The sequence below is a fragment of the Sphingomonas sp. genome (assembly GCF_035758555.1).
Taxonomy (GTDB): Bacteria; Pseudomonadota; Alphaproteobacteria; order Sphingomonadales; family Sphingomonadaceae; genus Sphingomonas_B.
The window spans coordinates 1-57,671 of the sequence record NZ_DASTXI010000060.1 but is presented as its reverse complement, the minus strand read 5'-3'; the positions used below and the strand labels follow the sequence as shown (position 1 = coordinate 57,671).

At 68.1% G+C, this 57,671-nt stretch carries 48 protein-coding genes, 1 tRNA gene and 1 pseudogene (1 of these 50 running past the window's edge); 18 read left to right on the top strand and 32 right to left on the bottom strand.

Annotated features, from left to right (window positions below):
• Positions 1-749: the 3' portion of a serine hydrolase gene (locus tag VFT73_RS03580; protein WP_326408779.1), read on the top strand. 283 nt of this gene lie to the left of the window's left edge; the window shows 749 of its 1,032 coding nt (coding positions 284-1,032); its start codon lies off the left edge, out of view; it ends in the stop codon at positions 747-749.
• Positions 750-821: 72 nt separating this feature from the next.
• Here the strand turns inward: VFT73_RS03580 and dacB are convergent, their stop codons facing one another.
• From dacB to VFT73_RS03545, 7 genes are all read right to left on the bottom strand, one after another.
• Positions 822-2,285, bottom strand: a complete 1,464-nt coding sequence (gene dacB / locus VFT73_RS03575; RefSeq protein WP_326408777.1) for a D-alanyl-D-alanine carboxypeptidase/D-alanyl-D-alanine endopeptidase — start codon at positions 2,283-2,285, stop codon at positions 822-824.
• A 14-nt stretch (positions 2,286-2,299) separates the two neighbouring features.
• A complete protein-coding gene (locus VFT73_RS03570; protein ID WP_326408776.1) occupies positions 2,300-3,550 on the bottom strand; it encodes a dicarboxylate/amino acid:cation symporter in 1,251 nt (416 codons plus the stop codon).
• Entirely contained in the window at positions 3,550-5,100 is a 1,551-nt protein-coding gene (locus tag VFT73_RS03565) for an N-acyl-D-amino-acid deacylase family protein (protein ID WP_326408775.1), read from the bottom strand. The genes VFT73_RS03570 and VFT73_RS03565 overlap by 1 nt, the downstream gene beginning before the upstream one ends.
• Complete coding sequence (gene dgcA, locus VFT73_RS03560; RefSeq protein ID WP_326408773.1) at positions 5,097-6,086, bottom strand: N-acetyl-D-Glu racemase DgcA; 990 nt, start codon at positions 6,084-6,086, stop codon at positions 5,097-5,099. Before dgcA ends, VFT73_RS03565 begins: the two co-directional genes overlap by 4 nt.
• Complete coding sequence (gene dgcN, locus VFT73_RS03555; protein WP_326408771.1) at positions 6,044-7,078, bottom strand: N-acetyltransferase DgcN; 1,035 nt, start codon at positions 7,076-7,078, stop codon at positions 6,044-6,046. Before dgcN ends, dgcA begins: the two co-directional genes overlap by 43 nt.
• 69 nt (positions 7,079-7,147) lie before the next feature.
• Positions 7,148-8,032, bottom strand: coding sequence for a LysR family transcriptional regulator (locus VFT73_RS03550; RefSeq protein WP_326408770.1), 885 nt, complete (start codon positions 8,030-8,032; stop codon positions 7,148-7,150).
• 43 nt (positions 8,033-8,075) lie between these two features.
• Positions 8,076-8,954, bottom strand: coding sequence for a BadF/BadG/BcrA/BcrD ATPase family protein (locus tag VFT73_RS03545; RefSeq protein ID WP_326408769.1), 879 nt, complete (start codon positions 8,952-8,954; stop codon positions 8,076-8,078).
• A 104-nt stretch (positions 8,955-9,058) separates the two neighbouring features.
• Here VFT73_RS03545 and VFT73_RS03540 point away from each other — a divergent pair, with 104 nt between their 5' ends.
• Positions 9,059-9,916, top strand: coding sequence for an N-acetylmuramic acid 6-phosphate etherase (locus VFT73_RS03540; protein WP_326408768.1), 858 nt, complete (start codon positions 9,059-9,061; stop codon positions 9,914-9,916).
• Positions 9,917-9,963: 47 nt separating this feature from the next.
• Here the strand turns inward: VFT73_RS03540 and VFT73_RS03535 are convergent.
• Positions 9,964-10,039: transfer RNA gene (locus VFT73_RS03535), tRNA-Thr, on the bottom strand.
• 72 nt (positions 10,040-10,111) lie between these two features.
• Here VFT73_RS03535 and VFT73_RS03530 point away from each other — a divergent pair.
• The 3 genes from VFT73_RS03530 (at position 10,112) to VFT73_RS03520 (ending at position 16,992) form a co-directional block, all read left to right on the top strand.
• Complete coding sequence (locus VFT73_RS03530; protein WP_326408767.1) at positions 10,112-10,981, top strand: oxygenase MpaB family protein; 870 nt, start codon at positions 10,112-10,114, stop codon at positions 10,979-10,981.
• Positions 10,982-11,039: 58 nt separating this feature from the next.
• Entirely contained in the window at positions 11,040-12,257 is a 1,218-nt protein-coding gene (locus tag VFT73_RS03525) for a hypothetical protein (RefSeq protein WP_326408766.1), read from the top strand.
• A gap of 88 nt (positions 12,258-12,345) precedes the next feature.
• Positions 12,346-16,992 (top strand): NAD-glutamate dehydrogenase, encoded by a 4,647-nt coding sequence (locus VFT73_RS03520; RefSeq protein WP_326408764.1) that lies wholly within the window; start codon positions 12,346-12,348, stop codon positions 16,990-16,992.
• Positions 16,993-17,025: 33 nt separating this feature from the next.
• Here the strand turns inward: VFT73_RS03520 and VFT73_RS03515 are convergent, their stop codons facing one another.
• From VFT73_RS03515 to VFT73_RS03500, 4 genes are all read right to left on the bottom strand, one after another.
• Positions 17,026-18,075, bottom strand: a complete 1,050-nt coding sequence (locus VFT73_RS03515) for a PepSY-associated TM helix domain-containing protein (RefSeq protein ID WP_326408763.1) — start codon at positions 18,073-18,075, stop codon at positions 17,026-17,028.
• Entirely contained in the window at positions 18,072-18,749 is a 678-nt protein-coding gene (locus tag VFT73_RS03510) for a Fe2+-dependent dioxygenase (protein WP_326408762.1), read from the bottom strand. The genes VFT73_RS03515 and VFT73_RS03510 overlap by 4 nt, the downstream gene beginning before the upstream one ends.
• A 115-nt stretch (positions 18,750-18,864) precedes the next feature.
• Complete coding sequence (locus VFT73_RS03505) at positions 18,865-21,270, bottom strand: TonB-dependent receptor (RefSeq protein WP_326408761.1); 2,406 nt, start codon at positions 21,268-21,270, stop codon at positions 18,865-18,867.
• A 100-nt stretch (positions 21,271-21,370) separates the two neighbouring features.
• On the bottom strand, positions 21,371-21,721 hold the full coding sequence (locus VFT73_RS03500; protein WP_326408760.1) for a hypothetical protein: 351 nt from the start codon (positions 21,719-21,721) through the stop codon (positions 21,371-21,373).
• 137 nt (positions 21,722-21,858) lie between these two features.
• Between VFT73_RS03500 and VFT73_RS03495 the strand changes: the two genes are divergently transcribed.
• Together VFT73_RS03495 and VFT73_RS03490 are read left to right on the top strand one after the other, a co-directional pair.
• Positions 21,859-23,658, top strand: coding sequence for a DUF885 domain-containing protein (locus VFT73_RS03495; protein WP_326408758.1), 1,800 nt, complete (start codon positions 21,859-21,861; stop codon positions 23,656-23,658).
• A 94-nt stretch (positions 23,659-23,752) separates the two neighbouring features.
• A complete protein-coding gene (locus VFT73_RS03490) occupies positions 23,753-25,126 on the top strand; it encodes a class II 3-deoxy-7-phosphoheptulonate synthase (protein WP_326408757.1) in 1,374 nt (457 codons plus the stop codon).
• A 112-nt stretch (positions 25,127-25,238) separates the two neighbouring features.
• Here the strand turns inward: VFT73_RS03490 and VFT73_RS03485 are convergent, their stop codons facing one another.
• Positions 25,239-25,679, bottom strand: a complete 441-nt coding sequence (locus tag VFT73_RS03485) for a hypothetical protein (protein ID WP_326408756.1) — start codon at positions 25,677-25,679, stop codon at positions 25,239-25,241.
• Between the two features lie 16 nt (positions 25,680-25,695).
• Positions 25,696-25,920, bottom strand: a complete 225-nt coding sequence (locus tag VFT73_RS03480) for a hypothetical protein (RefSeq protein WP_326408755.1) — start codon at positions 25,918-25,920, stop codon at positions 25,696-25,698.
• 313 nt (positions 25,921-26,233) lie between these two features.
• Here VFT73_RS03480 and VFT73_RS03475 point away from each other — a divergent pair, with 313 nt between their 5' ends.
• Positions 26,234-26,890 (top strand): hypothetical protein, encoded by a 657-nt coding sequence (locus tag VFT73_RS03475; RefSeq protein ID WP_326408754.1) that lies wholly within the window; start codon positions 26,234-26,236, stop codon positions 26,888-26,890.
• A gap of 9 nt (positions 26,891-26,899) precedes the next feature.
• On the opposite strand, the gene VFT73_RS03470 is transcribed toward VFT73_RS03475, so the two are convergent.
• From VFT73_RS03470 to VFT73_RS03450, 6 genes and pseudogenes are all read right to left on the bottom strand, one after another.
• Positions 26,900-27,634, bottom strand: coding sequence for a hypothetical protein (locus tag VFT73_RS03470; protein ID WP_326408753.1), 735 nt, complete (start codon positions 27,632-27,634; stop codon positions 26,900-26,902).
• A gap of 452 nt (positions 27,635-28,086) precedes the next feature.
• Entirely contained in the window at positions 28,087-28,374 is a 288-nt protein-coding gene (locus tag VFT73_RS15275) for a response regulator (protein ID WP_414712782.1), read from the bottom strand.
• Between the two features lie 193 nt (positions 28,375-28,567).
• Positions 28,568-30,337 (bottom strand): annotated as a pseudogene (locus VFT73_RS03465) (PAS domain S-box protein); the annotation flags it as partial.
• 49 nt (positions 30,338-30,386) lie between these two features.
• Positions 30,387-30,722, bottom strand: a complete 336-nt coding sequence (locus VFT73_RS03460; protein ID WP_326408751.1) for a 2Fe-2S iron-sulfur cluster-binding protein — start codon at positions 30,720-30,722, stop codon at positions 30,387-30,389.
• Entirely contained in the window at positions 30,719-31,912 is a 1,194-nt protein-coding gene (locus VFT73_RS03455) for a cysteine desulfurase family protein (RefSeq protein ID WP_326408750.1), read from the bottom strand. Before VFT73_RS03455 ends, VFT73_RS03460 begins: the two co-directional genes overlap by 4 nt.
• Complete coding sequence (locus VFT73_RS03450) at positions 31,912-32,988, bottom strand: cysteine desulfurase family protein (protein ID WP_326408749.1); 1,077 nt, start codon at positions 32,986-32,988, stop codon at positions 31,912-31,914. The genes VFT73_RS03455 and VFT73_RS03450 overlap by 1 nt, the downstream gene beginning before the upstream one ends.
• A gap of 94 nt (positions 32,989-33,082) precedes the next feature.
• On the opposite strand from VFT73_RS03450, the gene VFT73_RS03445 reads away from it, so the two are divergent.
• Entirely contained in the window at positions 33,083-33,739 is a 657-nt protein-coding gene (locus VFT73_RS03445) for an alpha/beta hydrolase (protein WP_157025114.1), read from the top strand.
• A 19-nt stretch (positions 33,740-33,758) separates the two neighbouring features.
• Positions 33,759-34,211: a hypothetical protein gene (locus tag VFT73_RS03440; RefSeq protein WP_326408748.1), complete on the top strand. Its 453-nt coding sequence runs from the start codon at positions 33,759-33,761 to the stop codon at positions 34,209-34,211.
• Here VFT73_RS03440 and VFT73_RS03435 read toward each other — a convergent pair.
• The 4 genes from VFT73_RS03435 to VFT73_RS03420 form a co-directional block, all read right to left on the bottom strand.
• Positions 34,208-34,333, bottom strand: coding sequence for a hypothetical protein (locus tag VFT73_RS03435; RefSeq protein ID WP_326408747.1), 126 nt, complete (start codon positions 34,331-34,333; stop codon positions 34,208-34,210). The two genes, VFT73_RS03440 and VFT73_RS03435, sit on opposite strands and share 4 nt — an antisense overlap.
• Positions 34,334-34,365: 32 nt before the next feature.
• Positions 34,366-35,466 carry a PepSY-associated TM helix domain-containing protein gene (locus VFT73_RS03430; protein WP_349255487.1) on the bottom strand — a complete coding sequence of 367 codons (1,101 nt, stop codon included), beginning with the start codon at positions 35,464-35,466 and terminating at the stop codon, positions 34,366-34,368.
• Positions 35,466-37,613, bottom strand: coding sequence for a TonB-dependent receptor (locus tag VFT73_RS03425; protein ID WP_414712781.1), 2,148 nt, complete (start codon positions 37,611-37,613; stop codon positions 35,466-35,468). Before VFT73_RS03425 ends, VFT73_RS03430 begins: the two co-directional genes overlap by 1 nt.
• Before the next feature lie 61 nt (positions 37,614-37,674).
• Positions 37,675-38,595: a threonine ammonia-lyase gene (locus VFT73_RS03420; protein ID WP_414712780.1), complete on the bottom strand. Its 921-nt coding sequence runs from the start codon at positions 38,593-38,595 to the stop codon at positions 37,675-37,677.
• 194 nt (positions 38,596-38,789) lie between these two features.
• On the opposite strand from VFT73_RS03420, the gene VFT73_RS03415 reads away from it, so the two are divergent.
• From VFT73_RS03415 to VFT73_RS03395, 5 genes are all read left to right on the top strand, one after another.
• Positions 38,790-40,010 carry a type III PLP-dependent enzyme gene (locus VFT73_RS03415; protein WP_326408746.1) on the top strand — a complete coding sequence of 407 codons (1,221 nt, stop codon included), beginning with the start codon at positions 38,790-38,792 and terminating at the stop codon, positions 40,008-40,010.
• Positions 40,011-40,197: 187 nt separating this feature from the next.
• Positions 40,198-41,247: a 1,9-bis(guanidino)-5-aza-nonane synthase gene (locus tag VFT73_RS03410; RefSeq protein ID WP_326408745.1), complete on the top strand. Its 1,050-nt coding sequence runs from the start codon at positions 40,198-40,200 to the stop codon at positions 41,245-41,247.
• The gene (locus tag VFT73_RS03405) at positions 41,247-42,677 is read left to right on the top strand and encodes an amidohydrolase family protein (protein ID WP_326408744.1); all 1,431 of its coding nucleotides are present in this window, start codon (positions 41,247-41,249) and stop codon (positions 42,675-42,677) included. Before VFT73_RS03410 ends, VFT73_RS03405 begins: the two co-directional genes overlap by 1 nt.
• A gap of 58 nt (positions 42,678-42,735) precedes the next feature.
• Positions 42,736-43,164, top strand: coding sequence for an MAPEG family protein (locus tag VFT73_RS03400; RefSeq protein ID WP_326408743.1), 429 nt, complete (start codon positions 42,736-42,738; stop codon positions 43,162-43,164).
• Positions 43,164-43,589: an MAPEG family protein gene (locus VFT73_RS03395; RefSeq protein WP_326408742.1), complete on the top strand. Its 426-nt coding sequence runs from the start codon at positions 43,164-43,166 to the stop codon at positions 43,587-43,589. Before VFT73_RS03400 ends, VFT73_RS03395 begins: the two co-directional genes overlap by 1 nt.
• A gap of 56 nt (positions 43,590-43,645) precedes the next feature.
• Here VFT73_RS03395 and VFT73_RS03390 read toward each other — a convergent pair whose 3' ends face one another.
• The 8 genes from VFT73_RS03390 to VFT73_RS03355 form a co-directional block, all read right to left on the bottom strand.
• A complete protein-coding gene (locus VFT73_RS03390; RefSeq protein ID WP_326408741.1) occupies positions 43,646-44,830 on the bottom strand; it encodes a class I SAM-dependent RNA methyltransferase in 1,185 nt (394 codons plus the stop codon).
• Positions 44,827-46,188 carry an NAD(P)H-hydrate dehydratase gene (locus VFT73_RS03385; protein WP_326408740.1) on the bottom strand — a complete coding sequence of 454 codons (1,362 nt, stop codon included), beginning with the start codon at positions 46,186-46,188 and terminating at the stop codon, positions 44,827-44,829. The genes VFT73_RS03390 and VFT73_RS03385 overlap by 4 nt, the downstream gene beginning before the upstream one ends.
• 19 nt (positions 46,189-46,207) lie before the next feature.
• Positions 46,208-47,929, bottom strand: a complete 1,722-nt coding sequence (ilvD, locus tag VFT73_RS03380) for a dihydroxy-acid dehydratase (RefSeq protein ID WP_326408739.1) — start codon at positions 47,927-47,929, stop codon at positions 46,208-46,210.
• 9 nt (positions 47,930-47,938) lie between these two features.
• Positions 47,939-48,688 (bottom strand): N-formylglutamate amidohydrolase, encoded by a 750-nt coding sequence (locus VFT73_RS03375; protein WP_326408738.1) that lies wholly within the window; start codon positions 48,686-48,688, stop codon positions 47,939-47,941.
• Positions 48,689-48,931: 243 nt separating this feature from the next.
• A complete protein-coding gene (locus VFT73_RS03370; RefSeq protein ID WP_326408737.1) occupies positions 48,932-49,759 on the bottom strand; it encodes a 4-(cytidine 5'-diphospho)-2-C-methyl-D-erythritol kinase in 828 nt (275 codons plus the stop codon).
• Positions 49,760-49,797: 38 nt separating this feature from the next.
• A complete protein-coding gene (locus tag VFT73_RS03365; protein WP_326408736.1) occupies positions 49,798-50,850 on the bottom strand; it encodes a phosphatase PAP2 family protein in 1,053 nt (350 codons plus the stop codon).
• A 186-nt stretch (positions 50,851-51,036) separates the two neighbouring features.
• A complete protein-coding gene (locus tag VFT73_RS03360) occupies positions 51,037-52,719 on the bottom strand; it encodes a tetratricopeptide repeat protein (protein WP_326408735.1) in 1,683 nt (560 codons plus the stop codon).
• Positions 52,694-54,343, bottom strand: coding sequence for an electron transfer flavoprotein-ubiquinone oxidoreductase (locus VFT73_RS03355; RefSeq protein ID WP_326408734.1), 1,650 nt, complete (start codon positions 54,341-54,343; stop codon positions 52,694-52,696). The genes VFT73_RS03360 and VFT73_RS03355 overlap by 26 nt, the downstream gene beginning before the upstream one ends.
• Before the next feature lie 110 nt (positions 54,344-54,453).
• Here VFT73_RS03355 and VFT73_RS03350 point away from each other — a divergent pair, with 110 nt between their 5' ends.
• The 3 genes from VFT73_RS03350 to moaB are packed head-to-tail and all read left to right on the top strand — an operon-like array spanning position 54,454 to position 57,528.
• On the top strand, positions 54,454-55,209 hold the full coding sequence (locus VFT73_RS03350) for a uracil-DNA glycosylase family protein (RefSeq protein WP_326408733.1): 756 nt from the start codon (positions 54,454-54,456) through the stop codon (positions 55,207-55,209).
• A gap of 2 nt (positions 55,210-55,211) precedes the next feature.
• Positions 55,212-57,011, top strand: a complete 1,800-nt coding sequence (locus VFT73_RS03345) for a lytic transglycosylase domain-containing protein (protein WP_326408732.1) — start codon at positions 55,212-55,214, stop codon at positions 57,009-57,011.
• Positions 57,001-57,528: a molybdenum cofactor biosynthesis protein B gene (moaB, locus tag VFT73_RS03340; RefSeq protein WP_326408730.1), complete on the top strand. Its 528-nt coding sequence runs from the start codon at positions 57,001-57,003 to the stop codon at positions 57,526-57,528. The genes VFT73_RS03345 and moaB overlap by 11 nt, the downstream gene beginning before the upstream one ends.
• Positions 57,529-57,671: the final 143 nt, after the last annotated feature.

Sequence of the window (57,671 nt, the reverse complement as noted above, 5' to 3'; positions counted from 1 at the left end):
ATGATTTGGCGGGCGCGGCGGAACGCAAGCTCGCTTTCCGCGATTGCCTCGCACACCGCACCCATCTGCCCGCGGTCGAGCCGATCTACACCTATGGCGACGATCCGGCGCGGCTGCGCGCCTTCGTGCTGCAGCGCGAATGGCGGGCCGGGCCGCCGGTCTACTCGGATATCAATTTCATCCTGCTCGGCATTGCGATCGAGCGGATCACGGGCAAGCCGCTGTCGGATTGGCCGCTGGGTGCGGGCCTGAGCTACGGCCCACCGCCGGGCCCGGCAGTCGCAACCGAGGCATGTGCGTGGCGCGGGCGCGTGATGAAAGGCGAGGTTCACGACGAGAATGCCTTCGCGCTCGGCGGGGCACCGGGCCATGCCGGGCTGTTCGGCACCGTCGCCGGCGTGCTCGACTTCGCGCAGGGACTGCTCGACGGCAGCGGCGCTACGCCTGCAATGCTGGAAGCGATCCGCACGCCGGTCCACGGCCATCGGACGTGCGGGTGGGAGCGGCGCTTCGACGGCTGGCCGGGCGGCGACGCTTGCTCGGTCGAGACGATCGGCCATACCGGCTTCACCGGCACCGGGCTCTGGATCGATTTCGAGCGCGGGCTGGCGTGGACGTTGCTCACCAACCGAGTCCACCCGACCCGGCACAGCGACAGCGGCATCATGGAACTCCGCCGCGCGACCGGCGACGCGGTCATCGAGGCGTGGGATTCAGAACCGGCCCATCTTCGCTCGTCCCGCGCGTAGTCGAGGAGCGCTACTCGGACGCCATAGCAGCGCCCCTCGACTTCGCTCGGGACGAGCGGGATCGGCTCAGGCTCAGTTCTCGTTCGCGATCAGGACGAGAGCGGCATCCATCGCCTTCAGCGCGCTCGCTTCCGAAGGGACATCGTTCGCGAACGCGGAGAAGGTGAGCGTTTGCCCGCTCTTGGCGATCATATAGCCCGACAACGCGTTGGTCGCGTTCAGCGTGCCGGTCTTGGCGGTCAGCCGCCCTTCGAGCTCGGTGCCCTTGAAGCGATTGCGGAGCGTGCCGTCGACTCCCCCGACAGGCAATGTCGCACGCCAGGCCGCGCCCCAGGGCTGCGCCGCGACCCAGCGCAGGAAGGTCACCACCGCCCGCGGCGCGAGACGGTTGTAGGTCGACATGCCCGAGCCGTCAGAGAAGTCGAAGCCGGTGCGCGGCACGCCGGCATCGGCGAGCATCGCCCTGATGACGGCCTCGCCATCCTCGATCGAACCGGTGCCCTCGATCAGCCCCAGCCGGCGGAGAAACAGCTCGGCATGCAGGTTCTGGCTGACCTTCGCGGTCAGCGTCAGGTCCTCGATCAGCGGTGGCGGCACCAGGCGCGCCAGTGCCTCGGGCTGGGGCGGGCGCACCGGCGGCGTCGCGCCGCGCAGCTTTGGGTCATCGGCCGGCATGAACGGGCGATGGCGCGCCTTGACGTCCCCCGAGACCTTGACGCCGCGCGCCTCCAGCAATGCTTTCAGCCGCCATGCCGCGTGATGCGCCGGATCGTCGATGCCAAGGCGGATGACATCCGGTTCGTCGGTCGCCGCGATGGCGCCGGTCAGCAGGATCGTCCGCTGTCCGGGCAATCGCTGGACATTCAGCTCGGTCTTGCCCGCGGCGACCGTCACTGCCCGGTTTTCGACCGCATAGTAACGCGAGAGCTCGACGCGCGGCGGCTTCCCGACTTCGGTCGGCGTGACGCGCAGCGCCGTCTCGTTGTCGTCCAGCGTCAGCGCCGAGATCGCCGTGCCATAGGCCGAAGGGATGTTGTTCCAGCTCATCCCCGGGCTCCAACGCTGGTCCGGGAACAGGCTGTCGTCGCCGACGACGTCGCGCACGTGCCGCGTTTTCGCCGCCACCGCGTCAGCCAGCGTTGCCAGGCAATCGACGGTGCAGTCGTCCGCGCTCGACAGGCGTGCGTCGCCATGGCCGGTCAGAATCACGTCGGGCGTGCCGTGGCCGCTCTTTTCCAGCCGCACCGCGGCGCCGCCGCTCGCGTCCGGCTGGTCAAGTCCCGCCACCAGCGCGAACGTCGCCGCGGTCGGGAACATCTTCGTGTTCGAAGCGGGAATGAAACGGTCGGTCGGCGAAACGGCGACCAGCTCGCGCCCGTCCGCCGTCGTCACCACCAGTCCGAAGCGCGTGCCCGGCCCCGCCTCCGCCAACACCGCCTCAACGCGCTGCTGAAGCGGCTCCTTCGCGTTGGCCGGCTGGGCAGAGCCAAGTGCGAAGGCGAACAGCGCGACAAAGCGAACGCAAGTCTGTTTCATGCCCCCAAACTCCCTCAGGCGGTCGCGCGCGCGCGATAGACGGTCTCGTCCAGCTCCCCTTCCCAGCGCGCCACCGTCGTCGCGACCGTCAGGTTGGCGCTGGCGCTCGGCACGGTGCGGGTCATGTCGAGCAGGCGGTCGAACGGCAGCACGAAGCCGACCAGCAGCGCCGTCTGCTCCGGCGCGACGCCGACCGCCGAGAGCACCGCCGCCAGCATGAACAGCGATGCCGACGGGACCGGCGCCGTGCCGAACGCAGCCAGGGCGCCGGTCAGCAGCACCAGCCCGTAGACGGCGGGCGTCAGCTCGACGCCGAACGCCTGCAGGCCAAACATGCTGAGCAGGCCGACATACATGGCGGTTCCGTCCTTGCCGATGCTCGCGCCCAGCGGCAGCGTCGTCGAATAGACGGGGCGGGCGATCCCGAGATTCTTTTCGGCGACCCGCATCGCGACCGGCAGCGTCGCCGAGCTGGACGCGGTCGAGAAGGCGACGACCAGCGCGTCGATCACGCCGCGGAAGAATGGCAGCACCGGCACCCGGGCGAGCAGCCGCAGCATCAGGCTGTGCACCAAAACGATCTGCACCGCCGATCCGATCAGCACGGCAACCGCCAGCCAGCCGACATTGACGAACACCGCCGCGCCGTTCGCCGCCACCGCGTTTGCGATCAGCGCGAACACGCCGAACGGCGTCGCCTCCATCACGATGCCGACGATCCGCAGCAGCACGGCCGAAGCGGACTGGAGCAGCGCGGCGAAGGGCTTGCCCGCTTCGCCCGCCACCAGCGTGCCCACGCCGGTCAGGATCGCGACGAAGATCAGCGCCAGCATGTCGCCCCTGGCGAGCGCGTCGAAGATATTGAGGGGAACGATGCCGATCAGCTGGTCATAAGGCGTGACTTCCGGCCCCAGCGCATGCGGCGCGGCAGTGCCCAGCGGCGCGCCCTCGCCCGGCCGGATCAATGTCGCGACGGCCATGCCGACCGACACGGCGATGGCGGTGGTGAGCGCAAACAGGCCGATCGTGCGACCGCCCAGCCCGCCGATCCGCTTCGGATCGCCCAGCGCAGTGATGCCCGCCGCGATCGTCACCAGCACGATCGGCGCGACCAGCATCCGGATCGCGCGGACGAACAGTTCGCCGAGGAACGCGACCGCGGGGGTCGCATCGGGCCAGACGATCGCGAACACCAGCCCGAGCAGCAGCGCGCCCAACACGCGCTTCCAGAGCGGGATCGCGAGCCAGCCCCTGAACAGCCCCATCAGCAGCTGCCCGGCCGCGGCGTCTTCCTGAGCGCGCGTCCGGCGGCGGCGCCGGTCAGCTTGCCCTTGTCGACCGCCAGCACGCCGTTGACGACCACCGTCTGCACGCCCTGAGCCAGCAGCGTCGGCTCCTCATAGGTCGCGAGGGCGGCATAGTGCTTCGGGTCGAATACCACGATGTCGGCAAAAGCGCCGCGCTTCAGCCGGCCGCGTTCCGTCAGCCCCAGCGTATCGGCGGTCAGCGTGCTGCTTCGATCGATGAAATCGCGCAGGCTGATCGTGTGCCGCTCGACCACGTAGCGGGCATATTTGCGCGCGAAGCTGCCATAGCTGCGTGGGTGGCCGGTGGACGCGTCGGAGCTGGTCATGACCCAGGGCTGGCGCATAAAGGCCTCGATATCGGCCTCGGTCTGGTTGAACGACGCGACCGCAGGATCGTGCTTGCGGATTACAACGATCGCGGCAGAGACCGGGTCGGTGCCCTGCGCCTTCGCGATGGCGTCGAGGCGCTGCCCGCGGAATTCGCCTTCGGTGATCAGCAGCGACTCCGCGCCGCCGCGCCGACGCAGATTCTCCTTCATGTCGGCGCGCAGCCGCTCCTTCAGCGCCGGATCGTCGAAGCGGGCGAGCAACGCCTTGCGCCCACCGTCCTGCGCCCAGCGCGGCACCAGCGAAGCGGCAAGGCTCGTACCGGACGCCGACCAGGGATATTGGTCGGCCGTCACGTCCTGTCCGGCGCGGCGGGCAGCCTCGATCCGGGCAATGATCGCCGGAGCCTGGCCGTGCACATCGACGCCCAGCGCCTTGATGTGCGAAATGTGCGCCGGAAGATGGCCCAGGCGGCCAATCTCGATCGCCTCGCCGATCGCCGCGGCAAGGCCGATATTGTAGCTCGATTCGTCGCGGATATGGCTGTCGTAGAAGCCGCCGCGCTTGCCTGCCTCCGCGGCGAGCGCCGCAACCTCCCCGGTTTTCGCAAAGCTTTGCGGCGCATAGAAGAGCCCGCTCGAGAGGCCGATCGCGCCCTGGCACATCGCGCCTGCGACCAGCGCCTTCATCCGCGCGAGCTCGGCATCGGTTGGGGCACGATCCGCCTCGCCGACGACGGCCCTGCGCACCGCGCCGAAACCGACATGGGCGGCGTAATTGATGCCGACCGGCTGGTGCGCGAACACCTTGGCCATGTCGTACGAGCCGCCGCCGTCGCTGCCGATCACGGCCGTCGTCACGCCCTGCATCAGGAAGCCCGGCACCAACCGCTCCTGCGCATCCTTCGAAGCGAGATGCCCGTCGACATGCGTGTGCGGGTCTATAAACCCCGGCGCGACGATCATGCCCCCGGCGTCGATGACACGAGCCGCGCTGAGCGTCAGGTGCGGCCCGACGGCGACGATGCGATCACCCTTCACGGCCACGTCGCCGGTGAACGGCGCGCCGGATCCGGGATAGACGGTGCCGCCCCGGATCAGCAGGTCGGCCTGCGGCACGGGCGCCGCACCCATGCCGAATGCGGAAGTCACGCAGAGCAGCGCCAGTCGCAGCTTGTTCACACCGTCCCCCAAAAGCCGTTCTCCGGAAGGGCCAGCAGCCCCCCTTGATCCCGGACACCGCCCGGATAATCCTCCTTCAGCCACACCGGCCCGTCGAGATCAACGAAGTCCGACATGCGCGCAACGTGCAGCGCCGGCGCGATCGACAGCGAAGAGCTGACCATGCACCCCGTCATCAGCCCCAGCCCGGACCAGCGCGCAGCATGGGCCAGCTCCAGCGCGGCCGTCAGGCCGCCGGCCTTGTCGAGCTTGACGTTGACGACCTGATAGCGTCGGGCGACCCGGGCCAGATCGGCCGCGACATGCACGGCCTCGTCGGCGCAGATCGGCACGGCGGGCTCGAAACCTTCCAGCCAGTCGTCCGCGTCTGCCGGGATCGGCTGTTCCAGCAGAGCGACATGCGCCGCCTTCAGCACCGGCTGCATCGCCTCGACCAGCGCCTGGTCCCAGCTCTCGTTCGGGTCGACGATCAGCGCAGCCGCCGGCGCGGCGTCGCGCACGGCGCAGATCTGCGCGGCGGGGTCGTCGGCATTGACCTTCACCTTCAGCAAGGGCGCCTGCGCAACCGCCGCGGCGGCGCGCGCCATCGCGTCCGGCGTGTCGATGACGATCGTCAGCGCGCTCGCCAGCCGCTCGGGCTCCGGCGCGCCGATCGCCGCCGCCACGCTCACACCCGACAGCCGCGCCTCCAGATCCCACAGCGCGCAATCGATCGCGTTGCGCGCGGCCCCGGCGGGAAGCTCCGCCAGCAGTGCGCGCCGGTCGCCGCCCTGCTCGATAAAGCTCCGCGCCGCCTCGATCTGCGCCAGGGCGCTGTCGATGCTCTCGCCATATCGGGCATAGGGAACCCCCTCGCCGCGCCCGACCGCATCGCCTTCGCCGATCTCCACCGTCACCACATCCGCCACGGTCTTGACCCCGCGCGAGATGCGGAACGGCTGCGTCAGCGCGAAGCGATCGTGGCGGGCGCTGAGGGTTCGACGCATAGCAGTCTGTCGATAATGGCTTCGACGCCGAAGGCGACCGGGTTGGTGCACGGAAGGCCAAGTTCGTCCTCTGTCCGCGCGCACAGGCGAAGCGCTTCATCCCGGTCCAGGCCGGACGTATTGAGACAGATGCCGACGGCGCGAACGCCGGGGCTCGTCACGCGCGCGGCCTCAAGGTTGCGCTCCAGCGTTTCGGCAAGGCCCGGCGTCGGGCGGCCGGGAATGCCGCGCATATGCGCGCGGCCGGGCTCGTCGCACAGCACCAGCGCCTCGGGCTGGGCGCCATGCAGCAGGCCCAGCGAGACGCCGGCGAAGGAGGGGTGGAACAGCGATCCCTGCCCCTCGATCAGATCCCAGCCGCCGTCGTCGCGCGCCGGCGCCAGCTGCTCGATCGCGCCAGAGATGAAATCCGAAACCACCGCATCGACCGGAATCCCTTCGCCCGCGATCAGGATGCCTGTCTGGCCGGTGGCGCGGAAATCGGCGGCAACGCCCCGCGTCTTCAGCGCCCGGGTGAGCGCCAGCGTCGAATACATCTTGCCGACCGAGCAATCGGTGCCGACGGTCAGCAGCCGACGGCCGGCCCGCGGATAGCCCTTGCCGACGCTCAGGTCGCCTGGCGGATCGCGCACGTCGAACAGCTGCAGCCCGCGTTCCGCCGCCATCGCAACCAGCCGCGGCTCGTTGCGCAGCCGCTCGTGCAGCCCGGCAGCCACATTCATTCCCGCGGCCAGCGCGGCTGCCGCGTCCTCGACCAGGTCGGGCCCGAGCTGTCCGCCCGCGCTGGCAATACCCAGCACCAGCGTCCGCGCGCGCGCCATCGCCGCTTCCACCACGCCCATCCGCGGCAGGCCGAGCGTCAGCGGGCAATCGTCGTGGCGGAACTCGCCGACGCAATCTTCCCGTCGGAACTCGGCCAGGCCGCGCGACGTCTTGATCGCGACAGGGTCGTCGCTATGGCCAAGATAGAGGAGAAAAGGGCCTGGGATCATCCTGCGCAGGCCTATCCCGCCCCGCACGGCGCCGCGCATAGCGAGTGCGGCGCTCGGCATAGCCTGCCGTTATAGATCGTCGATGACTGCGGCCAGGGTCTTCAGGAATTCGCAGGCGAGCGCCCCGGGGGGCCGGTTGGTCAGGAACATGGCCTGAATGTCGAAAGTGAGACGCGGCTTCAACGGGCGCATCGACAGGCCCGGCACCAGCGAGGCCTGGGCGGTGAAATTGTCCACCACCGTCATGCCCACCCCTTGCCGGACCAGTGCGCAGGCGATGTAGAAGGTGCGCGCCGACACGACTTCGTTCAGCTCGAGCTCGCGCCGGAGGAGTTCCTGACTGAACAGCGCACCGATCGGGCCGCTGGCCGCCAGGCTGATGAACGGCTTTCCGCTCAACACGTCGAGCTCCACGGACGGCGGCGCGTCCGGCAGGTCTTCCTCGCGGTACAGCAGGACCAGCTCGCCCTCGCCCAGCCAGCGATTGCCGATCGGCGTCGCCGGCGGCACCTGATAGGCGATCGCCACGTCCGTCTCGCGCTCGTAGAGCTTCCTCAGCAGATCGTCGTGGTGCACGGTCTGCAGGTCGAACTTCACGTTCTGGTGATTGCGCATGAAGCGCGCCACCGCAGTCGGCAACGCGCCCAGCGAGAGCGACGGCAGCGCCGAGATGCGCAGCACGCCGCCGACGCCGCGCTTCAGGTTCCGTCCCGCTTCCCGCAGGGCATAGACCCGGTCCTGGATTTCGCTGACGTCGGCGAACAGCACATGCGCGTCTTCGGTCGGCACGAGCCCGCCATTGGTCCGCTGGAACAGGTTGAAGCCGAGCAGCGATTCGGCATGGCGCAGCATTTTCGACACGGACGGCTGCGAGACGTTCAGCGCCCGCGCCGCGGCGCTGACCGATCCGTTCACATAGACGGCGTGGAAGATTTCGATGTGACGCAGATTCATCTGGATCAAGGCTTACAGGCTGGACCGGCGAAGTTGAAGCCGCCTACGCCGCTTCCTTGTCCACCGCGCGCGTCCGGGCGAGCAGGATCGCACCATCCAGCGCATCACCGAGCGGCTCGGTCAGCCGCTCGCGAATGCTCGCCGCAAGCCAGTCGCGCATGCGCGCGGCCACGCCGCCCATCAGGCAGCAGCTCGGCGCCCCACGATCGAGCAGGACGCGGATCAGCCGGTCGATCCTCAGCGCAGCTTCCTGCACGATCGCTTCCGCCACCGGATCGCCGTCGCTCGCATAATCCATCACCAGCGGCGCGAAGGCGGCATAGTCTGCCGGCGTTGCGCGACCGGTCCAGGTGACGATCTCGCTGGGCTTGCCGTGGAAATGATCGAGCACCGCCTCGGTCATCGCACTGTGCGGAATCCGCCCGTCGCGCGCCCACAAGGACTGCCGGATCGCCCGCAGCCCGAGATCGGCCCCGCTGCCCTCGTCGGAAATCGGAAAGCCGTAGCCCCCGATCGTATGAACCTGGTCGCCCACCCGCGCGAAGCCGATGCTGCCGGTCCCGACGATCACGATCGCGCCGTCGCCGCCCGCATGCGCGCCCAGATTGGCGATGGCAGCGTCGCTGGCAAACGCGATCGAGCGGAACGGAAAGTCATGCTCCTGCAGGCTCGGCAGCACGCCGCGGCGATTGAGCCCCGCAATGCCTAGCCCGGCGCGGATCAGAGGGAAGTCGCTTTCGCCCAGCCCAGCCTGCCGCAGCGCCTGCATATAGGCGTCGGCGACGGCGTCGAGCGCCTCCGGCAGGCCGATGCGCGTGTTGGCGGGGCCGCCTTCGCCCGCACCGACCACGATGCCGTCCGCTGTCACCAGGCGAGCGCGCGTGTGCGTGCCGCCGGCGTCGATGCCCAGATAATAGTCCATCGTCGGGGCCGGACATTACGCCGATCTGACGAACCATATGCTAAGAAGATATGGCACCCCTATGACGTTGCGGAATAGAGTCGGCCGCAACAGGAGTGTGCGCCTTGTCGACCGAAACGATCAGCCCGCGCTATGCCGATCTCGATCTCTGGCCAACGCGGGATGCGGTTGCGGCAATGCTCGAGGGCCAGCTTGCCGCGGCCGCCGCGGTGCAGGCCGCGAGCGACGCGATTGCTGCGGCTGCCGACGCCGCTGCGCTGCGGCTGCGCGAGAACGGGCGGCTGATCTATGCCGGGGCGGGAACGTCAGGCCGGCTGGCCGTGCTCGACGGCGTCGAGCTTGGCCCGACCTATGACTGGGAGCGCACCGTCTATGCGCTTGCCGGCGGCATGGGGGCGCTGCTGGAAAGCGTCGAAGGAGCGGAGGACGATGCGGCTGCGGGCGAGGCCGCGATCCGCGAGGCTGGCGCCACGCCGGCGGACGTCGTGATCGGCGTGGCCGCCAGCGGCCGCACGCCGTTCACGCTCGGCGCGGTCCGCGCCGCCGGAGCGGCCGGCGCGCTGACGATCGGCCTTGCCAGCAACGCCGGCTCCCCGCTGCTGGCGGCATCCGATCACCCGATCGCCCTGCTCACCGGGCCGGAGGTCGTCGCCGGTTCCACACGGATGAAAGCGGGGACTGCGCAGAAAATCGCGCTGAACACCCTCTCCACCGCGATCATGCTGCGGCTCGGCCGCATCCACGCCGGACTGATGGTCGACATGCGCCTGTCCAACGCGAAGCTCCAGGCGCGCGCGGCGACGATCGTGGCGCGGATCAGCGGATCAGACCTGCCGACGGCACAAGCCGCGCTCGCGGCCTCAGCCGGCAGCATCAAGCGTGCAGTGTTGATCGCGCTCGGTATCGACGAGCGAGCGATCGAAAAAACCGAAGGCAATCTGCGCGAAGCGCTCCGCCCATAGCCGAGCGACACCGCCCGACCCGGCGCGTCCAATCTTTATGTTAATGGTGGTGCCGCTTGCAGGACTCGAACCTGCGACCCCCGCATTACGAATGCGATGCTCTACCAACTGAGCTAAAGCGGCCAAGGGCGAGGCGGGCGCTTATCAGTGCGAATCGGCGCTGGCAAGCCGGCGGTTCGCGCTTATGTTACCACCATGTCCGCGCGTTATCCCGATGCCGGTGCTGCTGCCCTACCCTTCGCGCGGGTGCTGAAGAAGCGGATCGCATCGGAAGTCGTGTCGATCTTCAACGATCGCGCGAAGGGGCAGAAGCCGGTCGCGCGCCGGCCGGACGGGCTGTTCGGCCCCGAATCGGTCGTCTGGCGCGTGCATGGCGACGTGACCGCGATGATGGTCGGCGGTGTCTCGGGCCTGTTGCTGCAGATGCTGCACCCGGCCGTGCTCGCCGGTGTCTGGGATCATTCCAACTTCCGCGAGGACATGCTCGGCCGGCTCCGCCGCACCGCGCGCTTCATCGCGCTGACAAGCTATGGCGGGCGCGACGAGGCGGAAGCGGCGATCGCCCGCGTCCGCGCGATCCACGCCCGCGTCTCCGGCAGGCTACCCGACGGCGCGCCCTATCGCGCCGACGATCCGCGCCTGCTCGCCTGGGTTCATGTGACGGAGACGGTCAGCTCCCTCGCCGGCTGGATCCGTTATGCGGAGCCCCGGATGCGCGTCGCCGATCGCGACCGCTACGTCGCTGAAATGGCTCGAATCGGCGAGGCATTGGGCGCCGATCCGGTGCCGCGCAGCCAGATAGAGGCGCGCCGGCTGATCGAGGCGATGCGCCTGGAGCTCAAGGTCGATTCGCGCACCCGCGAGGTAGCCGGACTGGTGCTCGGATCGCGCGCCCACAAGCCAAGCGCGGAGCCGCTGCATCGGCTCACGATGCAGGCGGCGGTGGACCTGCTGCCCGAATGGGCGCGGCGGATGCACGGTCTTGCCGGCGCCGGCCCGCTGACGCCCCTCGTCCGCGCCGGCACGACCGGCATCGCGCGTACGCTGCGCTGGGCGTTTCAATAGCGCTCTTTACGCGCCGTTAACCTTGCTTGCGGCACCATGCTGCAAACGGGGCACGGCTATGGACACCGCGTACGACTTCAACCGCAGCGACGACGAGGACGATCTCGGCTGGGACGGGCCGCCGCCGGTCATTGGCGGCAGCGAACGTCGCATGCACGTCCGCGCCTATGAATATTGGACATCGCTGCTGAACGGCCGCGCCTGCCCGTCGATTCAGGATCTCGATCCGTCCAGCATTTCCGATTTCGGGCCGCACAGCGTGCTGCTCGATTTCAGCCGCTCGCTCGACAATCCTACCGTCACCTATCTCGGCCGCGCGCTTCGCGAAGAGTGCGACATGCTTTATGGCATTCGCACCGTGGCCGACGTGCCGGCACGCTCGCTTGTGTCGCGGCTGACCGATCCGTGCATGCAGATCATCGCCAACCGGGCGCCGATCGGCTTCGAGGCGGAGTTCACCAACCATCGCGGCCTGCCGACACTCTATCGTGGCATTCTGATGCCGTTTTCGTCGGACGGCGAGACGATCGACTATGTCTATGGCGTCATCAACTGGAAGCACGCGGCGTCCGATGCGCTGAGCGACGAGCTCGAGCGCGAGGTCGCGGGCGCGCTTGGCGCCGCCCCCGCCCCGCCCGCTCCGGCGCCGATCTGGCCGGAGGCCGAGGCGGAGCCGGAACAAGACTCCGCTGCTCACTCGCTGCACGACTGGCTCGCCGCGGCGCGTCTGAGTGCCGAAGGCGCTTCCCAATCGGAAGGCCGCGCCCATGCAGCGCTGTATGCAGCGATCGGCCGGGCCCATGATTTCGCACTTGCCGCCGACGAGCAGCCCGAGGCCTATGCCGAGCTGCTGACAAACGAAGGGCTGAGCGTGCAGGCGCGCGCGCCGATGACGCCGATCGTCAAGCTCGTGTTCGGCGCCGATTACGACAAGACGCGCCTCACCGAATATGCGGCGGCTTTGAGCTTCGCCCGGCGCGAAGGCGTCGCAAGTGGCGCGCTCGCCGAATATCTCGAAGGCTTCGAGGGCGGCCTGAAGGCCGTCGTCCGTGCCGAGCGCGCGCACCGTGCTTCCGCGCCGAAAGCGGATCGCGGCGAGCAGGCGCGCACGGCTCTCCGCACTGCGCCGGCAAAGGCCGAAGTCGAGCTCGAAGCGGGCAGCGACGAGTTCGTGATCCTGGTCGCGCGCCGCACCGGCGCCGGCCGGCTCGCCATCCTCGCGCCTGTCACCGACGCGGCGCTGGTCGACAAGGCCCTGCGCAAGGCTGCGGCCTGACCTGCTACGGGGTTGAGATAGTTCTGCGCCCGGCGCATAGCGCCTGCCATTAGCCCGTTGAACGGGTTCACATCGCAGGCGGAGTTTCATGGCGACGGCCACGCGCGACCGGCAGGACGTGCCGGATCAAAAGCTTATCAGCGACATTTCTGGTGCCCTGGTGAAGGGAGCCTTGCCCGGCGAGCTTGACGGCTTCGACGGCGACGCCTTGGCCGAAGCCGCACGGTTCATGGCAGAGACCGCGGCGCAGCGCGCGGCCGGCTCGCCGTCGGTCCGGATGGAATCGGTGGGCCATGGCCGCCGCTTCATGCGGCTCGGCATCGTCAACGACGATATGCCTTTTCTCGTCGATTCGGTTGCCGGCACCGTCACTGCGCACGAGCTGTCGATCGACCGCGTGCTCCACCCGGTGGTCCGCGTCCGCCGCGATGCCGACGGCAAGCTGCTCGCGCTGGCGCCCGGCGAGGAAGGCGCCCGGCGCGAATCGATGATCTATCTGGAGGTCGAGCGCGCCGATGCCCGTGTGCGCCGCGCGCTTTGCGACGAGATCGAGGCCGTACTGGCCGACGTCCGCGCCGCCGTGAACGACTGGCCGATGATGCAGCGCGCGATGAAGGCCGATGCCGATCGCCTGCCCGATGGCGAAGGCGCGGCGCTGCTGCGCTGGTTCCTGGAATATCATTTCACCCAGCTCGGTCACGAAGTGCGCGACCGCAGCAATGGCAAGTCGGACGCGCTCGGCATTTCCAGCGTCGGGCGGCGGGAGCATCTGCTTGCCGCCGGTTCGGTGAAGCGCGCGTTCGACTGGTTCGAAAATGGCGGCGAAGCGCCGCTGCTGATCAAGTCGAACGTGGTCGCGACGGTCCATCGCCGCGCGCCGATCGACCTGATCCTGCTGCCGCGTCGCGAAGGCGGCAAGGTCAAGGCGCTGTCGATCCATGCCGGCCTGTGGACCAGCGCGGCGCTGGCAACCCCGCCGAACAAGATCCCGATCCTGCGCGCGCGGCTGGCTGCGCTGCAGGAGAAATACGGCTTCGATCCGGCCGGCCATGCCGGCAAGGCGTTGGCGCACGCGATCGCAACGCTGCCGCACGACCTGCTGATCGCCTTCACGCCGGCCGATCTGGAGCGGCTGGCGCTGACTTTCATGTCGCTGTCCGACCGTCCCCGGCCGAAACTGGTGACTGTCTCCGGCGCGCTGGACCGCCACGTCTTCGCGTTCGTGTGGCTGCCGCGCGAAGAGCTGACGACGGCGCGGCGCGTGATGATCGGCCGCATGCTGGCCGAATCGGCCGATGCCAAAATCCTGAACTGGGCGGTGGCGCTGGAAAGCGGCGACCTTGCCCTGATCCGCTACACGCTGGACATTCGCGAAGGCCATGTGCCTGACACCGACGCGCTCGATCGCCGGATCGGGGAGATGGTGCGCGGCTGGGCGCCTGCGATCGAGGCGACGCTTGCCGAACATGTGGATAGCGGCCGCGCTGCACGCCTGCGCCTGAAATACGCCAATAATTTCCCGGTCTATTACCGCGGTCGCTACACGCCCGGCGAAGCGGCGCTGGACGTGCTGCGGCTGGCCGAGCTGGAGGAACCCGGCACGCGCGCGGTCCGCCTGCACCGGCTCGACCGCGACGGCCCCCGCCAGCTGCGGCTGAAGATCTTCAATCTCGGCGGCATGGTGCCGCTGTCCTCGGCGGTGCCGGCGCTCGAGAATTTCGGGTTCCGCGTCATGGAGGAAGTGCCCGCGACGCTCGACGACGGACTGGGCGACATTTCCGATTTCCTGCTGGAGCTGGACGACGGCCAGGTCGCCGACACGCTGCTTGCCCGCGCGGATGTGATCGAGCCGGCGATCGCCGCCGTGTTGTCGGGCGCGGCGGAAAACGACCAGTTCAACCGGCTGGTCGTCACCAACTCGATGCTGCCGCACGAGGCGGTGCTGTTCCGCGCCTGGTTCCGCTATCTGCGGCAGACCGGCCTGTCCTACGGCCTCCAGACCGTTGTCGATGCGCTGCGCCGCGCGCCGGCCGTCGCCCGCGGCATCATCGACCTGTTCGATGCGCGTCACAATCCGGACAATTGCTTCGAAGGCGCCGCCGATGCGGCACTCGCCTGCATCGAAACCGGGCTGGCCGGCGTGCAGGCGGCCGACGACGACCGCATCCTCCGGATGATCCGCGGCGTCGTCTCGGCGACGCTCCGCACCAACGCCTACTCGCCCGCCGCCACCGAGGCGCTGGCGTTCAAGCTCGACAGCCACCAGGTGCCAGGACTGCCGGCGCCGGTGCCGTGGCGCGAGATCTGGGTGTACAGCCCCCGCGTCGAAGGCATTCACCTGCGGGCCGGCCCGGTCGCGCGGGGCGGCCTGCGCTGGTCCGACCGGCGCGACGATTTCCGCACCGAGATTCTGGGCCTGATGAAGGCGCAGCGGGTGAAGAATGCGGTGATCGTGCCAACCGGCGCGAAGGGCGGCTTTTTTCCCAAGCAGCTGCCGAACCCGCAGAACCGCGACGCCTGGCTGGCGGAAGGCAAGGAATCCTACCGCATCTTCATCCGATCCTTGCTGTCCGTCACCGACAATATCGTCGCAGGCCAGGTCGTGCATCCGGATCGCGTCGTGTCGCGCGACGGCGACGACCCATATTTCGTCGTGGCAGCGGACAAGGGCACCGCGACCTTTTCCGACGTTGCCAACGCGATCGCGCTGGAGCGCAATTTCTGGCTCGGCGACGCGTTCGCGTCGGGCGGCAGCCATGGCTATGACCACAAGGCGATGGGCATCACCGCCCGCGGCGGCTGGGTCTCGGTCCAGCGCCACTTCGCCGAAATGGGCATCGACGTGCAGACGGAGTCCGTCCGCGTCGTCGGTTGCGGCGACATGTCGGGCGACGTGTTCGGCAACGGCATGCTGCTGTCGAAGGCGATCAAGCTGGTCGCCGCGTTCGACCATCGCCACATCTTCATCGATCCCGCCCCCGATCCGGCAAAGAGCTGGGACGAGCGGAACCGTCTGTTCAACCTGCCCCGCTCCAGCTGGGCGGATTATGACGAAAAGCTGATATCGGAAGGCGGCGGCGTGTTCCCGCGCACCGCCAAGACGATCAAGCTTTCGCCGGAGGCGCAGGAAGCATTGGGCATCAGCACCGCCGAGCTGGAGCCTGCGGCGCTGATCTCTGCGATCCTGAAGAGCCCGGTCGACCTGATCTGGTTCGGCGGCATCGGCACCTATGTGAAGGCGCGCGCTGAATCCAACCAGGAGGTGGGCGATGCCGCCAACGACGCTCTCCGCGTCAACGGCGAGGATATCCGAGCGCGGGTGATCGGCGAAGGGGCGAACCTGGGCGTCACCCAGGCCGGACGCATTGGCTACGCGTCGCATGGCGGGCGGATCAACACCGACTTCATCGACAACTCGGCCGGCGTCGACTGCTCGGACAATGAGGTCAACATCAAGATCGCGTTGAACCGCGAGATGAACGAGGGCCGGCTCGCGTTCGAGGATCGCAACGCGCTGCTCGCCCGGATGACCGGCGACGTCGCCGAACTGGTACTCGACGACAATCGGCACCAGACGCTGGCGCTCTCGATCGCAGAGGCCGGCGCGGTCGAGGAACTGCCCGCCTATGTCCGACTGATCGAGACGTTCGAAGCCGCAGGCCGGCTCGACCGCGCGGTCGAAGGGCTGGCCGCCAACGACGAGCTGCTGCGCCGTGCGCAGGAGAATCGCGGGCTGACCCGGCCCGAACTCGCGGTGCTGATCTCGACGGCCAAGCTGTCGCTGCAGGACGCGATCGAGGCCGCGCGGCTGGGCGACGATCCCAGCCTGGTGCCTGCCCTGCTCGCTGCTTTCCCGCCGGAAATGCGGGAGGGCTTCGCCACTGCGATCGAGCAGCACCAACTCCGCAACGAGATCCTCGCCACAAAGATCGCCAACCGCCTCGTCAACCGGCTGGGCGTGATCCATCCGTTCGAGCTAGCCGAGGAGGAAGGTGCGGCGCTGGGCGACCTCGCGGCGGCCTTTGTCGCTGCCGAGCGGCTCTACAGCCTGCGCGATCTATGGGAAGCGATCGACGTCGCGCCGATGACGGAGGCTGCGCGCATCACCTTGCTCGATGCGCTGGCGCTCGGCGTGCGCGCGCAGATGGCCGACCTCCTCCGCTCGGCCGATCCGGGCACGCAGCCCGGCGATCTGGTGGCGCGGCTCGGGTCCGGCATCGAGCGGCTCGACGCCAACCTCGAAGGATTGCTCGAGGAAGAGGCGCAGGCCTCGTCCGCGGCACTCACCGACCGGCTGGTCACCGCCGGCGCGCCGGAGGAATTGGTGCGCCGCGTCGTGCGGCTCTACGAGATGGACGGCGCGGTCGGCCTCGCCACGCTGGGCGTCGAGACCAACACCGACGAAGTCGTGCTGACGCGCGCCTTCACCAGCCTCGGCGAAGCATTGGGGCTCGACTGGGCGCAGGCGACCGCGAACCGGCTCAGCCCCAGCGATCCGTGGGAACGGCTGCTGGCCGCCGGCCTTGCCCGCGACTTCCAGCAGATGCGGCTGGATTTCCTCGCCCGCGCCGGTGCTGAGAACCCGCAAGGCTTCACGCAGGACTGGCTCGCCCGGCAGTCCGGCCGGGTCGCCCAATTCCGCGACCTGATCCATCGCGCCCGCGCGACGACATCGCCGAATGCGGCGATGCTGGCTCAGATCGCAGGCCAGGCCCGAGTGTTGCTGGGACGATGATTTCAGCCCTCCCCCTCGTGGGGAGGGCTTTTCTCACTCCGCCGCCGCCAGCTTTCGCACAGGCCGCTTGCGCCAGCGCCGTGTGCCGATCCACATCGTCACGCCGGTCACGGCCAGCACGGCTGGAATGATCCCGCCCAGGAAGATCACGACCTGCCACACCGGCCCCATGCCGGTGCCGTCGTGCCAGCGCCGCATCGTCCGCGCGAGCGTCTCCGGCCGCGGCGGACGGGTTGTGACCGCGCCGCTCGCATCCGCCGCTTCGGCCTCGCCCTGTTCGAGCGCAATCTTCCAGACCGGGCTCTTATCCGTCGGCCATGTGACCGCGACAGCTCTCCCGCCGATGCCTTGCAGCACATCGTCCACCCGCTGCGCCGTCTCGACGAGCGGCGCGGAGGGTGCGGACCGTTGCGGCGGCTTCGCGCCGGACAGCGATCCGAAAAAGGCCGGGAAACTGATCCACGCGCCGGTCAGGCTCAGCATCGCCAATGGTATGCACACCCAGAAGCCGAATTGGTGGTGGAGGTTGGCGTCGAACTGCGGCCGCCGCTTCCAGCGGAAGCCGCGGCGCACGCTGCCGGTCAGCGGCCACCAGAGCCACAGCCCGGTCAGCGACGAAGTCAGCATCGCGACGCCGATCCAGCCGACGATCTGCCGCCCCATGCCCGGCACCATCAGCGTGCCGTGCAGCCGGTGCAGCACTCGCACCGCGCCGTCGTTCGATCCCGCCTTGTCGAGCACCCGCGCAGTCGCGCCGTCGAGATAGACGTTGGTCCGCTGCCGCGGCCCCGCGTCTGCTGCCGCGGCGGTCACGACCACCGGACCTGCGCCTTCCGGATAGCGCAGGGACGCGATCCGCTCGCCAGGCGCCAGTACGTCCTCGGCCGCCGCGATATAGCGGCTGGGCGGCAGCGCCGCGGGGCCAGTGACTGCGTAACGCGCCGGGTTCACCTGCGCGTCGAGCCAATCGTGCCACACCAGCGCCGATCCGCTGAGGCTCAGCGGGATGATCAGGATCGCGAGCAGCAGCCCGATCCATTTGTGTACGCTGAACCAGAGGTTCCTCAGCTCGACCTTGCTCAACTGTTCGCCCACCGTCTCAAGAGGTTGTGATAAACGCCGGTCAGCTGGACGATCGCCGGATCGCCCTGCCCCACTTTCGCGCCCAGCGCCTGAATCGCGCCATCCAGCTCGAACAGGCTGCGCCGCGCGGCGTCGTCGCGGACCATGCTTTCGATCCAGAAGAAGCTGGCGGTACGTGCCCCCCGCGTGACCGGCTCGACCCGGTGCTGGCTCGACGATGGATAGAGCACCAGATGCCCGGCCGGAAGCTTCACGCGCTGCGTACCGAACGCACCTTCGACCACCAGCTCGCCGCCGTCATAGGCGTCGGGCTCTTCCAGGAACACGGTCGCGGAAAGGTCCGCGCGCATCCGGAAGTCGCCGCGGATGCGGATCGCGTTGTCGATATGCGTGCCGAACGCCTGGCCGCCGGCATAGCGGTTGAACATCGGCGGCAGCACCTTCGCCGGCAGCGCCGCGGCGATGAACAGCGCGGTGCGGCCGAGCGCATCGAGCACGATTCCCCCCGCCTCTCGCGCCGCCGCGCTGTCATCGGGCAGTTGCTCGTTGCGCTTCGTCAGCGCCGCCTGCCGCCCCGAGCTGACATTGCCGTCCACCCATTCCGCCGCGTCGACGATCGCGCGCACCCGCGCCACCTGCTCGGGCGTCAAGACGTCGGGGATAGCGATCATCATCGGTGAACTCCTTCGTCACCCCGGACTTGATCCGGGGTCCACCTGCTTGCCCGGCGAGGTTTGAAGAAGGTGGATGCCCGATCAAGTCCGGCATGACGAAAAATGCGAAACCGGCTCAAAAACTATACACCAGGCTGAACACTGCCGATCGCGCCTCGCCCGGCGCGGCCCAGCCGCCGGTGACGATACCGCTGGTCGCGTTCACATTGTTGCGGATCGACGTGAAATAATGCGCGTTGGTCACGTTCTGCACGTTCAGCTGGGCAGTGAACCCCGGCGCGAACGGATAGGCGACGTAGATCCGGTGCACGAGATAGTCGTCCGACCGGTATTGCGTCCGCTGCAACAGCGTCCGCTGGTTGAGCGCGAAGCTGCCCTGATAGGTAAAGCCGTAGCCGAGCTCGAGCCCGAACGGGAATCGGTAGCTGGTGAACAGGCTGCCGGAATGTTTCGGCGTCTGGATCAGATCGTCGCCGCGTTGCGGGTCAGGGATGGCGGCGCTGTTGCGGCAGTCCGCGCCCGGAGTGGCGAGGCAGGTGTCGGAGACGCTCTGCAGCACCTTGCTGTCCAGATAGGTGTAGTTGGCGAAGACGGTCCAGCCATCCGCGATCGTGCCGGTCAGCCCCAGCGCGAGGCCGTCGACGCGCGAGCGACCGTCCAGCACCTGCAGGCCCGCCGGTTGCGCGGGATCGTTGGACGGCACGCGGAAATTGGTGCGTTCGTTGCGGAACAGCGCCGCGGTCGCCTGCAAACCGCCGAACAGGTCCGCCTTGACGCCGATTTCGTAGGTGCGTGCCTTTTCCGGTGCCACGTCGCAGAAAACGGCGAAGCTGGCGCCCGATCCGCTGCCGCAGTCGAGCCGCACGGTCGCCGCCGATGGGGTCTTCGAATTGCCCATCGAGGCATAGAGGCTGACCGTCTCGACCGGCTTGAACACGGCCCCGATCCGGTATGAGAACAGGTCTTCGCTGCTGTGCTGAACCGCCAGTTCCGCCGCCGTCGGCACGCGAGCGCCCGGCGCGTAGACGGGCAGCGGGATCGCGCGGAACTGCGCACGGTTCTGCTCGTAACGCACCGCTCCGTTCAGCTCGAACTTCCCGATCTCGAGATTGTCGAACAGATAGACCGCGCGGTTGCGGCTCTCGTTCTTCGACCGGGCGGTAACGGTGTAGTTGACCGGCCCCGCATAGACCGTAACCGGATCGACGATCTGTTCGACCGGCAGCGTCACGGCGGAGCCGTCGGCGTTCCGCGGCAGCGACGCCGTCTCGATCTGATAATCCTCCCAGGTGAAGGCGGCGCCGATCACCAGCGTGTTGAACAGCCGCCCTTTCTCGCCCGTATTCCAGCGCAGATCGGCCTGGTTGTAGAGCAATTGGTTTTCCTGGTCCCGCACCAGCCCGCGCGGGCCGGAGGGCTGCCACAAGCCGGGCATGAGGCCCGCCGGGCACGGTGCGCCGACACTGTCGTTCGCGGCGGCGGAAACCGGCTGCCGCCCGGTTTCGGCAAGGCAGAACGTGCCCTGCGGCGCGCTCGTCTGGCTGTATTGCCCGACCCGCTGCCAGCGCGCGAGGTTGCGCAGGCTCATGCCGTTGCCGAAATCGTGACCGAGCGTGGCGGTCAACCGGTCGACGCGAATGTCCTGCTCGTCCAGGTTGCGATACCCGTAATAGTCGGTCGGGCTGGTGCCCGGTAGCGGGCCGTCGTTCAGCTGGTTCCTGAAATATGGCACGCCGTAGACCGGCGTGTTGTCATCCTTCTGGTGTAGATAGGCGAGCGTCAGGCTGGTCGGGCCATCGATGCCGATTGTCACGGCCGGCGCGACGCCCCAGCGCTTGTAGCGTTCGACATCGCGGCCCGGCACGTCGTTGCGGTGGATCATCGCGTTCAGCCGCAGCGCGATCAGGTCGCTTGCGCGCCAGTTGGAGTCGACAGAGCCGCGATAATAGTCGTCGGTGCCAAGGCTTCCCTGCACGATCGTCAGGTCGCCGGCTTGCGGCGTCTTGGACACCAGGTTGATCGTGCCGCCGACCGATCCGGCGCCGTTGAACACCGAATTGGCACCGTTATAGACCTCGATCTGCTGCAGGTTGAACGGATCGGTGCGGCTGTATTGCGCGCTGTCGCGCACGCCGTCCTGCGTCAGGTCGTTGTTCGCCGAAAAGCCGCGCAGGTTGATGCTGTCGCCATAGCCGCCTCCGCCTTCGCCCGCGCCGAAGGTGATGCCGGGGATCGTCGAAAGCGCGTCGCGCAACGTCAGCAGGTTCTGCTTGCGGATCACCTGGTCGCTGATGACGGTGACGGTCTGCGGCGTGTCGAGCAACGGCGCGACCGCCTTCGGGCTCTCCAGTTCCTGACCGTACAGCCCGTTGACGACGATCGACTGCGCCTCGGCCGCGGCCAGCATCGTCGGATCGGCGGCATCGGCAGCGCCCGCCGCAGCGGCGGGTGCCGTCGCCAGAAAACCGATGCACCCCAAAGCCAGATAAGCGCCGCCAGCGGCGACGGAACGTGCAGACATGAAACGAACCCCTTTTCGCGCTGTTGCGCTTGTTAGGGTTCGCTATTGCTAATCATTCTCATTAGAGTCAAGCCCGATCGCGCGATCGGGAACGCTGCCCCTATTTCGGTGCGCCGGTGATCGACTTGCCGAGCGCCTGGATGGCAGTGGCCGCGCCTTGCACGCGCTTGGCGCAGGCGGTCATCGTCGGACCCGCATTTTCGGCATTGATGGTCGGCGCCTGCGCCTTCAGCGCGGCCGACAGCTGCGTTCCAGACAGACGCGCATCGACGCGCCCGAGATAGTAATAAGAGGAAAGCACCGCGACCTGGTGTTTGCCCGGGTCCTTTTCGGCCTTCACGAACAGATTGGAGGCCAGCAGGCACTTTACGTCATCATTGGCGGTCTGCGCCGCCGCCGGCGCATTCGTCAGAGCCAGGGCCGCCGCGGCGAACGCAATACGCAAATCCATCGAAACTCTCCTCGTCATCGGCAAGGCCAAGCGCATGTGCCGGCATCCCGTTCCGGAGCTGTAGCGAAACCGCGCTTGCGTGTCCCGTCCCGTCCCGGCAGGAAGCGTCATTCCCTTCATTTGATGGAGCCAGGTTGATGAATCGTCGCGCATTTCTTCTGTCGAGCGGAGCTCTTGCGACGATCGGACTGGCCCCGAAGGTGCTGGCGCAGGCCGCGCCGGGGGCCGCCGACGCCGAGTTGCGGACGCTGCTCGACCGCTTCTTCTACGACCGGCTGCAGGACAGCCCGGAGCAGGCGACCAGCCTTGGCCTCGACAAGGGCGAGCGCGCCGCGCTGCGTGGCCGGCTCAGCGACAACTCGGCAGCGGGCCAGGCGCGCCACCTTGCGCGCACCAAGGCGGAATCGGCAGCTCTTGCGAAGATCGATCGCGCCAGGCTCGGCGCCGATGCGCAGGTCGATTACGACGTCGTCCAGTATCAGCTCGACCGCACCATCGCCGGATCGCGCTTTCCTTATGGCGACGGTTTTTCGCCCTATATCCTGAGCCAGCAGAACGGGTCCTATCAGGACATTCCCGATTTCCTCGACAATGCGCACAGGGTGACGAACGCGGCGGATGCCGACGCCTATCTCGCTCGCTTGTCGCAGATGGCGAAGGCGGTCGACAACGACACCGGCCGCCAGCGCGCCGATGCCGCCAAAGGCGTGTTCGCGCCCGACTATATCCTCGACACCACGCTGAAGCTGCTGGGCGACGTCCGCGATGTCGAGCCGGCGAAGACGGTGATGGTCGCCTCATTCGCGCAGAAGCTGGCAGCCGCGAAGCTGCCGCCCGAGCGCGCCGCCGAGGCGGAAAAGATCGTCCGCGAACAGGTCTTCCCCGCGCTCGACCGGCAACGCGCGCTGGTCCGCGAGCTGCGCGCGAAGGCGACGCATGACGCCGGCGTGTGGCGGCTGCCGGAGGGCGAAGCCTATTACGCCGTCGCTGCCGAGGGCTACACGACCGTGTCGATGACCGGCGACGAGATCCACAAGCTTGGGCTGGAGCAGGTCGCCGAGATCGAGGGGCGGATCGACACGATCCTGAAGGGCGAAGGCATGAGCCAAGGCACGGTCGGCGAGCGGCTCGTCGCGCTCAATAAGCGGCCGGACCAGCTCTATCCGAATACCGACGAAGGCAAGGAAGCGCTGCTGAACCAGCTGCGCGGCCAAGTCGCGGCGATGTACAAGCGGCTCCCCGAAGCCTTCGCAACCTTGCCCAAGGCGCCGGTCGAGGTCCGCCGCGTGCCGCCGTCGATCCAGGCGGGCGCCCCCGGCGGCTATTACCAGAACGCGACGCTCGACGGCTCGCGGCCCGGCATCTACTTCATCAACCTGCGCGACACGTTCGACCGGCCGAAATTCGGGCTCGCGACGCTGTCTCACCACGAAGCGGTGCCCGGTCACCATATGCAGGTGATGCTGGCGATGGAATCCACCGAGATCCCGCTGATCCGCCGCCGCAGCTTCTTTTCCGGATATGGCGAGGGCTGGGCGCTCTATACCGAGCAGCTGGCCGACGAGATGGGAATGTTCGACGGCGATCCGCTGGGCCGCGTCGGCTATCTCCAGTCGTTCCTGTTCCGCGCGACGCGACTCGTGGTCGACTCCGGCATGCACGTGAAGCGCTGGAGCCGCGAGCAGGCGACCGACTGGTTCATGGCGCATACCGGCATCGCCCGCGGCCGTAGTCAGGGCGAGATCGACCGCTACACGATCCGGCCCGGCCAGGCTTGCAGCTACAAGATCGGCCACACCGTCTGGGCGCGGCTGCGCGACGAAGCGAAGCAGCGCCAGGGCGACCGCTTCGACCTGAAGCAGTTCCACGACGTGCTGAAGCTCGGCGCGATGCCGCTCAGCGTTCTCGAGCGCGTGGTGCGCAACCGGTACGTCTAATAACTTCCCCTCCCTTCTAGGGAGGGGAGGTATACTGCCGCAAAGACGGACTTCGCTTGCATCGCCGGCCCCTTTCCGCAATTGCGAAAGGATCATGGCCCGGAAATGGACTCCCGACGGCTGGCGCGCGCACGAGGCTCGCCAGCTCCCGAATTATCCCGACGCCGCGGCATTGGCCGCCGCGGAGGCCGAGCTGCGTCACTATCCCCCGCTCGTCTTTGCCGGCGAAGCGCGCGAGCTGAAGCGCGACCTCGCCGAGGTCGCGGAAGGCAAGGCCTTCCTGCTTCAGGGCGGCGACTGCGCGGAGAGTTTCGCCGAGTTCCACCCGAACAATATCCGCGACACGTTCCGCGTGATCCTGCAGATGGCGGTAGTCCTCACCTTCGCGTCGAAGCTGCCGGTGGTGAAGGTCGGCCGGATGGCGGGCCAATTCGCCAAGCCACGGTCGGCCGACATGGAGGAACAGGACGGCGTCTCGCTGCCCAGCTATCGCGGCGACAACGTCAACGACATCGCCTTCACGGCCGAAAGCCGCACGCCCGATCCGCAGCGGATGGTCAAAGCCTACAGCCAGTCGGCGGCAACGCTGAACCTGCTCCGCGCCTTTGCGCAGGGCGGCTATGCGAACCTGCACCAGGTCCATCGCTGGACCCATGATTTCATGGGCCGCAGCCCCTGGACCAAGAAGTATACGGACCTGGCTGACCGGATCGGCGAGGCGCTCGATTTCATGGCGGCGTGCGGGATCAATCCCGAAACGGTGCCGCAGCTGAAGGGCACGACCTTCTACACCAGTCACGAAGCGCTGCTGCTTCCCTATGAGCAGGCGCTGACCCGGCAGGATTCCTTGACCGGCGACTGGTACGACACCAGCGCGCACTTCCTCTGGATCGGCGACCGAACGCGTTTCGAAGGCTCGGCGCATGTCGAGTTCATGCGCGGCATCGGCAACCCGATCGGCATCAAATGCGGCCCGAGCCTGGAGCCTGACACGCTGATCCGCCTGCTGGATGCGCTCAATCCGGCACGCGAGGCGGGCCGGATCACGCTGATCACCCGCTATGGCTATGACCGGATCGAGGCCGGGCTGCCGCCCTTGGTCCGCGCCGTCCGCCGGGAAGGCCATCCGGTCGTGTGGAGCTGCGACCCGATGCACGGCAACGTCGTCAAGGCCGCAAACGGCTACAAGACGCGACCGTTCGAGCGCATCCTGGCCGAAGTCCGCGGCTTCTTCGCCGTGCACCGCGCCGAAGGCAGTTTCGGCGGCGGCATCCATTGCGAGATGACCGGCCAGAACGTCACCGAATGCACGGGCGGCGCGGTCGCTGTGACGGAGCAGAGCCTGGCCGACCGCTACCACACGCATTGCGATCCGCGCCTCAACGCGGCGCAGAGCCTGGAGCTCGCCTTCCTGCTCGCCGAAATGCTGAACCAGGAGCTCGCGGAGCGGCGCAAAGCCGCGGCCTGATCGTCAGGCCGCGCTGGGCGGCTCCGGTTCCTCCTCGGGCCGCCGCGCCGGCGCTCGCCGGAACGGAATCACGCGTGCCGTCCGCCGCGGCTCGACAGGCGGCGAGTGCTCATTATCTGCCATCGGAATCTCCATTCTCCACCGCCAGCACCTCGAGCGTGGCCAAACGTCCATCCGCGCCAGGCCAAAGCACCGACTGCCCGGACTCGAGCCCGACCAGCCCGGCGCCGAGCAGACTGGCGACGTCGACCCCTTCGCAGTCGATCGAGGACGGGTGGCACAGCCGGACCTGGGCAGCCGCTTCTCCGCCATGGCGATAGGTGACCCGGCTGCTCAGCCGCACCACATCGCGAGGCAGCTCCGACCGGTCGGAGATCCGCGCCAGCTTCACCTTCTTCAGCAGCAGGTGAGCGGCAACATCATCGTCGGCCGAAAGGGCGAGCGCGATCAGGCAGTGCCGTTCGCATTCGGCGAGGCGGAACGGCGCCTCCTTGTGCAATGCGGCCCAAAGCTCGGCCTGGCCGTGCGCGGCCAGCGAAAGACTTTCCAGCATCCCGCATCCCTCCGGCTCAGCACGGTCGCGGGCGCAAGCCGCGGGCGGCCGGCGCACGCCGACGCCGCACGGCCCTGCCCCGCCGCGTGACCTGGGCCATCAGGCTGCGGACGCGCGGGAAGACGTTGCCTTCCAGCGTGCCGAAATCCGGGTCGGATGCGAAAAAGCGGAAGCCGCCGGGAACGCGCACCGCGACGCCTGCGGGCCGGCGCTCGAACTCGACGAGGAAACGATCGGACATAGTGCCTCCATCACCAGCTTCCCGCGCGCGAAGCGGCTGCAGCGTCTGGGCGCGCATGCCATCGGCGTCGGAAAGAGCGGCCGCAGCGGCCGCGATCAGGGCGAGCCTCGGCCCGCCCGGCGATAACCCCCGGCCCGCGTCCGGCTCAGCCGGCCGCGCGGTCCGGGGCGGAGGGGCGTGCCGTGCTGCTCCCGGGATGCAACTCGTTGCGTGAAAGGCAAAAAGCGCTCGTCATCTCCCAGCCAACATGGCCTTTCGGCGGGGGAAGTCAACGTGTGCGGGAGCCGGAGCGGACAGAGCGAGTTGGAAGGCCATGAAATACGCTGCCCCTGTGCTTCTCGCCGCGGTCGCCGCCTGCAGCGCGCCCGCTCCGTCGAACCGGAACGACGCCACACCCTCCGCCACCACGCCGACGCCGACGCCGATGCCCAGCATATCGGCGACGGCTCGTCCCACGCCCATTCCGACACCGATCCCGACTACGACACCGATCCCTGCCCCGACGCCCCCTCCGGTCGAGCCGCCGGCGCCCGGCACACCTGACGGGCTGCCCGACGATCGCACGCCGATCCCCGAAGGGCCGATCGGAAAGACCAGCGCGCAGGGCGCCGCCCAGGTCGTGCAGCATTATTACGCGCTGATCGAGCAGGGCCGCTACCGCCGCGCCTGGGCGCTTTGGTCCGACGGCGGGCGGTCCAGCGGCATGAACGCGCGCGCCTTTGCCCGCAGCTTCGACAAATATGCCGAATATCATGCGGAGATCGGCGCGCCCGGCCGCATCGAGGGCGCCGCCGGCTCGCTCTATGTCGAGGTACCCGTGGTCGCCTATGGCCGGCTGGAGTCGGGCGATCCGTTCCGGCTCAAAGGCCCGGTGACGCTCAGGCGCTGCAACGACGTCCCCGGCTGCACCGCCGAGCAGCGCGCATGGCACATCGCCTCGACCGGACTGAAACCGCGGCCGAAGGCCTGACGCGAACGATCAATGCTGCGAGGCGCTGCTGATCCCGCCATTTTCGGTGAACTCGATGCGGATCCGCACCCAGGCGCCGATCACCGGCTTGCCGTCGATCCGAGGCGGGCGGACGAGGAACTGCCACGCCGCCTGGCGGATCGCCCGCGCCAGCCCCGATCCCGGCGGCGAGTCGCCCAGCGTTCGGCAATTATCGACATGATAGCGCTCGACCGTCTGGCACGCGATCATCCCCCAGCCGACCACGCGGCCCGGCGGCAGATAATAAGAGAGCTCGGCCGACGTCGGCTCGCGATACCATTCGGCATAATAGAGCCGCGCGCCGCCGGGGCCTTCGCCGGGCCCATAGGCGGCAGCGCTGTCCTGCTGCTGATCGGCCGCGGCACTCTCGGTGGCGCTGGACCGGACCTGGCGCAGGTCGAAATGCTCGAGGCCGGGGATCAGGAACGGCATGGCGGGGACCGGCAGCGGCGGCGGCTTCTTAGGCGCTGACGGCGGCGCCTTGCTGGCTCGCTTGACCTTCCCTGCCGTTCGTTTGTGCTGCTCCGCCTTGGGAGCGGGCGGCGAAAGCTGGAACGTGATGGGGCCAAGGTCCTGCTTGCGGCGCACCCAGTCCGGCGGCGACAGCTTCAGCAGCATCAGCAGCAGGAGCAAATGGACGAGGAGCGTCAGCGCGAGTGCGGGAGCGCGTCGTCGATAGAAGGAGCGATCCGGATCCGACGGCAAGGCATACGCGGAACGCATCGCCAGTGTCGCCTAGCCCAGTGCGGCAGGCGCGACAACGGGTCCGCGCCTCGTTCATCTGCCCTTCATCGCAGGACGCACAGGCCTTCTCCGATGCTGCGCTTCCTTTCCGCGTTCGCCCTGGTCGCCATCGGCCTCGCCTCGGCCGCGGCGGCGCAGACCGCGGAGAGCTTCGGTCAGTCGGACGTCCGCCGCCTCTCGCCGGAGGAAAAGGAACGCATCCTGGCCGAAAACGAACGCCGCGCGAAGGAGGCCGAATTCGACGCCGCGCTGGGCAAGCCGAGCCCCGGCATCCACGGAGAGATCGGCGGCGTGATCGGCACGGGCGGCACGAGGGGCATTTTCGGCACCGCACTGGTCCCGCTCGGCGACAGCGGCTCGGCGATCTTCTCGTTCGAGGATTTCCGCACCGATGCGCCGGACCGAGTCCGGCGACAGCGACCCAGGAACCGCTAGCCGATCAGGTTGGTCAGCACGGCGGCGAGGTCGGCGTGGCGGAAGGGTTTGGCGAGGCGGGGCAGGTCGGCGTCGATGCCGCCGGCGTCGGCATAGCCCGAAATGATCAGCACCGGCGTTCCTGCTCCGGTCGCACGAACGGTTCTGGCGAGTTGGGCGCCGGTCATGCCGGGCATCAGGTGATCGGTGACGACGAGGTCGACGGTGAGTCCGCCGGCCAGCCGCGCGGCAGCCTCGTCGGCCGATTCCAGCGCGATCACGGAGAAACCGAGATCCTCCAGCATCTCGGCAGTCGAGGCGCGGACCAGCGGTTCGTCGTCGACCAGCAGCGCAGTGCCTGCACCGGCGATGGTGCGCGGCGCCTGCCCTTCCGCTCCGGCTTCGGGCCGCCCGGCCGCGCAGGGGAGCCAGAGCTGGACATTTGCCTTCGCCAAGCGTGCTCTCCAGCCGCAGCGCGCCGCCCAGCTGTGCGGCGAGGCCATGGACCATCGACAGTCCAAGCCCGGTGCCGCGGCCGATGCCCTTGGTCGAAAAGAAGGGCTCGATCGCGCGCGCCGCCACGCCTTCATCCATCCCGCAGCCGGTGTCGGCGACGGACAGGCGGACATAGCTGCCCGCCGCGAGATCCTGCGCGCCATCGCTCACCTGCTCGACGCTCGCGGCGATGGTGAGCGTGCCGCCATCGGGCATCGCGTCGCGCGCGTTCACGCTCAGGTTCAGCAGCGCCATCTCGACCTGGTTCGGATCGGCCAGGCAGGGCGGCAGATCGTGCGGTACGTCCAGTTCCAGCCGGATGCGCGGCCCGACGGTCGAGCCGATCAGTTCGGCCATGCCTTCGATCAGCCGCCCGGCATCGACCGGCGCCGGCTGCAGCGGCTGGCGGCGCGCGAAGGCGAGCAGCCGCTGGACCAGCGTCTTCGCCCGCTCCGCCGCCTGCAGGGCGGAGGCGACCGTCTGCTGGGCGCGCGGGTCGGCGATGCCGCGCCGCTGCATCAGGTCCAGCCCGCCGATGATCGGCGACAGCAGATTGTTGAAATCGTGCGCGACGCCGCCGGTCAGCTGGCCCATCGCCTCGACCTTCTGGGCCTGGCGCAGCGCTTCCTCGGTGCGCTTGCGGGCAGTCACGTCGATGATGGCAGTCATCGTGCGGACGAAGCGGCCCTGGCTGTCATGCCACGGACGGGACGAGACGAGCACGTCCGCCACCTCGCCACTCTTCCTGACGACGCGGTATTCGGATTCCTTGATTTCTCGGCCGGCCATCAGCGCCGGCCAGTCATGCTCAAAATATTGCTCCCGGCTGCCCGGCGCGGCGAAATCGAGCGACGATCGGCCGATCACTTCGTCGCGGCTGTCGAAACCCATGAATTCCAGCCAGCGGTCGGACACGCTGACGAGCCGCCCTTCGGCGTTCTGCGACTGCAGGATGGTCGGCGTCTTGGTGTAGAGCGCTTCCAGCTCGGCGGTGCGCTCCGCCACCTGCTGCTGCAGCGCCAGCTCGGCTTCCTTCGCGATGGTGATGTCGAAGGCGACGCCGATAAAGCCGACATGCTCGCCGTCCGGCCCCCAACGCGGCTGCGAATAGGAACGGAGCCAGCACCAGCCGCCGTCCGTCGTGCGGTACCGCGCCTCCAGCGCGAAAGGCTGCAGCGAGGCTTCCTTCTCCACCTGCTCTTTCAGGATGCGGCCGATATCGTCGGGATGGATGATGCTGCGCCAGTCGAGCGTCAGCGCGTCTTCATAGCTGACGCCCAGGAACTCGGCATAGGCGCGGTTCACGAACCAGCGCTTGCGGTCGAGGGACGTGACCCACATCGGTACCGGCGCGGAATCGGCGATCAGGCGGAAGCGCGCCTCGCTCTCGCGAACCGTCCGCTCGGCGCGCCGCTGCGCGGTGATGTCGTTGAACACGATCGCGATGCCGCCGCCCGGCAACGGGGAGACCGTGAGCGCCACCTCCCGGCCCGGAAAGGCGGTCGATTCCGCCTCGAAATGCACCGCTTCCCCTGCCGCGGCCCGGCGGAAATTGGTCTCGAACATCGTGCCGGCGACGGTGGGAATGGCTTCCCAGAAGCTGCGCCCCAGCATCTCGGCGCGGCCGCGGCCGAAGAATGCTTCCGCCGCGCGATTGAAGCTACGGATGCGCCATGTGCCGTCGACGATGCAATAACCGTCGGCGATGCTGTCGAGAATGGCGTTCAGGCGGAGATCCGCGTCGGCCGCCTTTTCGCCCTCTGCCCCTTGCATGTCCCTCACCTAGCGCGATTTTCGCGCCGCGGTAAACGGTTTGTGCGCCCTAGCGGCCCTGCATGTTGCGTACCTCGGGCGGGATGCGGACAGTGAGGGCATCGAGCGCTTCGCTCAGGTAGATCTGACAGGCGAGGCGGCTGTGACGCGTCGCGCCGGCAGCGAGGTCCAGCATGTCCTCTTCCGGCTCGGACGCGGGCGGCAGCTTCGCGAAATCGGCGGCGTCGACGATCACGTGGCAGGTCGAGCAGGCCATCTGACCTTCGCATGTGCCTTCGAGCGGCTGGCCTTCGGCCTGCGCGACGTCGAGCAGCCGCTCGCCGGGCGCCGCCTCGACCTCCCGGACGGTCGCGCCGTCCGCGCTGATGAAGCGGACGCGCGTCACGCGGCCTTCAGCCCCTGCGCGGCGGCGGCAGCAAGGATCAGGTCGAGCGCGCGCTCCAGTTCCTCCTCGGATGTGTAGCGGCCGAAGCCGAGCCGGATGCTCGACCGCGCCTCGGCATCGGACAAGCCGATCGCCTTCAGCACATGGCTCGGGCGCCCGGAGCCGCTCGCGCAGGCCGAGCCCGCCGAGAAAGCGACGCCGCGCACGTCGGAGATCAGCCGCGCCGCATCGAGCCCGTCGGCGCGAACGTTCAGGTTGCCGCGGTACCGCCGCTCCGTCGAACCGTTGATCGTCCAGCCACGCAGCCTGGCCACCGCCAGCGACCAGAGCCGTTCGACATGCGCGGTATCCTCTGCCGAGCGGACCGCTGCCAATGCGGCGGCGGCGCCGAAGCCGGTACAGAGCGCAGGGCTTAGCGTGCCCGACCGAATGCCTGCTTCTTGCGCGCCGCCGTGCATCAACGGCTCCAACGCAACGCCGCCGCGAAGCCAGAGGGCGCCGACGCCTTTGGGACCGAATAATTTGTGGGCCGAAACGGCGATCAGGTCGGCGTCGGGCAGCGGCACGCGGCCCAGTCCCTGCACCGCATCGCAGAAAAACAGCGCGCCGGCCTCGCGCGCGATGCGGCCGATCTCGGCGACCGGCTGGATCACGCCGATCTCGTTGTTGACCAGCATCGCCGCGACGATTGCAGTGCGGTCGTCCACCGCTTCCCTTACAGTGTCCAGGTCGACGATCCCGTCATGGCCGACCGGGAGCACCACGGCCTCGAAGCCATGGCTGCCGAGCCAGAGCACCGTATCGAGCACACAGGCGTGTTCGATCGCGAGCGTGACGATCTTGCGCCGGTTCGGTGGAGCTGCCCATGCAGCGCCTTTCAGGGCAAGGTTGGCGGCTTCAGTCGCGCCGGAGGTGAACACCACCTGCCCGTGCCCAGCCTCGCTCGTCCCGAACTCAGTCGAGGGGCGCTTCTCCCAGGACGGGCTATCGCCCCTCGACTTCGCTCGGGACGAGCGGATGAGGGATGCCACCTGTTCCCTTGCAAACTCCACCCCCGCCTTGGCCTCGCGGCCCATCCGGTGCGGCGAATGGGGATTCCCGAACTTTTGGCCCAGCCATGGCTCCATCGCCGCCTGTGCTTCCGAGGCGAGCGGAGTGGTCGCCTGATAGTCGAGGTAGATCGGTTGCATCACGCTGCGCGGCTGCGCGCGCTCTCCGCGATCCGCTTCCAGGCCTCGACGAAGCGGTAGATGTCGGCGCGGCTGGTTTCGGGGCCGAAGCTGGCGCGGATCACTTGCCCCGCCTCCGCTTCGCCCCAGCCCATCGCGGAGAGCACATGGCTCGACTTCAGCGTGCCCGACGAGCAGGCGCTGCCGGCCGAAATCGCGATCCCGGCGAGGTCCAGCTGGATCAGCTGCGCCGAAGCGGCGACGCCGGGCATCCGATAGGCGCCGATCGTCGCCAGCCGCGGCGAGCGCTTTGCGACGACCTCGCCGCCCGCCGCCTCGATCGCGCCGTCCAGATGCGCGCGCAGGTCGGCGGCGCGGTCGACCCAGCCGCGGCCCTCCTCCAGCGCGGCAGCCATCGCGACGACGCCCGGCAGGTTCTCGGTGCCGGCGCGATAGCCTTTCTCCTGCCCGCCGCTCGTTTCCAGCATGCCGAGATCGCGGACAAGCAGCGCGCCGACCCCGGGCGGACCGCCGAATTTGTGCGCGGAAATCGCGATCAGGTCGGCGTCCGGCAAGGCCGCCTTGCCGGCGCTCTGGGCGCAGTCGGCGAACAGCAGCCCGCCCGCCTTGCGCACGATCGGGGCGAGCTGGTCGACCGGCTGGCAGACGCCGATTTCATTGTTGACCGCCTGGATCGCGACCAAAGGCGCTTTCGCCCCAAGCGCACCCAGCCGGCCGGTCAGCGCATCGGGCAAGACCGTGCCGTCCTGCTGCACCGGGAGGAAGAAGGCGTCGCTCGCTACCCGGTGCACCGCCTCGTGCTCGACGGCGGAGACGATGCGGGCGTCGCACTTGGTGCGGACCAGCGCGATGCGGATCGCTTCGGTGGCGCCCCCGGTCAGGATCACCTCGCCGTCCCAGCCGAGCGCCTTGGCGATGCGGCTGCGTGCGTCCTCCAGCATCGCGCGGGCGGCGCGGCCCTCGGCATGGGGCGACGACGGATTGGCCCAGCGCGCGATCGCGGCGCGCATCGCCTCGCGCGCGGCAAGCACCATCGGCGTGGTGGCGGCATGGTCGAGATAGAGACGCTGGCTCAACGTGTGACGGACTCGTTTGCGAATTCAGGCTCCGATCCTATATAGCGCCGCAACTCCGCGCCACCATTCCGGGCGCATTTTCGATCAAGGTGCTATGCCCGAAGTGATTTTTCCCGGCCCGGAGGGCCGCCTTGAAGGTCGTTTCGCTCCTCCGCCGCGCCCGCGCGCGCCGGTCGCGATGATCCTGCATCCCCATCCGCAGGCGATGGGGACGATGAACAACCGCATCGTCCAGGCGCTCTACCAGACTTTCGCGCGGCGCGGCTTCGCGACCCTACGCTTCAATTTCCGCGGTGTCGGCAAGAGCCAGGGCACGTTCGACAACGGCGTCGGCGAGCTGTCCGATGCGGCCGCCGCGCTCGACTGGGTGCAGAGCTTTCACCCGGAGGCGCAGCAGACCTGGGTTGCCGGCGTCAGCTTCGGCGCGTGGATCGGCATGCAGCTGCTGATGCGCCGGCCCGAAGTGCGCGGCTTCATTTCGATCGCGCCGCCTGCGAACATGTACGACTTCAGCTTTCTCGCTCCCTGCCCGGCCTCCGGCATCATCGTGCAGGGCGAGGCGGACGAGGTGGTGACGCCGTCGGCGGTGCAGAAGCTGGTCGACAAATTGCGCACGCAGAAGCACATCACCATCCATCACGACACCATTCCGGGCGCAAACCACTTTTTCGAGCACGAGATGCCGCAGCTGATGGGCAGCGTGGACCGGTATCTCGACTTCCGGCTGGATCCGAGCTGCCCGATCCGGTGAGCTTGCGGGGAGGCGCGTCATGGCTGATCGCGAAAAGCTGCTGCTGGACCTGTTCACCGAAATCGCGGTGGTCGAGCACCTCGTTCGAAACCATCTCGGTACGATCGAAACCTCGGGCCTGACCGCCGGCCAGTTCGGCGCGCTCAACTATTTCGTCCGCAACAACCGTGATCAGGAGCGCAAGTCGATCCTTGCCTGGATGTTCCAGGTGACGGTCGACGAGATGGACGTGCATCTGGGCACGCTGGAACAGCAGGGCCTGATCGGCCGGATCGGCGATGGCGACGACCAGATCGTCGGCATCACCGCCGCCGGCCGCTCCGCGCATGCCGATGCGGTTTCCCGAATGGCCCCGGAGATCGAGCCGCTGATGTCCGAGTTCCAGGACGAGGATCTGGAAAAGACGGTTGAGGTGCTCCAGGAAATCCGGCGCGTGTTCGACAATCTGCCGGAACGCGTCGCGGCCGCCTAGAGGCTCCAGATCAGGACGTTGCCGACCAGCACGGCGGCCATCACCAGCATCAGCCAGCCGCGCTTTTCCTTGCGGCGGAGCTGCGCGATGCCGCCGATCGCCAGCGCGACCGCAGCGATCATCAGGACGGATAGAATCAGGGGCGAAGGGCCGGTCATGCCGGCTCGATAGCAAGCGCGCGCCTTCGCCGCGACTCCGCGCGCCTGCGCCGACCGCGTTCGGTCCAGAAGCTCCAGACCGCCAGGCTGCCGAGCATCGCCAGCGTGAGACCGGAGAGCGTCATCACCGTCCGGTAAAGCACGCCGCCGATCTTGCCCGAATGGAGCGGATAGGCCTTGTTGAACCACCTCGCGCCGGTCGGCATCGCGAGCGCGTCTCTGGTCGCGACGATCTTGCCGGTAGCGGGATCGACCCAGACGCCGGTGCGGCCGTTGGGCAGCCATTCGGCCGGCTGCTTCAGCCGGATCGAGACGAGGTCGCCGGCCTTTTTAGGCATCGAGATCACGCGCAGCTCGGCGCCGGGATAGCGGGCGAGCGCTTGGGGCACGATCCGCCGCCAGTCGAGCGCTGCCCGGTCGAGCGCGCCACCCTCGATCTTCGGCGGCGCAAGGCTGGCAGTGACGGTGCCCGGCGCGGCGACCGGCCGCAGCACCAGATCGGCGACAGGCCGGAAGACCATCATCGTGCCGGTTACCATCGACAACAGCAGCAGCGGCGCCATCACGATGCCGAGATCGCGGTGGTGGATGACGATCGCCGGCCGCGTCATCCGCTTCGGCAGCAGGCGGAAGCGGAAAGTCCGCCGCGTGCGCCACCAGAGCAGGATGCCCGTCACCACAAAGGCGAGCCCGATCAGCCCGGCGATGCCGGCCACCGTCTCTCCGGTCTCTCCCGAAAACAGGTAATGGTGGAAGTCGAACAGCCACAATTCGGGCCGGTCCCACACCGAGTCCCAGCGCGCGACGACATGGCCGGCCTGGTCGATATAGGCGCCGCGCTCGCCGAAGTTCACGCGGTTCAGGCCGAAGCCGTCAGTCGCGAACAGGATCGAGCCCGGCGCATCCGCCATGATGTGCGCAGTCAGATCGCCCAGCACGGCCGCGTCTGTGACGCGCGGGTCCGCCGCGCCCGGCAGCATCCAGCGCAGCCACGCCTCCTTCCACAGCAGGATGGTGCCGCTCGCGCCCAGCAGCGCGAGCAGCAGGCCGATCAGGCCGCCCGTCCAGCGATGCAGAAGGTCGAGCGCGCGCATCATCAGAAGCGGTAATCCCAGCCAAGCGTGAAGGTGCGGCCGCGGCCGGCGAAGAAGCGCGAGCGGTCGCCGGGGCGCGTCGTGTCGCTGCTATAGTCGATATATTGCCGGTTGAAGAGGTTCTGAACGGCAAAGGTCAGCTGGCCGATGCCGGTATCGTAACCCAGATATACGTCGGCAATCGTGTAGCCCTCGAAATCATTCTCGGGCACGCGCACTTTTCCCGTGAAGCTGCGGCCCAGGTAGAATTGGGTCTGGAAGCGCGCGGTGAACGGGCCCCGTGTGTAATTCGCGGCGAGGTTCAGCCGATCCGGCGAGATGTTGGCGCCGTCGAGATCGGTATCGACGATCCCGTCGGGCGGCGTGTCGCTGTCGTAACGGCCGTCGAGATGAGCGTAGCCGGCCGAAACACGCAAGCCCGGGATCGGCGTCTCCACCCCCAGATTGATCTCGAGACCCTGAATCTCGACCCGGAGCCGCTGCACGTCGAACACACCGCCGTTCAGCACCAGCAGCTGGCCCTTGTCGCTCGACGACCAGAAATAGGCGACGCTGGCGTCGAGCGGCCCATGTTTAGCCTCGACGCCCACCTCGCGGTTGTTCGAGACGATCGGGCTGATGTCGAGGAAGTCGTCGATATCGACGCCGTCGGTCTTGATCGCGCGGGTGATGCGGCCGACGTCGGGCACGGTATAGCCTTCGGCATAGCTCGCATAGGCGCGGATGCCCGGCACCGGCTCGACGATGACGCCGCCGTTGAACAGCACGTCGCTGAAGCTCGGGCTGCCGCCGGCGACGTCGGTCGCCCCGGCCGAGAACAAGGTGGTGAAGTCGTCGACGGTGATCTTCACATTCTCCCACCGCGCGCCGCCGGCCAGGCGGAGCTTGCCGCCGAATAAGGCGAGGTTGAGCTGGCCGAACGGCGCCAGGCTGCGGAAGTCGGTCGGCGGCACCCAGATCCGGCCGGTCGCGATCAGGCGCTGCTCGGTCCGGTCGAACAGGGCGTCGAAGCCGGCGATCGCAGTCAGGCCCGGGATGCCCGGCACTTCGCGTTCATAGCTGATCTTGCCGCCATATTTGCGCGAACGGTTCTGCGACTGGTCGAACAGCGTTCCGACCGGCGCGATCCGCGGGTCCTGGAATGTCGCTATCGGCGTCGGATCGCCGCCGAAGGTGTCGCGGGAGCGGTTGAAGAAAATTTGCGCAACGAAATTGCCGCCGCCCAGATCGGGGTCCGTCAGCGACAGGGCGACGCTTTCGGTGCGGTTCGCGGCGGGGACGCCCGGCGGATCGCCGCGCACGGCGGTCGCCGGGATACGGCGGGCGATGTCGGCGCTGTTCGCGAGCGAGACATAGTCGCCGTCGCCCTTCAGCTCGAAGCGGCTGAGGATCAGGTCCAGCCGGGCGCTGTCGCCCAGTTCATAGCCGAAGCGGCCGAACAGCGAGAGCGTGTCCGAGTCCTGGATCTCGCCCTGGGTCGAATCGACGCCGATCCGCCGTCCGCGCGCGTCATAAAAGGCGCCGCGCTTCTCAAAAGCGGCACCGGCGGTCGCATCGAACCGGCCGCTCTTCCAGCTCAGCAAACCGGCGACCTTTCCGCCCAGACCGTCGCCGTGAAAATCGCCGTCGGCCATCCCGCGCACCAGCGCGCGGCCGCTCAGTCCCTCGACCTTGGGCGCGCCGACGGTGACCTGGTTCACGACGCCGCCGGTCGCGCCGATGCCCTGCAGCGCGTTGGATCCGAAGATCAGCTCGACCCGGTCGACGAAGAACGGATCGATCGTGAAGCCGTCGCGCGAGCCGTCGCGCAGCGGCGTCGATTGCGGGATGCCGTTGATCGCATAGAGCGGCGAGCGGCCCCGCAGCGTCTCCCCCGCGCCCGACAATTTCTGCCGGGTCGGCGAGAAGGACGGCGTCAGGGTCGAGACGGCATCGACGACCGATCCGCTAATCGCCGCCTGCTGCGCCAGTTCCTCCGCCCCGACCACATCCACGGTCAGCGGCAGCGCGCTCGCCGGTAGCGCCGAGCGGGCGGCCGTGACGACGATGTCGGAGCCGTCCCCATCCCCAACCGCCTCGGCGGCGTGAGCGGCCGAGGCGGCACAGACGAACGGAAGGACGAGAACGGACCCAAGCGACAGACGATACACGAAAAGCTCCCCGCGTTGATGTTGCGGGCGCTTTAGCTGCTATTGAGAGCGATTTGCAATATCAGTGATCGAAAACCATTCGCTTGAACGTGGAGGCATCGACATTGCCGCCCGACAGGATGACGAGCGTCCGCTCGGTGGGCGCCACTTTCTCCGCCAGCAGCGCGGCAAGCGCGACCGCGCCGCCCGGCTCCAGCACCAGGCGAAGATTGTCTAATGCCCAGCGCATCGCCGTGCCTGCTTCGGCCTCGCTGACGGCCACGCCATGCGCGCCGCGCGCCTTCAGGATGCCAAAAGTCAGCGGCGCGACCTTCAGGGTCTGCAGCGCGTCGCAGGCGGTCGGCGGCGGATTTGGGCCGACCGGCACGATCTCGCCTCCGGCCAGCGAGCGCGTCATGTCGTCCCAGCCTTCCGGCTCCGCAATCACGATCTCCGCATCGGGCACCGCGAGCGCGAGTCCGGAGGCCAGCCCGCCGCCGCCGCACGGCGTGACGATCCGGTCCGGCGCCGCGAGGCCGAGCGCAGCCATTTGACGGCACGCTTCCAGGCCCGCACTCCCCTGTCCTTCGACGATCCACGGATCGTCGAAGCTCGGCACCACGACCGAGCCGCGATCCGCGGCAATCCGTGCGGCGATCGCTTCGCGGCTTTCGGTCATGCGATCATAGGTGACCACCTCGGCGCCCAGCGCACGGGTATTGTCGAGCTTTTTCCTCGGCGAATCGGCCGGCATCACGATCGTCGCACGGATCCCGAGTCGCCTGGCGGCCCAGGCGACGCCCTGCGCGTGGTTACCGGACGAAAAGGCGACGACGCCCTTTTCCCGCTCCGCTTCGGTGAGATCGGTGAGTCGATGCCAGGCGCCGCGCAGCTTGAACGCGCCCATCGGCTGCAGCGATTCGGCCTTCAGATAGACGGTCCGCCCGCCGATCTCCGCCTGCAGAAGCGGCGTCGGCGAGACAATCTTGTCCAGCTTTTCCAACGCTCTAACGACACCGGTCCGGTCAGGCTGTCGCCCTGAAATCACGCTTTGTCTCCGTTTTGAAAGGGGCCTTAATTCATCACTTTACAGGGGGGTCCGCCGTTCATATATCGCGCCCCGCTGCCCCATGGGACTTCCACCGCAAGGCAGCTTTGTTCGCAACTCTGCCGCGAGGCAATTGGAGGTCCCTTGAATTGCACAAGCATCATAGCGCGCTGGGGCTAGCTGTCGCCCCCACCGGACCCGCCTGCGGGGCCGATATTGCAAAAGCACGCCCGGTCCAGCCGGTCACGCTCATTCGTCCGCACGCCGCCCGGCGCGCTGCCCGTTTCTTCGTCGAGAAGTTTCCGGGCAAGACGCTCTATGCGGTGAAGGCGAATCCGTCGCCGGACCTGCTCCGCATCCTGTGGGACAGCGGCGTAACGCACTATGACGTCGCCTCGATCGCCGAGGTGCGGCTGGTGCGCGAGACCCTGCCGCAGGCGGTGCTCTGCTTCATGCATCCGGTGAAGGCCGAGGAAGCGATCGCGGAGGCCTATGCCGAACATGGCGTGCGCACCTTCTCGCTCGATTCGATGGAAGAGCTGGACAAGATCGTCCGCGCGACCAACGGCGCCAGCGATCTGACGCTCTGCGTGCGGCTGCGCGTGTCTTCGGATTATTCGAAGCTCAGCCTCGCGTCCAAGTTCGGCGTGTCGCCGCTCGAAGCGAAGGAGCTGCTGTTCGCGGCTCGCCAGGCCGCCGACGCGCTCGGCATCTGCTTCCATGTCGGTTCGCAGGCGATGACGCCCGATGCCTATGCGCAGGCGATGGAGCGCGTGCGCCAGGCGATCGTCGAAGCCGCGGTCACCGTCGACGTGATCGACGTCGGCGGGGGTTTTCCGTCCAGCTATCCCGGCATGGAGCCGCCGCCGCTCGAGCTGTATTTCGAGACGATCCACCGCGCCTTCGAGAGCCTGCCGGTCAGCTATTCGGCGGAGCTGTGGGCCGAGCCGGGCCGTGCGCTCTGCGCCGAGTACAGCTCGCTGGTCGTGCGCGTCGAAAAGCGCCGCGGCGACGAGCTGTACATCAACGACGGCGCCTATGGTGCGCTGTTCGATGCGGCTCATGTCGGCTGGCGCTTCCCGGTCAGCCTGCTGCGCGAGCCGGACAGCCGCGCCAGACCGATGGCGTTCAGCTTCTACGGCCCGACCTGCGACGATCTCGACCATATGGCGGGGCCGTTCATGCTGCCGGCCGACGTGCAGCCGGGCGACTATCTCGAGATCGGCATGCTCGGGGCCTATGGCTGCGCGATGCGCACCGGCTTCAACGGCTTTGGCCGCGCCGAAACGGTCGAGGTCACCGACGAGCCGATGGTGTCGCTGTACACCGCCGGGACCGAAGAGGTCGCCTCGAACGTCGTCACGCTGTAGCTATTCCCCTCCCGACAAGGGAGGGGCTAGGGGTGGGTGTCGGCCGCCAGGCCGAGCGAATCCCGCCGCCGCGATGCTCGCTTCGCTCGCTACCCACCCCTAACCCCTCCCTAAAATGGGAGGGGAACACGAAACGGGTTTCCGCGTCCCCTTAACGACGCTGGTCAATGACTACGGGACCTGAGACATGAACAACATCGCCAACGACACCCGCAAGGCGGAGCTGCTTTCCACCACTGTCGACCATGTCGACATCCGTTCGTTCGATGCGCGGCCGATCATCGACGCGATGGGGAAGATGAGCTTCACCAGCCGCGACCTCGCGCGCGCGACCGGCATCTACAACCAGATGCTGGAGGACAAGGACTGCACGATCTTCCTGGTGATCGCGGGATCGACTTCGGCGGGCGGCTGCATGGACCTGTATGCGGAGCTCGTCCGGTCCAACATGGTCGACGGCATCGTTGCCACCGGCGCCTCGATCGTCGACATGGATTTCTTCGAAGGGCTTGGCCACAAACACTACCAGGCGCTTGAAATCCCGGACGATAACACGCTGCGCTCGCTGTACATCGACCGCATCTACGACACCTATATCGACGAAGAGCAGCTGCAGGACTGCGACCACACGATCGGCCGCATCGCCGACAGCCTGGAGCCGCGCGGCTATTCGAGCCGCGAGTTCATCCAGGCGATGGGCAAGTATCTCGCCGAAAACGGCAAGAAGGAGAACAGCCTGGTCAAGCTCGCCTATGAACATGACGTGCCGATCTTCTGCCCGGCCTTCGTCGACTCCTCGGCCGGCTTCGGCCTGGTCAAGCACCAGGTCGAGCGGATGAAGGCAGGCAAGCCGTACATGTCGATCGACGCGGTCGCGGACTTCCGCGAGCTGACCGACATCAAGATCAAGGCGGGCACCACCGGCCTGCTGATGATCGGCGGCGGCGTGCCGAAGAACTTCATCCAGGACACCGTCGTCTGCGCCGAAATCCTGGGCCATGAAGATGTCGAGATGCACAAATATGCGGTGCAGATCACCGTCGCCGACGTGCGCGACGGCGCCTGCTCCTCCTCGACGCTGAAGGAAGCGGCGAGCTGGGGCAAGGTCGACACCGCGCTGGAGCAGATGGTGTTCGCCGAGGCCGGCAGCGTGATGCCGCTGCTGGCCAGCGACGCCTATCATCGCGGCGCGTGGAAGACCCGGCCGCAGCGCCGCTGGGCGAAGCTGTTCGCCTGATGAGGACGCTGCTCGCCTTCGCCGCCGCATTGGCCGGGATCATCGCCAGCCCGGCGGCGGCGAAGGAAGCAGCGGACCTGATCGTCCGCGACGCGACCTTGATCGACGTCGCGGGCGGAAAGGTCGTCCCGCATCGCTCGATCGCCGTCAAAGGGGACACGATTGTCGCCGTCGGCTCGCCCGCCGAGATCGATCGAACCTATACCGCCGCGCGCTCAATTGATGCGCGCGGCCGCTTCGTCATGCCGGGCCTCTGGGACATGCACGTCCATTTCGGCGGCGGGCCGGAGCTGGTGGGCGAGAACAAGGCGCTGCTGCCGGTCTATGTCGCTTATGGCATCACGGCCGTGCGGGACTGCGCGGCGGATATCAGCGATGCCGTGCTGCTGTGGCGCGAACAGGTCGCGAAGGGCAAACTGCTCGGGCCGACCATCTTCACGTCGGGGCCGAAGCTCGAAGGCTATAAGCCGATCTGGAAGGGTACGATCGAGGTCGGCACGCCGGCCGAGGTCGATGCCGCGCTCGATCGCCTTCAGAACGACATGCGGGTCGATTTCGTCAAGATCACCGACAACACGCTGAAGCCCGACATTTTCCTTTACGCCGTAAAGACCGCCAAGGCGCGCGGGCTGAAGACCTCGGCCCATATTCCCTATGCGCTGACGATCCAGCAGGCAGCGGACGCGGGCCTGAGCTCGATCGAGCATCTCGACTATCTGATCAAGGCCGGCTCGCGCGACGAAGCTGCGATTTCGGCCGACTATGCGGCGGGCAGGATCAGCTATGCCGATGCGTCGGCGAAGCTGGTCGAGGGCTTCGACCCGACGCTTGCAAAGGCGGCCTATCGGCGCTTCGCCGCGCAGGGCCTCTACGTCACGCCGACGCTGAACATGACGCGCATCCTCGCCTATCTCGACCGCGACGATCACAGCCATGACGACGCGCTGGCGCTGATCGGCCCGGGGCTGCGCAAGACCTATGAATGGCGGATCGAGCGCGCGGCCAAGGCGACGCCGGAGGAAGTCGCCCGCCGGCACGCGAAATACGAGCTCACCGCGTCGCTGATGCCGCTGGTCGCCGAAGCGGGCCTGCCGATCCTTGCCGGCACGGATGCGGGTTACCTCAACTCGTTCAATTATCCGGGCCAGGGGCTGCACGACGAGCTGGCGCGCTATGTCGAGGCCGGCCTGACGCCGGCGCAGGCGCTCCGCTCGGCGGTCGTGACCGGACCCGCCTTTCTCGGCAAATCCGCCCGCTTCGGATCGCTCGGGCCCGGCAAGGCGGCCGACATTCTGATCCTCGACCGCAATCCGCTCGCCGACATCGCAGCAACACGCGCAATCCAGACGGTCGTCCTTCGTGGCCAGGCATATGATCGTGCCGCGCTCGATCGGCTGCTCGCCGAAGCCAGGGCTGCTGCCGCACGCTGATCGCTTGACCGCTTCCCTCCCCTGACGCAGGTTCCCGTCATAACGGGGAGGCAATGACATGAAAGCAGATATTCTCGCGCCCGCCGCTGTGCTGGTGCTGTGGACGCTGGTGATGCTCGTCTGGATGGCGAGCACTCGATTGCCGGCGCTGAAGGCCGCCGGGATAGACATGTCCAAGGCGGTCGGGGGACGCGGGCAGGATCTCGAAACGGTGCTGCCGGCGAACGTCAACTGGAAGTCCCACAATTACACGCACCTGGTCGAGCAGCCGACCCTGTTCTACGCCGTTGTCGGCATTCTCGCGATCCTGGGGCAGGTCAGCGCCGTCGCCGTTGCGCTTGCCTGGACCTATGTGATCATTCGCATCGTGCACAGCCTGGTACAGGTGACGACGAACCGGATCTCGCTCCGCTTTCCGCTGTTCCTCGCCTCCACCCTGGCGCTGCTCGGGCTGACGGTGATGGCGCTCGTCCGGACGCTCGGCTGATGCATAGTCCGATCCTCGCGCCGATCGTCGCGCTGGTCGCCTGGTCGCTGGTCATGCAGGTGTGGCTCTACGCCACCCGCATCCCGGCAATGCGCGCGGCCAGGACGCCGCTCGATCCCAATCGCGCGCCCGGCGAGTTGACCGCGACGCTGCCGCCGCAGGTCCGCTGGAAGGCGGACAATTACAACCATCTGATGGAACAGCCGACGATCTTCTACGCGGTCGCTTTGGCCCTCGCGTTGATGGACTTTGGCGGCGGCCTGAACCTGATGCTCGCCTGGGCTTATGTTGTCCTCAGAATTATCCACAGCCTTGTCCAGGCGATTGTCAACAAGATCGTTGTGCGGTTCTCGGTGTTCATGCTGGCGAGCCTCTGCCTCGTCGGCCTGACGGTGCACGCGGCGCTCCGCCTGCTGCACGGCTGAGAAAAATAGGAAGAAAAATAGGGACTGTCCCTATTTTTGGAAAATGGGGACTGTCCCTATTTTCGGGTGAAGTGGGCGGCCAGTTCGACGTGCGTCGACCAGCGGAATTGGCCGACCGGGGTTACGCGCGCGAGCCGATAGCCGCCGGCGGCGAGCAGCTTTGCATCGCGGGCGAAGCTCGCCGGGTTGCACGAGACATAGGCGATGCGCGTCACCGCCGACGCGGCGAGTTGCTGCGCCTGGACTTCGGCTCCGGCGCGGGGCGGGTCCAGCACGACTGCCTCGAAACGGTTCAGCTCGGCCGTTGCGAGCGGGCGGCGGTAGAGGTCGCGATGCTCGACGAACACGCCGCGGCCGGCCGCCTTCAGTGCCAGCACCGCGTCGCGTGAGGCTTCGGCTGCGTAGCGCTTACCCGACAGGCTGAGCGCGAAGGTGCCGATGCCGGCGAACAGGTCGGCGACGATTGCCGCACCGCCGATGCCTTCGCGGACAGCCGCGACCAACGCCGCTTCGCCGTCCGCGGTCGCCTGGAGGAAAGCGTCGTGCGGTAGCGGCACCGGCGTGCCGCCGAGCGTCACCGTGACCGGCTGCGGCTCCCAGCGGGTCTGCGGGCCCATGCCGTCGTCGAGCGAAAGCCGGGCAAGCGCGTGCCGCTCGGCAAAGACGGTCAGCGCCTCCGTGGCGGCGAGCGTCTCGGCCGAGACGCCTTCGATCAGCAGGTCCACGCCCTGATCGGCGAGCGCCATCTTGACCGTCGCGGCGCGCTTGTCCGGCAGCAACGTAACGAGCAGCTCCCTTAACGGCGCGACCAAAGCGAACAGCTCCGGCCGGAGGATATGGCATTCGCGCATATCCTCGATCCGGTGGCTGCGCTCCTGCTTGAACCCCAGCAACACGCGGCGGCCGATCCGTTGCGCGCTGAGGCTGGCGCGGCGGCGCGTGCGTGGCGGTGATAGATGGACCGGCGCGAAACCGGGCAGCAGCATCCCCTGCCCTTCCAGTGCGCTGGCGATCCGGTCGCAGACGAAACCGGCATAGCTTTCGTCGTCGAGGTGCTGGAGCTGGCAGCCGCCGCATTCGGGGAAGTGGCGGCATGGCGGCAGCTGGTGGTGCGGTCCCGGTTCGATCGAGCCATCGGTGCGCAGCCGATCGCCCGGCGCGGCGAGCGCGGCGAAGCGGCCGTCCGCGGTCGCGCCGTCGCCCCGCGCCGCGACACGGACGATCAGATCGGGGTCAGTCACAGGCAATCGGACAGATGGCGGGCCAGATCGTCGGCGAGGAACGCGCGGCCCGATCGCCGCGCTGCTTCGCCGTGCAGCCAGACGCCGGCCTGCGCCGCCTCAAATGGCGGCAGGCCGCGCGCCAGCATTGCACCGATCGCGCCCGACAGCACGTCGCCGGTACCGGCGGTCGAGAGCCAGGTCGACGCCTCACCCGTGAGCGCAGCGCGGCCGTCGGGCGCCGCGACGACGGTGTCGGCGCCCTTGTAGACGACGACTGCGCCGCTCCGCGCGGCGGCAGCGCGGGCGCGCTCGACCTTGGAAGGCTGTTTGAGGTCGGGAAACATCGCGCGGAATTCGCCTTCGTGCGGCGTCAGGATCGCGGGTGCGCCCGGTTTGCAGTCCGCGAGCAGATGCAGCGCATCGCCGTCGATCACCAGCGGGCGGTCGCTGTCCAGCGCGGCGGCGAGCGCCCGCTCGGCACCAGCGCCGCGGCCGAGGCCCGGGCCGACCACCACCGCGCCGATGCGCTTATCCGCAAGCGCCTCGCCCAGATCGGCCGTAACACGCCGGACGATCGCATGCGGAGGCGCGAAGTGCGGCTCCGGCTCCAGCAGCAGCACGTACCCCGCGCCGGCATGCGCGGCGGCGAGCGCCGCCAGCTCGCCCGCGCCGGGCATCGCGCCGCCGACCACGGCGACCAGCCCGCGCGTGTATTTGTGGTCCTCGGGGCCGGGCGGGGGCAGGTCCGGGCGGCTGAGGGCGCTTAGCTGCGCCTGTGCGGAAATGCCGATATCGACGGTCACGATCCGCCCGCATCTGGCAGCAGCGGGCTGGAGCAGGTGCGCCGGCTTCAGCGTCGCGAAGGTGACTGTCAGGTCGAAGCGCGGCACCGGGCTCAGCAGCGCGCCGGTATCGGTCTCGACGCCGCTCGGCAGGTCGACCGAGACGCGGATGCGTGCGGCCTCGGCAAGGGATGCCAGGCGCGCGGCGACTGTCTCGTCCAGGCCGCGCGAGAGGCCGGTGCCGAACAGCGCATCGATCAGCAGCGGCGCGGGCGCGGCATCCTCGATCGGCACCACCGGCCCTGCCCAGGCCGCGTATGCGGCGGCCGCGGCACCGGCCTTCGGTTCGCCCAGCGCCGCGACCCGGACGTTCATGCCCCGCTGGCGCAGATATCGCGCCGCCACATAGCCGTCGCCGCCATTGTTGCCCGGCCCGCACAGCACCAAGGTCGGCAGTGGACCGGCATAACGCCAGGCCGCTTCGGCGACGCCAAGCCCCGCACGCTCCATCAGCGTCTCCACCGGCATGCCCGCGGCGATCGCCCGCTCCTCGGCGGCGCGCATTTCGGCAGCGGTGAGGATCGGGCGGGTCATGTCTCCCCCTAGCGAGGGATCAGATATCCGCAAACATGTGCGTTTCGGCCTTCGCGCCCGGATGCGTGACGGCACCCTGATACGCCGGCCCGACATTCTGCGCGTATCGCCAGAGCGCACCCGCCTGATAGTCGTTGCGGCGCGGGGTCCACCGTGCGCGGCGTTCGGCCAGCACGGCTTCCGGCACGTCGAGGTCGATCGTGCCCGCCTCGGCATCGATGCGGATCACGTCGCCGTCCTCGACCAGCGCGATCGGACCGCCATCCGCCGCTTCGGGGCCGACATGGCCGATGCAGAAGCCGCGCGTGCCGCCGGAAAAGCGCCCGTCGGTGATCAGCGCGACCTTCTCGCCCATGCCCAGGCCATAAAGCGCGGCGGTGGTCGACAGCATCTCGCGCATGCCCGGACCGCCCTTCGGGCCTTCGTAGCGGATGATGATGACGGTCCCTTCGGCGATCTGCCGCGCCTCGACGGCGGCAAAGGCGTCCTCCTCGCAATCGAACACGCGCGCAGTGCCTTCGAATTGCAGCCGGTGCATGCCCGCGACCTTCACGATCGCACCTTCCGGGGCCAGCGTGCCCTTCAGGCCGACGACACCGCCGGTCGGCGTGATCGGGTTGGCGACTTCGCGGATGACTTTCTGGTCGGGGTTCCAGGTCACGCGGTCGATATTCTCGGCAAGCGTGCGGCCGGTCACGGTCATGCACTCGCCGTCGAGCAGGCCGCCGTCCAGCATCGTCTTCATCAGCATATAGACGCCGCCGGCCTCGTACATGTCCTTCGCGACATATTTCCCGCCGGGTTTCAGGTCTGCGAGGTAAGGCGTTGATTTGAAGATGCGGGCGACGTCGTGCAGGTCGAAATCGATCCCCGCTTCGTTCGCCATCGCCGGCAGGTGCAGCGCGGCATTGGTCGACCCGCCGGTCGCTGCCACCACGCGCGCGGCATTCTCGAACGCCGCACGGGTGCAGATGTCGCGCGGGCGGATGTTGCGCGCGAGCAGCTCCATCACGGCCTCGCCTGCCGCCACCGCCACTTCGTCGCGCGCGCGATAGGGTGCGGGCACCATGTTGCTGTTGGGCAGCGACAGGCCGATCGCCTCGCCGACACACGCCATGGTATTCGCGGTGAACTGGCCGCCGCACGCACCAGCCCCAGGGCACGCGACCTTCTCCAGCGCGATCAGCTCGCGCAAGGGGCAATTGCCGGCCGCATGCTGGCCGACCGCCTCGAACACATCGACCACGGTCACGTCATGCCCGTGAAAGCTGCCGGGCAGGATCGATCCGCCATAGACGAACACGCTGGGCACGTTCAGGCGCAGCATCGCCATCATCATGCCGGGCAGCGACTTGTCGCATCCCGCAAAGCCGACCAGCGCGTCATAGCAGTGGCCGCGCACGCTGAGCTCCACCGAATCGGCAATGACCTCACGGCTGATCAGCGAGGCCTTCATGCCCTGATGGCCCATCGCGATGCCGTCGGTGACGGTGATGGTGTTGAAGCGGCGCGGCATGCCGCCGCCCGCCTCCACGCCCGTGCGGGCCGCATCGGCCTGGGCGTCGAGCGTGATGTTGCAGGGCGCGCTGTCATTCCCCGCCGAGACGATGCCGACGAAGGGCCGCGCGATCGCCTCTTCGTCCAGCCCCATCGCGTAGTAATAGCTGCGATGCGGCGCCCGCTCGGGACCGGCCGAAACGTGGCGCGACGGGAGCTTGTTCTTGTCGAAACGCGTGCTCATCGCGCAGCCCTATGTCCGAAAGGACGCCGGCGGCGCAAGCTTGTTGCGGCAGTGCACAATGACGTGCTCCAGCACCTCCGCCCAGCGCGCCACGCCGGCGGCATCGCGGACCAGATCGTTCCGCACTTCGATCGCGAGATAGGGAATGCCGTGCGCCTCAGCATGCAGGTTCATCGTCGCGTTCAGCAATTTGCCCGAATAGGGTTCGTTGTCGCCGGTCTCGAAACCCATCGCGCGGAGCTCCGCGATCGCGATCCGGGCGGCACGGTCGTCGCCATTATAGAGAATGCCGACCTGCCAGGGGCGGTCGGGGCCATCGGCAGTCTCCAGTCGCGGCGTGAAGCTGTGGATTGCGGCGATCAGCGCCGGCCGGTTCGCCGCGACCATGTCCGCCAGCCTCGCGTGATAGGGTCGCCAGAAGCGCGCGATCCGCGCCGCGCGATCGGTTGCTGCCAGCCCGGCATTGCCCGGAATATGGTGACCGTCGCTCGCTTCGGGGATCAGCGCGGGGCTGTCCTCCTCCCGGTGCAAATCGAGCACCAGCCGCGAAACGGCGCCGAACAGCCCGGGACAGCCGAGCCGCCGACACAGCGCGCCGCCCAGATCGGCTGCGCCGATGTCCCAGCCGATATGTTTTTCCGTGTGTGCCGGATCGATACCGAGATCGATATCGGCCGGAATGGTGCGGGAGGCGTGATCGACGACGATCAACAGGTCGGAGGCGGCATCGCCGGACAGGATGGAATAGGCTTCGCTCACGGCAGCGCTGCTGCCCCGTCGCGCGGCGAAAGTCACGGGGTTTGGGGAACGGCACAACAGGTGCCGCCCCCCATGCCCGATGCATGCGCGAGATACGCCGCGCATGGACCATGGACGGACGGGCGATGCTGGCGGGCAGGCCGATCCGTGCCCTGCGGTTCAGCAATGCTTGTGCCAACAGCTAAGTATTTGATTTGACTAAGCGCAGTCTGCGCCGGCCTGTGCCGAAGCTGGACGCGCGGGTCAGGCCAGTGCCGTTTCGAGACTCCAGGGCCAGCGGCGCCGGGCCTGCTCGCCTGCGCGCGCGCAATCGGCTTCCCGCTGGAAAAGGGCGAAGCAGGTCGCACCCGATCCCGACATACGCACCAGCACCGTGCCGGGCTGAGCGCTCAGCCAGCCGAGCAATTCGCCGACGATCGGACAGATCTCGATAGCGGGGGCCTGAAGATCGTTGCGCCCGGCACGCGCCGCCTGCAGCGGGTCCCCTGCGGCAAGCAGGCCGCGGTCGACGCCGTCCCACGCCGCGAACACGGGCCCGGTCGGCATCGCCACGCCGGGATTGACCAGCAGCAGCGGCATGCCGCCCAGCTTGCCGGCCGGGACCGCAGACAGCAGGTCGCCCCTGCCCTCGCCCCGCACCGTGCGGCCGGCGAGGCAGGCCGGCACGTCGGCGCCGAGCTGGCGCGCGATCGGCTCCAGCGGCACATCGGCGCCCCAGAAGCGCCGAAGCAGCCGCAGCGCCGCCGCCGCATCGGCCGAGCCGCCGCCGATGCCAGAGGCGACCGGCAGGTTCTTTTCCAGCACCAGCGCCGCGCTCTCGGGCACATTCGCGGTCTGCCGCAACGCCGCCGCGGCACGGAGCACGAGATTGTCGGGGCCGATGCTCAGTCCTGCCGCGAACGGGCCCTCGATGCTCAGCGACAACGTGTCGGCCGGCCGGACCGACAGCCGATCTCCGTCGCGTGCGAACGCGAATAGCGTCTCGATCCGGTGATAGCCGTCCGCCAGCCGCTCGCGCACGTGCAGCGCCAGGTTGATTTTCGCGGGGGCGGATTCCGATGCGCTTGCCATCACGCGCTTCTGGCGCGTGCAGGCGCGGACGCCAAGCGTCAGGCGGCGAAAGCTTCCGGCATGGCGAGCCGCTGCGGGGGACGACCGATGGTTTCGGCGATCCGGCCGGACAGGCGCCAGACGCCGAGCATCATCGCCGCCGCGACCACGCCATCGGCCGCATAGTGCCAGCCGAGATGGACGGATGCGATCCAGATCACGACCGCATAGACGGTCAGCACCTGCCCGACCGATCGCCGGGCGGTCCAGCCCGCCAGCGCGATCAGGGTCGCCATCGCGACGTGCATCGACGGCATGGCCGAAATACCCCCGGCTGGCGCATATCGGCCCGAGGCCTGGGCGCTCAGCAGCATCGACTGGAAATCGAGATTGCTGAGCTCCAGCCCGGCCGCACGGCCCTGCGCCGCCAGCTCGCCCAGGCGCGCGGTCAGAGCCGCGAAATCGGGATCGGCGCCGACCAGCTCGTTGTAATAGCAGGGTCCCGCGGAGGCGAACGCCCAGGCGGCCAGCATGCCGATCAGCAACCAGCCGAGCACCCAGGCGATCAGCATCTGCGCGCGCCGCCGGTCGTCCCGCACCAGGAATGGGACGGCCATCGGAAACGCCATGAAGATCAGCGACCAGAAGGAATAGATGCGGTCGATGACCAGCGTCGGCCAGAAACCGCCGAACAGCGCGTGCGTCACACGCCATGCCGACACGCCGAGCGTCGCCCGCTCGATCCCGGCAATGACCGGATCGGCGACGAAGGCGCGTTCCGCAAGCAGCAGCTGCTTGAATGCGCCGAAGCCCGGCAGCAGCAGGATCAGGCACAAGCCGCCGAGCACGACCCAGGCCGCGCTGCCCGCGCACAGGAATTTGCCTCTGCCCGTTATCCGCAACGCACCCCGGCAGATAATGTAGAGGATGCCGCCCAGCATCGCCGCGGTCGAGACGAACAGCAGCAGGATCGGATAGAAATGGCGCCAGTCGACCCCGCTCGCCACGAGCGTTGCCAAACTGGTCGCGATCATCAGCGGCAGCAGGAATCCCGCCGTATTCCGCAGCATCGCCGCGCGGCTGTCGCTTGTGACGGAGGCTCGCCGGCTCATGACCGTTCCTTGCCCAAATCGGGTTAAGAGCCGGTCAACTCCGCATCGCGGCGGGGTCAAGTCTATATCTCATTCGTCACCCCGGCCTTGAGCCGGGATCCCGCTGCCTTTTCTCAGAAGGAACAAGCGGAATCCCAGCTCAAGGCCGGGATGACGATAGATGATCAATGGTTTAGCGTTCTCACTCTAGCGCGCGGCCAGTGCCGGGCTGAAGCCGTCCTCTGCCTTGGCCCTGGCGCGGGCGGCGACATCGGCGTTGTCGGCCAGCACCGCGGCCGCGTTCCAGGCGTAGCGTGCTTCGTACTTGCGGCCCGCAGCCCAATAGGCGTCGCCCAGATGCTCGTTCAGGGTCGCGTCCTCGGGCTGACCGCGAACGGCCTTTTCGAGTGCGGGGATCGCCTTGGCGACGTCGCCGACCAGGTAATGCGCCCAGCCGAGCGAGTCGGTGATCGCGGGATCGTCGGGCTTCAGCTGACTCGCCCGCTCGATCAGCGCCAGCGCGGCCTTCACATTCTCCCGCCGCTCGAGCTGAGCATAGCCGAGATAGTTGAGCGCGACCGGCTGCAATGGGGCAAGCTTTACCGCCTTTTCGAGCGCCGGTTTCGCCTCCGCCCAATTGCCGCCCTGATCGAGTGCGCTGCCCCTCAGCAGCCACAGGCTCCACAATTTGTCGGCCATGTCCGGCGTTTTTTCGGCAACCGCGATGGCACGGTCATAGGCCTGGGCAGCCTCGGCGTGCCGGTCGAGCGCTTCCAGCAGGTCGCCGACGCGCACCATGTCCGCCAGCGTTGCCGTCGAGCTGTCGCTCTTCGCCCGGGCGAGCGCCAAGGCGTCCTCGCGCCGGTCGAGCGCCGTCAGGATGCCGACGCGCGTGTCGATCGCGGCGCCCGCATAGGGGCTGCCCGCGCCGACGGTGCCGGCAAGCTCCAGCCCCCTGTCCGACTGGCCGACATTGGCGAGCAGCCGTGCCAGCATCACTGTCGCGCCGTCGTTCGACGGATCGAGATAGTGGGCGAGCCGCGCCAACGTCAGCCCGACCGGAGAGCGTGGGTCCGACTGGATTGCTTCACCGACGCGCACGAGCAGGCTCGCCACGCCGCCCGCAGCGTCGAGCGAGCCGACCGTCAGCGGCTTGCCGGCCTGGACGAGCGCGCGCGCCGCGGTGATCTCCGCCTCGTCGCCGCGAAGCAGCATCAGCGCCGCATCCCGGCGCCCGGCTGCCTGAAGTGCAGATGCCGCGGTCAGCTTCAGGGCCGCCGATCCGCCGCCCGAGGCGAGCGCCTGCGCCTGGGCGACCGTGGCGGCCTCGTTCAGCCTGCCGGACGCGATCAGCAACAGCGCGCGCTGCTCCGATCCCAGCGCCGAGGTCAGCGCGCTGCCGGTCGGCGCGTCGAGGATCGCGAACGGATCGCCCTGCCCGCTCGCCTGCGCGACCCAGGCGCGGAGCACGGGGATCAGGAAATCGAAGCTGCCGTCCTTGCCGAGCGCGACCAGGGCCGCATTGGCGGCCGGCCAGTCCTTTTCCTTCAGCGCCTGCGACAGGTACAGCAATTGCCCGTCCGCCGGCAGTGCGCCTGCCTTGTCGAGCGCGGCCGCTGCCTTCAGCGCGAGCGGAAAATCGCCGGCGATGATCGCCTGCCTGTATGCGCGCGCTGCGATCGCGGCATCGTCCGGCCGCGCGGCCAGCACCGTCGAATAGGCGCGCGATGCGGCATCGAGCGCGCCGTCCGCTCCCGCAAGCCGCGCCCGGGCATAGGCCTGGAGCAGCGACGGGGAATCGACCGTCGTGACCCTCTTTGCTTCGGCGCCCGAGGACGCCAGCAGGGCCAGGCCCAGGGATACGCTACATATTCGGGTAATTCGGTCCACCACCGCCCTCCGGCACGACCCAGTTGATGTTCTGGGTCGGGTCCTTGATGTCGCAGGTCTTGCAGTGAACGCAATTCTGCGCGTTGATGACAAAACGCGGATTTCCTTCGTCCTGTCCCACAACCTCGTAAACGCCCGCCGGGCAGTAACGCTGCGCGGGCTCATCATAAACCGGGAGGTTATAGGCGATCGGGACGTCCGGATCCTTCAGCGTCAGGTGGATCGGCTGATCCTCCTCATGATTGGTATTCGACAGGAACACCGAGGAAAGGCGGTCGAAGCTGATCACGCCATCGGGCTTCGGATAATCCGGCTTCACGCACTCATTCGCGCGCCACAACTTGGTGTGATCCGGCTTGTGCTTGAAAGTGAACGGCAGGCCGATGCCCAGCTGTCGCATCCACATGTCGACGCCGGCAAGAAGCGTGCCGACGGTGCCGCCGAACTTCGCGATGGCGGGCTCGACGTTGCGGACTTTTTTGAGCTCCTTCGCGATCCAGCTCTTTTCGAGCGCGTCGGGATAGGCGCTCAGCTCGTCGGCCGACCGTTCGGCGCGGATCGCGTCGAACGCGGCTTCGGCGGCAAGCATGCCGGACTTAATTGCGGTGTGGCTGCCCTTGATCCGCGGCACGTTCACAAAGCCGGCCGAGCAACCGATCAGCGCGCCGCCCGGGAAGACCAGCTTCGGCACCGATTGCCAGCCGCCTTCATTGATCGCGCGCGCGCCGTAGGAAACGCGCTTGCCGCCTTCCAGCATCTCCTTGATCGCCGGATGGTGCTTCCAGCGCTGGAACTCGTGGAACGGCGAAAGATGCGGGTTCTTGTATGAAAGCGCGACGACGAAGCCGAGCGCGACCTGCCCGTTCGCCTGGTGATAGAGAAAGCCGCCGCCCCACGCGTCGGTCAGCGGCCAGCCCTGGGTGTGGACGACCTTGCCCGGCACGTGCTTGGCCGGATCGATGTCCCACAGCTCTTTGAGGCCGATCCCATAGACTTGCGGTTCGCTGTTCGCATCGAGCTCGAAGATGCGCTTCAGCTCCTTGGTCAGGTGGCCGCGCGCCCCCTCGGCGAAGAAGGTGTATTTCGCGTGGAGCTCCAGTCCCGGCTGATAATCGGGCTTGTGGGTGCCGTCGCGCGCGACGCCCATGTCGCCGGTCGCGACGCCCTTCACCGATCCGTCCTCGTTGAACAGGATCTCCGCGGCCGCGAAGCCGGGGAAGATTTCGACGCCCAGTCCTTCCGCCTGCTCGGCCAGCCAGCGGCAGAGATTGCCCAGCGACCCTGTGAAGGTCCCCTTGTTGTTCATGAACGGCGGCATCAGCACGTGCGGAAATTCGTATTTCTTGTGCTCCGTCAGCACCCAGTGATGGTTTTCGGTGACGGGCGTCTGGGCAAGCGAGCACGTCTCGCGCCAGTCGGGGAGCAACTCGTCGAGGCCGGCCGGGTCCACTACCGCGCCCGACAGGATATGCGCGCCGACTTCGGAGCCCTTTTCGAGGACGCAGACCGACAGCTCCTGCCCGTTCGCTTCGGCAAGCTGCTTCAGCCGGATCGCCGCCGCCAGCCCGGCCGGGCCGGCACCGACGATCACCACGTCGTAAGGCATCGCTTCGCGTTCGCTCATTCGCTGTTCCTCGTTACGGGCCCGCTTCGTCGCACCTCGGCCACGGCCTGTGGCGGTTAACCGATGCAGTCGGTTGACCCAAGCGTCAACCGCGGACCTTAGTATCGGCGATGGTAGGGGCGTTAGCTTTAAACGACCGCGACGCTGCGGCCAGCCTGATCCGCTGGTGGCGGGACGCCGGTATCGACACGCTGGTCGAGGACCAGGCGCGCGACTGGCTGGCTGCGCCGAAACCGCTGCCGCTGAGCGAGCGCAGCAACGCCGCGAAGGCGGCAGAGTCGCCCGCTCCCGCGCGCAGGTCGCAGCCCCTGTCTCCTGAAAACGAGAAGGAAGTCTTTCCCCCCTCCCTTCCCGCGCTGCTCGACTGGATGCGCGACAGCGGCGACGTGCCGGAGGCGCGGTGGGGCCGCACGCGCGTGCTCGCCGCCGGCGATCCGCAGTCGGACCTGATGATCATGATCGACGCGCCCGATGCCGGCGAGCTGATCGGCGGCGAGACCGGCGAACTGTTCGACCGGATGCTGAAGGCGATCGGCCGCGACCGCGGTTCGATCTGGCTGGCGCCGTTCGCAACCGTCCGTCCGGTCGGCCGCATCCCGCGCGAGGCGCTTCGCCGGCTGACGGCCATCGCGCGCCACCATATCGGCCTGGTCGCGCCGAAGCGGCTGCTGATCATGGGCGATACGCCCAGCCGTGCGCTGCTCGGGACGGAAGTGATCCCGGCGCGCGGACAATATCATTCGCTTAATCTTGGCGCGGCGACTGTGGAGGCGGTTGCGACCGTTCACCCGCGCCTGCTGCAGGAACGCCCGAGCTTCAAGGCCCAGGCGTGGAAGGACCTGCAGCTTGTAATGGAGGGGCTTTGATCATGCGCCTGGCGCCATTCTCGGCGTGCCTGCTGGCAGCCGTTTCGATGCCCGCGCTCGCAGAGGGCGACGGTTCGCGGCGTGCGGCGGTGGAGTCACACGGCATCGGGCAATTGCCGTCGGTGCTGAACGAGTCCGAAAAGGCGGCCTATCTGGGCGTCTTCGCCGACATGAAGGCGGGGCTGTGGGCGCAGGCCGCGACGAAGATCGACGCGCTGTCGGACGGGCCGCTCAAATATTATGCGCGCGCCGAGCTCTATACCGAAAAGGGCTCGCCCAAGGTCACCAACCCCGACGATCTCACTTCGCTGGCCGCTGCCGCGCCGTGGCTGCCGCAGGCGCCGCAGCTCGTCGCGCTCGCGCGGACGCGCGGTGCTGACGAAACGCCGGAACTTCCCGCCCAGCAGCGGATGATCTGGCTCGGCTCGGCGCCAGCGCGGGAGCGCGCCGACACAATCAAGGGCGATCCGGTCGCGGCGCAGCTCGCGCCCAAGATCCTGCCGCTGATCAAGATCGACGATCCCGCCGGCTGCGAAGCGATCCTGTCGGAGCAGGAGCCGAACCTCTCGGGCCCCGCGCTGACCGAATGGCGTCAGCGCGTCGCCTGGTCCTATTATCTGAACGGCGACGATCGCAATGCGCGCCGGCTTGCCGACCTTGCCCGCCGCAACGGCGAAGGCGATTGGCGGGTGCAGGCGGACTGGACCTCCGGCCTCGCATCCTGGCGCATGCACGATTACCCGCAAGCCGCGGAGGCCTTCGCTTCGGTCGGCAAGCGCGGCAGCGATCCGGATATTCAGGCGGCGGGCCATTACTGGGCGGCGCGCGCGTTCATGGCTGCCGGCCATCCGGAGCAGATCCAGGCGCATCTGCGCGCAGCCGCCCATTATGGCGAGACATTCTACGGCATCCTTGCCGCCGAGGCGCTGGGCCTCAGGCAGCTGCCGCCCAGCGAGCGAGACGCGCTCACGCGGCAATGGTCGCGGCTGTCTGCGATACCGAACGTTCGCGTCGCCAAGGCCCTCGCGGAGATCGGCGAGCGCGACCGTGCGTCGCAGGCGCTGAAGTTCGAAGCGCGGCTCGGCCGGCCGGAGGACCATGCGCTGCTCGCCTCGCTGGCGGCGCGGCTGAACCTGCCGGAGACGCAGCTGTATCTGGCGCATAACGGCCCGTCGGGCGCGGAGCCGAGCACGTCGGCGCGCTACCCGACGCCCGACTGGCGCCCGGTCGGCGGCTGGCGGATCGACAAGAGCCTGGTCTACGCCCATGCGCTGCAGGAAAGCCGTTTCCGTCCCGACGTCGTGAGCCCGGCGGGCGCCTATGGCGTGATGCAGGTGCTTCCGGGCACCGCACAGCTGATCGCACGGCGCCGTGGCGAACGCGCGCCCGACCGCAGCGACCTTCTGAATCCCGCCGTCAATCTCGACTATGGGCAGGCGCGGCTGGAGCATGTGCGCGATTACGGCGCCACCGGCGGCCTGCTGCCCAAGGTCATCATGGGCTATAATGCCGGTCCGGGCATGCTCGACGAATGGAACACGCGCGTGAAGGGCGGCGAGGACCCGCTGCTGTTCATGGAATCGATCCCGTTCTGGGAAACGCGCGGCTATGCCGTGACGGTGATGCGCAATTACTGGATGTACGAGCGCAATTCCGGCCAGAAATCGCCGAGCCTGAAGGCACTTGCGCAGGATATGTGGCCCCGTTTCCCGGGCCTTCCAGGTGCGAAGGCAGTACGGCTGGAGCCGCGCGAGCCGGTCGAAGTGGCCGACGCGCGGACGACGGCGCCCGGTGCCCATTGACGACAGCCGGCCGTTCCGGCCGGTCCGCATCGCCGTCCTGACCGTATCGGATACGCGCGGCCCGGCGGAGGACACGTCCGGCGACCTGCTGGTCGAGCGGCTGACCGCCGCCGGTCACATCCTCGCCGGACGCACAATAGTCCGCGACGATCTGGAGGAGCTGACCGCACGCCTGCACAATTGGGTCGACGATCCGGACGTGGATTGCGTGATCTCCACCGGCGGCACCGGCGTCACCGGGCGCGACGTCACGCCCGAAGCGCTGCAGGCGCTGGGCGGCAAGGACATTCCCGGTTTCGGCGAGCTGTTCCGCTGGCTCAGCTACCAGTCGATCGGCACGTCGACGATCCAGTCGCGTGCGTGCGCAGTCGTGGTGCGTGGAACCTACATTTTCGCGCTGCCCGGCTCGAGCGGCGCGGTGAAGGACGGCTGGGACGGCATTCTCGGCCCCCAGCTCGACAGCCGCCACCGGCCCTGCAACTTCGTCGAGCTGATGCCCCGACTCCGGGAGCGATAGGGGCCACACGCGGCATCTTAAGATTCCCGATACTTTAATTCCGTTACGGATGCGGTTTCTACGATGTTGCGCGATCGGCCTTGGGCCCTAGCTTTCATGCATCATCAAGAAGGGACGAAACGACTGTGGGCCGCCGCGTACTC

What these genes read in the sequence shown, in the direction of transcription:
- dgcA (WP_326408773.1), bottom strand. Translation starts at nt 6,086, where the DNA reads ATGCGTCGAACCCTCAGCGCCCGCCACGATCGCTTCGCGCTGACGCAG.
- dacB (WP_326408777.1), bottom strand. Translation starts at nt 2,285, where the DNA reads ATGAAACAGACTTGCGTTCGCTTTGTCGCGCTGTTCGCCTTCGCACTT.
- VFT73_RS03490 (WP_326408757.1), top strand. Translation starts at nt 23,753, where the DNA reads ATGGCCCGGAAATGGACTCCCGACGGCTGGCGCGCGCACGAGGCTCGC.
- VFT73_RS03485 (WP_326408756.1), bottom strand. Translation starts at nt 25,679, where the DNA reads ATGCTGGAAAGTCTTTCGCTGGCCGCGCACGGCCAGGCCGAGCTTTGG.
- VFT73_RS03345 (WP_326408732.1), top strand. Translation starts at nt 55,212, where the DNA reads ATGCGCCTGGCGCCATTCTCGGCGTGCCTGCTGGCAGCCGTTTCGATG.
- VFT73_RS03470 (WP_326408753.1), bottom strand. Translation starts at nt 27,634, where the DNA reads ATGCGTTCCGCGTATGCCTTGCCGTCGGATCCGGATCGCTCCTTCTAT.
- VFT73_RS03500 (WP_326408760.1), bottom strand. Translation starts at nt 21,721, where the DNA reads ATGGATTTGCGTATTGCGTTCGCCGCGGCGGCCCTGGCTCTGACGAAT.
- VFT73_RS03505 (WP_326408761.1), bottom strand. Translation starts at nt 21,270, where the DNA reads ATGTCTGCACGTTCCGTCGCCGCTGGCGGCGCTTATCTGGCTTTGGGG.
- VFT73_RS03520 (WP_326408764.1), top strand. Translation starts at nt 12,346, where the DNA reads ATGGCGACGGCCACGCGCGACCGGCAGGACGTGCCGGATCAAAAGCTT.
- VFT73_RS03385 (WP_326408740.1), bottom strand. Translation starts at nt 46,188, where the DNA reads ATGACCCGCCCGATCCTCACCGCTGCCGAAATGCGCGCCGCCGAGGAG.
- VFT73_RS03395 (WP_326408742.1), top strand. Translation starts at nt 43,164, where the DNA reads ATGCATAGTCCGATCCTCGCGCCGATCGTCGCGCTGGTCGCCTGGTCG.
- VFT73_RS03430 (WP_349255487.1), bottom strand. Translation starts at nt 35,466, where the DNA reads ATGATGCGCGCGCTCGACCTTCTGCATCGCTGGACGGGCGGCCTGATC.
- VFT73_RS03435 (WP_326408747.1), bottom strand. Translation starts at nt 34,333, where the DNA reads ATGATCGCTGCGGTCGCGCTGGCGATCGGCGGCATCGCGCAGCTCCGC.
- VFT73_RS03405 (WP_326408744.1), top strand. Translation starts at nt 41,247, where the DNA reads ATGAGGACGCTGCTCGCCTTCGCCGCCGCATTGGCCGGGATCATCGCC.
- VFT73_RS03480 (WP_326408755.1), bottom strand. Translation starts at nt 25,920, where the DNA reads ATGTCCGATCGTTTCCTCGTCGAGTTCGAGCGCCGGCCCGCAGGCGTC.
- dgcN (WP_326408771.1), bottom strand. Translation starts at nt 7,078, where the DNA reads ATGATCCCAGGCCCTTTTCTCCTCTATCTTGGCCATAGCGACGACCCT.
- VFT73_RS03570 (WP_326408776.1), bottom strand. Translation starts at nt 3,550, where the DNA reads ATGGGGCTGTTCAGGGGCTGGCTCGCGATCCCGCTCTGGAAGCGCGTG.
- VFT73_RS03530 (WP_326408767.1), top strand. Translation starts at nt 10,112, where the DNA reads ATGTCCGCGCGTTATCCCGATGCCGGTGCTGCTGCCCTACCCTTCGCG.
- VFT73_RS03550 (WP_326408770.1), bottom strand. Translation starts at nt 8,032, where the DNA reads ATGAATCTGCGTCACATCGAAATCTTCCACGCCGTCTATGTGAACGGA.
- VFT73_RS03495 (WP_326408758.1), top strand. Translation starts at nt 21,859, where the DNA reads ATGAATCGTCGCGCATTTCTTCTGTCGAGCGGAGCTCTTGCGACGATC.
- VFT73_RS03455 (WP_326408750.1), bottom strand. Translation starts at nt 31,912, where the DNA reads ATGCAACCGATCTACCTCGACTATCAGGCGACCACTCCGCTCGCCTCG.
- VFT73_RS03440 (WP_326408748.1), top strand. Translation starts at nt 33,759, where the DNA reads ATGGCTGATCGCGAAAAGCTGCTGCTGGACCTGTTCACCGAAATCGCG.
- VFT73_RS03370 (WP_326408737.1), bottom strand. Translation starts at nt 49,759, where the DNA reads ATGGCAAGCGCATCGGAATCCGCCCCCGCGAAAATCAACCTGGCGCTG.
- VFT73_RS03410 (WP_326408745.1), top strand. Translation starts at nt 40,198, where the DNA reads ATGAACAACATCGCCAACGACACCCGCAAGGCGGAGCTGCTTTCCACC.
- VFT73_RS03365 (WP_326408736.1), bottom strand. Translation starts at nt 50,850, where the DNA reads ATGAGCCGGCGAGCCTCCGTCACAAGCGACAGCCGCGCGGCGATGCTG.
- VFT73_RS03350 (WP_326408733.1), top strand. Translation starts at nt 54,454, where the DNA reads ATGGTAGGGGCGTTAGCTTTAAACGACCGCGACGCTGCGGCCAGCCTG.
- VFT73_RS03510 (WP_326408762.1), bottom strand. Translation starts at nt 18,749, where the DNA reads ATGATGATCGCTATCCCCGACGTCTTGACGCCCGAGCAGGTGGCGCGG.
- VFT73_RS03475 (WP_326408754.1), top strand. Translation starts at nt 26,234, where the DNA reads ATGAAATACGCTGCCCCTGTGCTTCTCGCCGCGGTCGCCGCCTGCAGC.
- VFT73_RS03445 (WP_157025114.1), top strand. Translation starts at nt 33,083, where the DNA reads ATGCCCGAAGTGATTTTTCCCGGCCCGGAGGGCCGCCTTGAAGGTCGT.
- ilvD (WP_326408739.1), bottom strand. Translation starts at nt 47,929, where the DNA reads ATGAGCACGCGTTTCGACAAGAACAAGCTCCCGTCGCGCCACGTTTCG.
- VFT73_RS03525 (WP_326408766.1), top strand. Translation starts at nt 11,040, where the DNA reads ATGGACACCGCGTACGACTTCAACCGCAGCGACGACGAGGACGATCTC.
- VFT73_RS15275 (WP_414712782.1), bottom strand. Translation starts at nt 28,374, where the DNA reads ATGCTGGAGGATCTCGGTTTCTCCGTGATCGCGCTGGAATCGGCCGAC.
- VFT73_RS03355 (WP_326408734.1), bottom strand. Translation starts at nt 54,343, where the DNA reads ATGAGCGAACGCGAAGCGATGCCTTACGACGTGGTGATCGTCGGTGCC.
- VFT73_RS03400 (WP_326408743.1), top strand. Translation starts at nt 42,736, where the DNA reads ATGAAAGCAGATATTCTCGCGCCCGCCGCTGTGCTGGTGCTGTGGACG.
- VFT73_RS03545 (WP_326408769.1), bottom strand. Translation starts at nt 8,954, where the DNA reads ATGGACTATTATCTGGGCATCGACGCCGGCGGCACGCACACGCGCGCT.